The organism is Lysobacter antibioticus (genome assembly GCF_001442535.1).
Lineage (GTDB): Bacteria > Pseudomonadota > Gammaproteobacteria > Xanthomonadales > Xanthomonadaceae > Lysobacter > Lysobacter antibioticus.
The window spans coordinates 4,389,572-4,447,242 of sequence record NZ_CP013141.1 but is presented as its reverse complement, the minus strand read 5'-3'; the positions used below and the strand labels follow the sequence as shown (position 1 = coordinate 4,447,242).

The window sequence follows — 57,671 nt, the reverse complement described above, 5'->3', positions numbered from 1 at the left end:
CCGCCGGCAGGCGCGCGATGTCGAAATCGCCGAGGCCCTTGGCGCGGCCGACGCAGAACACGCGGTAACGCTCTTCGTCGCCGTGGCCGAGGGTGATGCCGTCGAGGTAGTTCCAGATCCGCAACAAATGCGGATAGCCGCGCGCTTCGGTGAAGGCGAGCAGCTTGCGGTACAGGTATTCGGCGGCGCGCGCGATCTCGCCGTTGGTGGCTTCGCCCGGCAGCGGTTCGGGTTCGTCGAACTCGATCACGCCGAACTGCAGCGCGCCGTCTTCCGACCAGGCCAGGTCGCCGTCGCGGCCCTTGATCACCGGGCCGCGGCCGCGCCAGCGCTCCAGGCGCCGGTCGCCGAACGGTTCCAGGGCCACGCGCAGATAACGCGGGTCGTCGTGCTGCGGCGCTTGCGCGCCGAAACCGAACACCGCCAGGGTGTCGTCCTGGGCGAGCAGTTCGGCCGGCGTGGCCGCGACGTAGTCGACCTGCAGTTGCGGCGGCATCGCCAGCATGGCTTCGGCCGCGCTCACGGGTTGCCCCGCTGCAGGGTGTCGCCGCGGAAGTCGACGCCGACCTGGCGCTTGCGCCGCCACCAGCCGCGCAGCGCCTGCGGCGCCATGCGCAGCGCCGTCATCGCATAGACGAAGCGGAACACGCGCAGGCGGCGCAGCACGTCGCGGTTATCGAACACGTCGCCGGCGAGCATCGAGATCACCGCCTGCTCGATCTGCCAATAGTTGCGCGGGGCGTTGAACAGCTCGCGCATCACCGGCGTGGTGAAGCGATAGATGAACCATTGGAAATGACGCAGGCCGCGCTTGAGCCGCTTGACCATCGCGGTCTGCAGTTCGGTTTCGCGCGCGGGCTCGCGCAGGGCGCCGTCGACCACCGAGGCGGCCTGCTCGCCGCTGTTCATGCCCAGGTAGACGCCGGAGGAAAACACCGGATCGACGAAGGCGTAGGCGTCGCCGACCATGACCCAGCCCGGGCCGGTCATGCGCGAGCAGGTGTAGGAATAGTTGCCGGTGACGTGGACGTCGCCGCAGCGCTGCGCGCCCTGCATGCGCCGCCACACCGAGGGTTCGGACTCCAGCGTCTGCATCAGGAAGGCTTCGCTGTCGCCGCGGCGCTGCTTGAGGTATTCGGGGAAACACACCGCGCCGACGCTCATGACGTCGCGCTGCAGCGGGATCAGCCACATCCAGCCGTGGGCGAAACGCTGCACGGTGATGTTGCCGGCGTCCTCGCCGTCGCGGCGCTGCACGCCGGTGAAGTGGCTGAAGATCGCCGCCGACTGGTGCAGCTGATTCTTCTGCTTGAGCTTGAGCTGGCTGCCGAGGAAGGTGTCGCGACCGCTGCCGTCGACGAGGTAGCGCGGGCGCACCCGCAGCTCGCTGCCGTCGTCGCCGCGGGCGTGGACCACGGCCGGGCGGCCGTCGGCGCCGAACTCGACCTTCTCGACCTTGACCCGTTCGCGCGCGTCGACGCCGTTGGCCTGGGCATGGCGGAACAGCAGTTCGTCGAATTCCTCGCGCTTGACCTGGAAGGCGTAGCCGTAAACCGGGTTGAGCGCGCGCTCGAAGCGGAAGGTGTTGTAGCGCTCGGCGTCGATCGGGAACTCGGCACCGGGCTTGTGGATGCCGATCGCGCGCACCTGTTCGAGCACGCCGAGGCGCTCGAGGATGGCCAGGTTCATCGGCAGCAGCGACTCGCCGATGTGGAAACGCGGGTGGCTGCCTTTTTCCAGCAGCAGCACCTTCCAGCCCTTGCGGGCGAGCAGGGTCGCCGCGGTGGTGCCGGCCGGGCCGCCGCCGATCACCAGGACATCGGTGTCGATGGTCTGCGCGGCGTGGGAGGGGCTGGCCGCGCTGGAAGCAGCGGTGGCCGTCGGTGCGGCCGCGTCGGGCGCGGAGTCGGGCGGATTCATGCGCAAATGATAGCCTGCCGCCTCGGCCCGCTGCGCAGCGGCGGCGGGTCGCGGGCATCGCCGCGCCGCTTCGGCACATCGCCTCAAGTGCCTGATAACGCAGGTTCGCCGCAGGTCGATGCGGCCGGGGGGCGGCATCGAAGGGCGGGTCCCCCGCGCCCGGCGGTTGCGCCTGCGGCGCCGATGGCGGATCGTTGCGCCCCTTGTCCCACCGTGACCGGATCGCCCGATGTCTGAACAAAGCCCCGCCGAACGCGAACTGGCGCAGCTGCTGGTCGAGAGCCTGAACCTGGAAGACGTGGCACCGGAGCAGATCGATCCGGAAGCGGCGCTGTTCAACGAAGGCCTCGGCCTGGACTCGATCGACGCACTGGAACTCGCCCTGGCGATCACCAAGCGCTACGGCTTCCAGCTGCGCTCCGACAGCGACGAGAACCGCCGCATCTTCGCCTCGCTGCGCGCGCTGTCGGCGCATATCGAGCAGCAGCGGGCCGGCTGAACGCCGGCGGCCGGCGCGGTGTCGAACCGCCAGCGCACGCGCCCGTCCTCGGAGCCGACGTGAACCCTCCTTCGTCCAGCGCCCTCGCGCGCTTGTTGTTGGCGATCGCCTACCCGGTGTTGGCGCATTGGGCCAGCCACGACGGCGGCGGCGCGCTGGCGGCCCTGGCCCTGGCCGATCTGGTCGTGTTCGTCACCATCGACGGCCTGCTGGGCCTGCGCTGGCGTGCCTGGGCGGCGACCGTGGTCCTGCTCGCGGCGCTGGTCGCGTCGGCCTTCACCCCGTATGCGCAGATGCTGTTGCTGGCGCCGCCGATGCTGTTCAACGGCTGGCTGGCGTGGTGGTTCGGGCGCAGCCTGCGCGCGCCGCGCGAGGCCCTGATCACGCGCATCGTCGCGGCTCTGCACGAAGGCCCGGTGTCGGCCTTGTCGCCCGAGCTGTATCGCTACACCCGCCGCCTGACCGCGTTGTGGGCGGTGGTGCTGGCGGTGCTGGCGCTGGTCAACGGCGCCCTGGCGATGATCGCCGTGCCCGACGGCGTGCTGGCGCGCCTGGGCCAGGTGCCGCCGATCGCGATCAGCCAAGAGCAATGGTCCTGGTTCGCCAACCTGATCAACTACGGCATCGTCGGCGGCATGTTCGCCGGCGAATACCTGGTGCGGCAGCGTCGTTTCCCGGTACGGCCGGAGAGTGGCTTCTTCGACTTCATGCACCGCATGGCCAAGCTCGGCCCGGGCTTCTGGCGCGAGTTGTTTTCCTGAGGACCGGTTGGCCGGGTTCGCCCACGCGCCGCGTTTGGGCAGCGTCGCACACTGCGAATTCCAGTAATTCAAGGGCCGGCGTCGCATTTCGACGCCCCGCTGAATGCGCGTGCTTTATCCTGTGACCCTCGCCGCAGCCGCCGACCCCGCCGCCCGCCCGCATGCCGTTCTCGATCCCGTCCGATCATCCCTGTCTGCCCGGCCATTTCCCAGGACACCCGTTGGTGCCCGGCGTGGTCCTGCTGGAGCAGGTGATCGCCACGGTCGAAGCCGCGTACGGGCCGCTGAGCGGATTGCGTCTGCCGCAGGTGAAGTTCTTGCAGCCCTTGTTGCCGGAGCAATCGGCGCAGGTCGAACTGGACGCGCTGGGCGCGGCGCGTTGGCGCTTTCGCGTGCGCCGCGGCGAGGACCTGCTCGCCAGCGGCGAAGTCGTCGCCGACCTGCCCATCACCGAGGCTTCGGCATGAGCGGCGAGCACTGGAAGCAACGCCCCGAAGGCGGCGGCCGCTTCGCCTTCCGCTTGATCGGCTTCATCGCCCGTCGCGGCGGGCGCTCGATCGCGCGCCTGACCCTGTATCCGATCGTCGCCTACTTCCTGATCGTGCGCGGCCCGGAGCGGCGCGCCTCGCGCGATTATCTGACCCGGGTGCTCGACCGTCCGCCGCGCTTGCTCGACATCGCCCGCCACATCCACACCTTCGCCGCGACCATCCTCGACCGCCTGTACATGCTCAGCGGGCGCATGGCGCCGTTCGATGTGCGCGTGGGCGGCCTGGACAAGCTCGAGCCCTATCTCGACCGCGGCCAGGGCGTGCTGCTGTTCGGCTCGCACCTGGGCAGCTTCGAGGCCTTGCGGGTGCTGTCGCGCAGCCGGCCCGGCCTGAAGCTGCGGGTGGTGTTCGACCGCGGCCATAACCCGGCCCTGACCGAGATGCTCGATGCGCTGGACCCGCAGATCGCGCGCACCGTCATCGACGCCGGCCAGGACGGCCCTTCGATCGTGTTCGCGATCAAGCAGGCCACCGATGAAGGTGCGATCGTGGCCTTGCTGGTCGACCGCGCCGCGCCGCACGAGCCGCATACCACCGCCTCCTTCCTCGGCGCTCCGGCCGAGTTCCCGAGCGCGCCGTGGCTGATCGCGGCGGCGCTGAAAGTGCCGGTGGTGCTGGCCTTCGGCCTGTACCGTGGCGGTGCGCGCTACGACCTGGTGTTCGAGACGTTCAGCGAGGGTGTGGCGATCGAGCGGCATAACCGCCCGGCGATCCTCGCCGCGCTGGTCCAGCGTTACGCCGAGCGCCTGCAGGCCCAAGCCCGCAGCGCCCCCTACAACTGGTTCAACTTCTACGATTTCTGGCATGCCGATGACGCTGATCAAGCCTTGCACGTGGACCCTGGCGCTGATGCTCGGCGCCGGGTCGCTGCGCGCCGCTCCGGTTACTGAGGCCGCCGCCCAGGGCGTGCCGGCCGGGGCGTCGGTGGCCGAAGCCGCGGTCGCGGCCGATCCCGACTGGATCCTGCCGCGCCTGGCGCAGCCGGTCCCGGCCCGCACCGACTTCGTCGAAGTGCGAGGCTCGGCCCTGCTCAAGGCGCCGCTGCGCCTGTCCGGCGAGTACCGCCGCCCGGACGCGACCACCCTGGTGCGCGAGGTGCGCGCGCCCTACGCCGAGACCACCACCATCCGCACCGGCGCCAAGCCCGGCCAGGGCGAGGTCGCCATCGTCCGCCCCGGCAAGCCGCCTAAGCGTTTCTCGCTGGCGCGCGCGCCCGAGCTGGTCGCCTTGCAGGCCAGCTTCGGCGCCTTGCTCGGCGGCGACCGCGCCTTGCTCGAACAGCATTACCGCCTGGTCGCCGAGGGTACGCGCCGGCAGTGGACCATCAGCCTGATCCCGAAGGACGCCAGCCTGGCCGCACGCGTGCGCGAGATCGTCCTGCTCGGCCGCGACGATGAGCTGCGTTGCATCGAGACCCGACCGGCGCGCGGCAACGAACAACAGCGCACCTTGCTGGCCAGCGCCGCCCGCGCCGCCGCCGGCGTCGCCGACGCGAGCCAGCTCGCGGCGCTGTGCCGCGGCCACGGCGCGGCGCGTTGATGACGCCCGCGCGCCGTCTCGCCCTCGCCCTGCTGTGGCTGGCCCTGCTCGCGATCGCCGGCTGGGCGATCGGCAGCCGCCTGCAGCTCAGCGGCGATCTGCGTCGTTTCATGCCGAGCGCGCAGACGCCGGCGCAGAAACTGCTGATCGACGAACTCGGCGAAGGCCCGGGTTCGCGTCTGTTGTTGCTGGCGATCGAAGGCGACGAGCCGGCGACCCTCGCCGCGCAATCGGCGGCGATGCGCGAACGCCTCGCCGCGCAGCCGCAGTTCAAGCTGGTCGCCAACGGCGCCGGGCAGGGGCTCGAAGCGGTGCCGGAACGCCTGCGTCCGTACCGCTATCTGCTGACGCCGAGCTTCGACGAACAGCCGCTCGACAGCGCCTATTTGCGCGAGCAACTCGACAGCCGCGTGCAGGACCTCGGTTCGCCGGCCGGCGAGCTGATCGAGCCGTTGCTGCCGAGCGACCCGACCTTGGAGATGCTGCGTCTGGCCGAGGCCTGGCAACCGGCGCAGGCGCCGCAAACCGAGCACGGCGTGTGGTTCGACCGCGCCGGCAAGCAGGCCTTGCTGGCGATCGAGACGCGCGCGGCCGGCTTCGACCCGACCGGCCAGCAAGGCGCGCTCGATGCGATCCACGCCGCGTTCGCGCAAGCGCGCGGCACCAGCCCGGCGCGGCTGACGATCAGCGGCCCGGGCGCGTTCTCGGTCGAGATCGGCGGGCGCACCCAGCGCGAAGCGAGCCTGATCGGCAGCATCGACAGCCTGGTGTTCGTGCTGTTGCTGTGGCTGGCCTACCGCAGTTGGAAGGCACCGCTGCTCGGCGGCCTGCCGCTGGCGACCGCGGGCTTGGCCGGGCTCGGCGCAGTCGCCGCACTCTTCGACGGCGTGCACGGCATCACCGTCGCCTTCGGTTTCACCTTGATCGGCGTGGTCCAGGACTATCCGATCCATCTGTTCAGTCATCAGCGCCCCGGGCTGTCGCCGTGGGCGAGCGCGCGCAGCCTGTGGCCGACGCTCGGCACCGGCGTGACCTCGACCTGCATCGCCTACCTGACCTTCTTCGTGTCCGGCGTCGACGGCCTGCAACAGCTCGCGGTGTTTACCATCGTCGGCCTCGCCACCGCCGCGCTCGCCACGCGTTTCGTGCTGCCGGCGTTGATCGACCCGGCGCCGCGCGACGCCGCCGGTTCGCCATGGCTGGCGCGCGCCTGGACCCAGCTCGCGCGCTGGCCGCGGCTCGGCGTCGCTGGGGTGTCGCTGATCGCCGCGCTGGCGTTGGCGGTGATCCTGTTCGTGCCGGGCGCGTTCTGGCAGAACGACCTGGCCAAGTTGACTCCGGTGCCGGCGGCCGCGCTTGCCCGCGATGCGCAGTTGCGCGACGAACTCGGCGCGCCCGACGTGCGTTACGTCATCGCCATCGAGGGCCGCGATGCCGAGGCCGCTTTGCAGTCTTCGGAAGCCTTGCTGACCGAGCTGCCGGCGCTGCGCCGGCGCGGTGCGATCGCCGGCTACGACCTCGCCGCGCGTTATCTGCCGAGCGCCAAGACCCAGCGCGAACGCCAGCAGCGCCTGCCCGATGCGGCGAGCCTGCGCACGGCGCTCGACAGCGCGGTCGCGGCGACGCCATTCCGCAGCGACGCCTTCGCCGATTTCCTCGCCGACGTCGAACGCGCGCGGCAGGCGGCCCCGCTGACCCCGCGCGACCTCGCCGGCACGCCGCTCGCGGTCAGCGTCGAGGGCTTGCTGCTGCAACGCGGCGACCACGCCACCGCGCTGGTGTCGCTGACCGGGCTCAACGATCCGGCCGCGGTCGCGAGCGTGGTGCGCCGTCACGGCGGCCAGTTGCTCGATCTCAAGCAGGCGTCCGAATCCTTGGTCGCCGACTACCGCGGCCGCGTGCTGATGGCCTTGGGCCTGGCCGGCGTGCTGCTTGCCGCCGCGGTCTGGGTGGCGCTGCGCTCGCCGCGCCGGGTGCTGCGCGTGCTCGCGCCGATGGCGCTGAGCAGCCTGCTGATCCTGGCGGTGCTGCGCGGCCTCGGCGTGGAACTGAATCTGTTCCATCTGGTTTCGCTGATCCTGGCCGCCGGCCTGGGCCTGGATTACGCCCTGTTCTTCGACCACGCCGGCGACGACCGCGCCGAACAGCTGCGCACCCTGCACGCGGTGATCGTGTGCAGCCTGACCACGCTGCTGGTGTTTGCGCTGCTGGGCCTGTCGTCGATTCCGGTGTTGCGCGCGATCGGCAGCACGGTCGCGCTGGGCGTCGTCTTCAACTTCGTGCTGGCCTTGTTGATCGTGCGCGAACCGGCGGCGATGGAGGCCGGCGATGCGCACGCGTGAGGCCATCGCCGCGCTGATCCCGCACCAGGGCCTGATGTGCCTGTGGCAAGAAGTGGTCGAGTGGGACGAGGAGCGCATCGTGCTGCGCACGAACGGCCATCGCGATCCCGCCCATCCGCTGCGTCGCGACGGGCGTCTGCACGCCGTGCATCTGTGCGAATACGGTGCGCAGACCATGGCCGTGCACGGCGGTTTGCTCGCGCGCCGCGACGGCGGCGTGGCCAAGCCCGGGGTGCTGGTGGCGCTGCGCGGGGTGCAGTTGCACCTCGCCCGGCTCGACGACCTGCCCGGTGCGATCGAAGGCCGCGCGCACAAGCTCATCGACACCGGCGAGAGCTGGCAGTACGAATTCGAGCTGCACCACGCCGGCGTACCGATCGCGCAGGGCCGCGCCGCGGTGATGGCGCGGCCGGACTGAGCCTGCGCCGCGGCGCATCGCGTCGTCCGCATTCACACCCCGCCGGCGCCGGCGTTTCCTAGTGCAGATGCGGCGGCCGTGCCGCATCGCGCCCGGGAGCTTCGTGCATGTCGCTGCAGTTCCATTTCGAGGACATCGGCCCGCATCGCGCCATCGACGAAGGCCGCATCGGCCATCGCCTGCACCTGCGCATCGCCCTCGGCCGCCGCGAAGGCGCGCGCCTGCATTGGCTCGAACGTTGCGACCGGCCCTACGACGAAGACATGCCGGCCGATACCTGGGTCGACATGTTCCGCATCGCCGGCGGACGCTCGGCGATCTTCGCGCAATGGTTCGGCACCGCCACCAACGCAGGCCGGATCGAACTCGACTTCGACGCGCTGGCGACGATGCGGCTGGCGCCGGATGCGCGGCGCACCCTGGAATGGTGGGTGGTCGCCGTCGACGGCGAGGACGAGGACGGCGACGAGCGCGCCTGGGCGGTGTGGCGCGGCGAACAGCGCCTGCGCTGCGACGGGCAGGGCAAGACGCTCGAGCACAGCCTGGTGCAGATCGACAGCCTGCACGGCCGCGAGGGCGACCCGCCATACCCCGACGGCTTCCTCCCTTCGACCTGAGCCGGACGCCGTGCCGCCGACCGGCTGGCCAGGAGCGGCGACTCCCCGCTCCGCCGCGTGGCTTTCGCCACGGCGGCGGGGCGGGGACAATCGGGCTTTGCCGCTCGGAGTCGCCCGCATGTCCACCTCGCACCCCTCGCCGCGCCGCGCCCTCGTCACCGGCGGCAGCGGTGACCTCGGCCAGGCGATCTGTCTGGCGCTGGCGGCGGCCGGCTGGCAGGTGATCGTGCACGCCAACCAGCACCTCGAACGCGCCCAGGCGGTGGTCGCGCAGATCGAGGCGGCCGGCGGCCAGGCCTCGGCGATCGCCTTCGACGTCGCCGACGACCAGGCGGCGCGCACCGCGCTGGAAGGTCTGCTCGAAGCCGGGCCGATCCAGGGCGTGATCAACAACGCCGGCATCCACGACGACGCGCCGATGGCCGGCATGAGCCTGACGCAGTGGAAGCGGGTGATCGACGTGTCGCTGCACGGGTTCTTCCACGTGACCCAGCCCTTGTTGCTGCCGATGGCGCGCACGCGCTGGGGGCGCATCGTCAATGTGTCCTCGGTGGCGGCGGTGCTCGGTAACCGCGGCCAGACCAACTACGCCGCAGCCAAGGCGGCGCTGCACGGCGCCTCCAAGTCGCTGGCGCGCGAGATGGCCAGCCGCGGCATCACCGTCAACGTGGTCGCTCCCGGCGTCATCGAAGGGCGCATGGCCGACGGCACGTTCACCGCGGAGGCGATCAAGCAGATGGTCCCGGCCGGCCGTGCCGGCCGCGCCGATGAAGTCGCCGCGTTGGTCGCGTTCCTGTGTTCGGATGCGGCCGGCTACATCAACGGCCAGGTGATCGGGATCAACGGCGGCATGGGCTGAACGATCGCCGGCGGCGTCCGGCCGTCGCCGCCCGGCGACCGCTTACCGGGCACTCACCCGATGCCCCGGCGCCGGGCGTAGCATGAACCGATCCGCCGCGAAGGCCGTACGGGAGACCTCCGATGTCGCGCAGCCTGTTCATCGCTTTGTTCGCGCTGGCCCTGTCGGCCTGCGCCAGTTCCCACGTGATCACCGGGCGGCCGCGGCCGCCGGTGCCGGTCTCGCAGGTGCGGGTGTATTTCGCGCCGCCGCCGAGCCGCTACGAAGAGATCGCTCTGCTCGAAAGCAACAGCGGCGCGTTCACCTATGGCGAGCAGAACAAGATGGATTCGGTGGTCGGCAAACTGCGCGCCGAAGCGGCCAAGCTCGGCGCCAATGGCGTGCTGTTCCAGGGCACCCAGGACGGCTACGGCGGCAGCGGCGTCAGCGTCGGTGCCGGCGGCGGCAGTTTCGGCGGGCGCCACTACAGCGGTGGCGGCGTCGGGGTCAGCATCAGCCCGCGGCAGAAGTTCGCGCGCGGTGTGGCGATCTACGTGCTCGATCCGCCGCCGATGAACGATCCGGGCCCGCAGGCGCCGCCGGTCAATCCGCCGCGCAACTGAGGCGGGGCGCAGAGATATCAAGCGTTCTCGCCCGAAAGCGGGGATGACGTTCGTGCAGGCAACGAAGGCGGCTCGATCACTCAGCGAGCCCGCCGCCGCGATCTGTCGGAACGCGGTCGCGGCTTGCGCCGCTCCTACCATGGATTGTCGGGACTGTGGCATCGAACCTTCGCCCGCTGTCTGCGAAGGTGTTGCCGCATCGGTGCGGCATCAACGCGTATGGGTCTGTGCCTTGGTGGCGGCCTCGCCGGAAAACTCGCCGCTCGGGTCGTCGATCAACGGCGGGTTGGCGCGGATGCTGCGATAGACCGCGGGGATGCCGCCGCGGCGCAGGCATTGGCCGACGATGTGGCTGGTGATGCGGGTGAAATCGCGCAACGGCTTGAAGTGGCTGGCGCGGAATTCTTCCTGCGAATCCTCGTTCTGGTAACGCGATTCGATCGGCACCGAGACGCAGCGGGTGCCCAGCTGCTGCGCCGCCGACATCAATATCTGCGCCTCGTACACGAAGTCTTCGCCGGGCACGTCGCCCAGGGCGATCACCGCGGCCGGGTACAGACGCTGGCCGCTCTGGCTGTCGGCGATCTGGTAGCCGGTGCCCCAGGCCACGCCCCAGTCGCCGAAGTTATTGGCCAGGCGCCGGTAGGTCGGCTGCGAGGCACGCTTGCGCAGGCGCGCGCCGATCACGATGTGGTCGGGATGACGATTGGCGCTGTCGATCAGGCGCGGAATGTCTTCGGCGGCGTGTTGGCCGTCGCCGTCCATGGTCAGCACGGCGAGGAAGCCGCGGCGCAGGGCCTCGGCGAAGCCGTCGCGCAGGCTCGCGCCCTTGCCCTGGCGTTGCGCATGGCGCAGCAGGGTCACCGGCAGGTCGGCGATGCGTTCGGCGGTGCCGTCGTCGGAGCCGTCGTCGATGACGATCACGTGCGCGCACTGGGCCAGCGCGCCTTCGACCACGCCGCGGATGCGCAGGGCTTCGTTGAGCGCCGGAATGACGACCGCGACGTTATCGCGATCCAGTCGCACCGGACGGGTCCTGTGCGGTGTCGCCGTACCTGGCGTCTGGCCGTCGCGTCCTGGCGAAACGGGTCTTTCAGTCATGGGCGAGCTCCACCCGCAGGGTTCGGCCGCCACCGGCCGGCAGTGCGAGGCGATCATGGCCCGAGGCCAAGGCGTCGAACAAGGGCAGCATCGCGGCGCTGGCATTGCCGGTTTCGCGGCGAGACAGCTTGCCGTCGAGCGGCGACGGCGGATCGTCGCCGAGCCAGGCGCGCAGCACGGGTCCGCGCGCGCGGCCGTCCGCCGGTGCGCGCGCGAGCACCAGCGCCGTGCCGAGCAGGCCGCGACTGTCCCACATCGTCTGCAGCGGGCCGGTCGCGGCACCGTCGTAGCCGACCAGCAGCACCGCCTCGTCGCCGGCGGCGATCTGGGCCAGGGCTTCGATCAGGCCCTGGGCGAAGCTGGCGTCGAGCGCGCTCAGCGCGGTCGCCGGCTGCATTGCGCCGGCGCCGATGGTCCAGTAACCGGCGGCGGCGTTGTGCACCGAATTGTGGAAGCGGGTCGGCGAGATCGTGCGCGGCTCGCTCGCCAAGGTCGCGCACATGTAGTCGGTGATCGCCATGTCGCCATGGCAGGACACGAACACCGACGGCAGGCTGGCCGGATCGCGACCGGCAGCCTGGCAGGCGGCGAGCGCGACTTCGAGCGCCACCGCGACCGTTTCCGGTGCGCGTCGGCGTTCGTTCGGCGCCAGCAACTGCGGCGACGGCCGCGCAGGCGCGTCGGCGACGAGGTCGTCGTGCACGGCGAAGGCGCAAGCGGCCTCCCACGAAGGCAGGCCGCGGCTCCAATAGCCCACGCTTTCGATGACGGCGCTGAGCACCGGCGCGCGCCTTGTCGGCGGATCGAGATCGGAGGCGGTCATGGGCGCGCGAACACCAGCGAGCAGTTGTTGCCGCCGAAGCCGAAGGAGTTGTTCATGGCGTAGCGGATCCGGGTGTCGGCCGAATCGAAGCGGATCTGCGGGCCGTTGGCCGGGTCGGGCACGACGCTGTTGAGCGTGCCCGGCAGATGCTCGCGTTCGAGTGCGAGCAGGGCGAAGGCCGACTCGACGATGCCGGCGGCGCCGAGCGTATGTCCGGTCCAGCCCTTGGTCGAGGAGGCGTGCAAGGTGTCGGGGAACAGCGCGGCGATCGCCAGCGCCTCGATCTTGTCGTTGGCCGGGGTCGCGGTGCCGTGCAGGTTCAGATAGCCGACCTCGGCCGCGTCGATGCCGGCGCGGGTCATCGCATCGCCCATCGCCAGGCGCGCGCCCAGGCCTTCGGGATGCGGCGAGGACATGTGGTGGGCGTCGCTGGATTCGCCGTAGCCGCGTAGTTCCAGCGCCGCGCGCTCGCCATCGTCGAGGCGTTCGAGCACGGCGTAACCGCCGGCCTCGCCGAGCGAGAGCCCGATCCGCTCGGCATCAAAGGGGCGGCAGGGTGCGTTGGACACCAACTGCAGCGAGTTGAAGCCGAACAGCACGCTGCCGCACAGGGTGTCGACGCCACCGACCAGGGCCGCGTCGGCGAGCCCCGCGGCGATCAGGCGCGCGGCCTGGGCGAAGACCTTGGCGCTTGAGGAACAAGCGGTGGCGACGGTCACGCAGGGGCCGCGCAGGCCGGTCGCATCGGCGACGAAGGCGCCGAGCGAGTGCGGGGTATGCAGCGTCGGCCGGGCCAGATCCTCGGGGAATTCGCGGCCGTCGTTGCGCAGGCGGCTATACGCCTCTTCGGTCGCGCCGATGCTCGAGGTCGAGGTGCCGACGATCACCGCGACCCGTTCGGCGCCATGGCGCGCGACCACCGCGGCCAGCGCCTCGCGCACGCCGTCGTGCTGCAGGCTCAGCCAGGCCAGGCGGTTGTTGCGTGATTCCCACTGGCTCAGTTCGGCCGGCAGGGCGGCACCCTCGAGACCGTCGACGCGGCCGATCCAGCAGTCCAGCGGCGCCTCGCCGGCGGCGAGCGGGGTGAGATCGTTGCGCCGCAGGCCGCTGCGCCGTTCGCGCAAGGCGCTCGCCTGGGCGTCCAGGCCGCGGCCGAGCGCGGTGGTCGCGGTGTAGGCGCGGATCGCCAGCGGCGGCATCGGTAAAGGTGGGGACGTCACGTAGTCGGTAGAATCGCGCAGTGGGGAACGCCCGCAGTATAGCGAGGGGCGCTCGGGCGCCGCCGCAGCCATGGCCACGTGGGCCATGGCGTGCCGCCGCAGGCGCTGCGAGGCTGAATGCTTCATGCGCGGGCGGTCGAACCAGGCCTGCGGTGCGGCGTTCTGCTTGCGCCTGCGGCGCTCCGCCCTCATACCGCTACCGTCGTTCTGGTTTTCCTTCTCATGCAGGTCGCGCCCGCTTCCATGTCCAATCGCCTCGGCCACCGCCTGTCCCTGTTGGGCGATCGCGACGTCTTGCACGTCGCCGTGGTGGCCTCGGCCGCGTGCGTGCTCAGCGCCGGGCTGGTCTATGTCGGTTATTTCGTGCACGTGCTGCGGGTCGCGCGCAATGCGCCTTGCCAGCCCGAGCGCGGCGAATGTGTGTTGTTGTTCGGCAAGCATGCGCCGGGCGGGCGCCTGGACCAGGACTTCGAGGCGCGCCTGGATCGCGCGGTCTCGCTGTGGCGCGAGCGTCCGCCGCGCAACGTGGTGCTGCTCGGCGGCGGCGCCGCCAACGAACCCAGCGAAGCCGAGCTCGCTCGCCACGGCCTGCTCGCGCGCGGCTTCGCTTCGGATGCGCCGATGCAACTGGAATCGGAATCGCGCGACACCTTGCAGAACCTGCGCAATGCCCGGGCGATGCTCGGCGAGGGCATGCGCTCGCGCGTCACCCTGCTGAGCAGCCGCTACCACCTCGCGCGTTGCGCCTTGTTCGCGCGCCAGCTCGGTTACGACTGGGAGCTGTGCGCAGCCGAGCCGCGCCTGAGCCTGAGCCCGCGCATGATGTGGCGCCTGGCCGGCGAAGCGGCCTATGTGTGCATGAGCGACATCGGCGCGCGCTGGGCGCGGCTGACCGGCAATCGGCGCATGCTCGCGCGCGTCAGCTGAACCGACCGAGCCGCGCGCATTCGACGCGCCGGCTTCGAGTGGGTTTGGTCCGGGCCGGCTTGGTCCGGGCAGTTTCGCAATGGGAAAATTCGACGTCGTGACCGGCGTTTGCGGCCCATGTGACCGCTATCCGCAGTTGCCTGGACGAAAGGCCCTTGCGCGCGAGCGTTCGCCGCTGGGGGCACGACCTGTCCGCAGCGCTCAGAGGCTGGCGCTGCGCCGGGTTTTCGGCGGCCGCGCAGCGGACACGCGGATCGGCTCGGACGCGATCTTGCGCGACAGCGCTTCGCGCAGATGCGCTTCGTTGCCCGAACACACTGCGAGCACGCGGCACGGACTCGCCGACGCGGCGATGTAGGCATGGCCCATCGCGCTGTCGAAATAGATCGAATCGCCGACGTCCAGGCGCGCCGGCGCATACAGCTCGCTGTGCAGTTCGACCGTGCCTTCCAGGACCAGGGCGAACTCCTCGCCGGTGTGGCGGATCAGGTCGCCGAACTCTTCCAGCGAACGCGCATGGACCTCGGCGATGATCGGCACCAGGCGCTTGTTGAGCAGCTCCGAGGCCGGATAGAAGTGGTGGTAGTGCTCGGTGCGGATCGCATAACCCTCGCCGGCGCGGGTGATGCTGCGGCGTCCGCTGAAGTTTTCGTTGACGCCCGCCGGCGGCGACGAGAACAACTCGCCGATGTCGACTTCCAGGCCTTGGGCGATGCGCGTGAGCTTGTCGAAACTCAGCGACATCTTGCCGTTCTCGATCTTCGACAAGGTCGAGATCGGCAGGCCGGTGCGCGCGCCGATCTCGGCCAGGGTCCAGCCCCGCTGACGACGCAGCATCCGCAACGCGATCCCGGGATTCGGGACCGCGGGTGCGGCCGTGGTTACGTTCTGGCTGCGCTTGGCGGGCATGAAGGCGGCCGAGAGGGGTCACGGACGACTCTAGGCGGCCCCCCGGGCCTTGCCAAGCCGCGAAAGCCAACTGTTGTTTACTTATTGAAAGTAATTTGCCGATCCGGAAAACCAGCGACGGAGCCGCAGGCCTGTCGAAGCAGGCCGGTGTCGACCGCTTTCTTCGCGCCAGGCGGGGCCGAATCGGCGCTACCGAGCAAGGCTCGGAGCCGGACGGAGTGCGACGACAGTCGCGATTTCGCGCGGTTTCGGGTGGTTGCAGCATCTGCATGTAGGCAGGGCCGTCCCGCAAAGCCGAGCGAGCACTGTGTTACTGCCCGACCGAATCCCCCTTGGAAAAGGGGGCGGGGGGATTTGCTCTCGTTCTCTTGCGCAAGGCCCGCAGGCCCGAACGCGTACACTCGCCGCGAACGTCCGCGCCTGGAGCGACCGGCAACGCATGCCGGCGGCATATCCGGCGACGGTGCAGCTGCTTTCGGGGGTTAAATGAGGTCCAAGCGTTCGATGCGCGGCATCGCGGTGTCCGGCGTCGCGGTGATGATGTTGGCCGGTTCCCTGTGGGCGCAGTCGCCGCCGCCGGCCGAGGCCGCGACCGGCGCCTCGCCTCGACCGGACCAGCCCCAGGCGGTCACGCGGGAGCCAACCCAGGCACCGGCCAAACCCGCGCCGACTCCGGTGCCCACGCCCCTGCCCGTGCCGACCCCGGCCAAGCCGGCCGCGGCGTCGGCGTCGGCGTCGGCGTTTCCGGCCACCACCCGCGCCTTGCCGCTGTCGAGCGCGGCGCCCGCGATCGACGCCGGGCAAGCTGCGCCCGCAAGCACGGGCACGGCCCTGCCTACGCGCGCTTCGCCGGTGCCTTCGAAGGTGCCGGCGAAGACGCCGGTCGTCGCCGACACCGATGCGGCGGCCATTGCAGTGAAGGCGGCGCCGGCCAAGCCGGCCGCCGCAAACAAACCGGCGCAGCCGGTCGCGGCCGCCGCAGCGAACGCGAACGCACCGGCCAGCTTCGCGCCCTTGCCTCCGCCCTTGCCGGAAGCGATCGCCGATGACGTGGATCCGGCGCCGGTGGCGCAGGCGACGGCTGTCGCCGGCTACCCGGTCGAAACCTCGCTCGCTCGCGATAACGAGGCATCGAGCGAAATCCTGGTCGAGCCCGGCGCGGTCGCACCGATCCCGATGCTGAGCGCGCCGGATCTGGAGGCCTACGTCGACGGCCTGGTGCCGCTGGCGATCGCGCGCGGCGGACTCGCCGGCGCGGTCGTGGTGGTGGTCCGCGACGGCCAGGTGTTGTTGGCGAAAGGCTATGGCTACGCCGACGTGGAAAAGCGCAAACCGATGGACGCCGCGCGCACCCTGGTGCGTCCGGGCTCGATCTCGAAATTGTTCGTCTGGACCGCGGCGATGCAGTTGGTCGAGCAGGGCAAGCTCGACCTCGACGCCGACGTCAACCGCTACCTCGATTTCAAGATCCGCGACTACGCCGGCCAGCCGGCGACGATGCGCCAACTGATGACCCACAGCGCCGGTTTCGAGGAATCGGCCAAGCATCTGTTCGCCGCCGACGAATCGCGCCTGCTGCCGCTCGATCGCTATCTGAAACAAGTGCAGCCCGAGCGCGTGTATGCGCCCGGCAAGGTGCCGGCGTATTCCAATTACGGCGCCGCGCTCGCCGCTTACGTCGTCCAGCGCATCAGCAAGCAAGCTTTCGACGACTACATCGAAGCCAACGTGCTCGTGCCGCTGCGCATGCGCCAGTCGAGCTTCCGCCAACCGCTGCCGAAGGGCCTCGCCGGCGACATGGCCAAGAGCTACAGCAGCGCAGACGGCGCACCGATTCCGTTCGAACTGGTCAACCCGGCGCCGGCCGGCAGTCTGTCGGCGACCGGCCTGGACATGGCGCGTTTCATGATCGCGCAGCTCGACGAGCGCGGTGCCGGCGCGACGACGATCCTGCAGCCGCACAGCCTGCAGACCCTGCATGCGGCGGCGTCGCGGCCGATCCCGGGCCTGGATGCGATGGCGCTGGGGTTCTTCCGTCGCGACACCCGCGGGCCGGTGGTGATCGGCCACGGCGGCGCGACCGAAGCCTTCCAGAGCAATCTGGTGTTGCTGCCGGCGCACGGGCTCGGCCTGTTCGTGTCCGCCGACGGCCCCGGCAGCGCCGGGCGCGCGTTGCATCGCGACCTGATCAAGGGCGTGATCCAGCGCTATTTCCCGGTGCGCGGGGCGCAGCAGCCGACCCTGCCGACGGCGCGCCTGCACGCCGAGCAGCTCGTCGGCCGCTACGAGAACAGCCGCGCCTCGAGCAGCAACTTCCTCGCCATCGCGCGCCTGCTAGGCAGCGCCAAGATCGGCGTCAACGACGACGACACCCTGAGCGTGTCGGCGTTCCGCACGCCCGATGGCCGGCCCAAGCGTTGGCGCGAAGTCGAACCCTATGTGTGGCGCGAGGTCGGCGGCGACAGCCTGCTCGCGGCCAAGCTGGTCGGCAACGAAGTGATCGCGGTCAGCAGCGACGACGTGCCCGCGGCGATGTGGCTGCAGCCGGTGCCGGACTGGCGTTCGCCGGGCTGGATGCTGCCGTTGCTGTGCCTCGTGCTCGCGGTGCAGGCGTTGGCGTTGCTGCTGTGGCCGGTAGCGGCCCTGGTGCGCCGCCACTTCCAGCGGCCATTGGTACTGGCCGAACGCGATCGCCGCCTGCGCCTGCTGAGTTTCCTCGGCCTGATCGGTAATCTCGTTCTGGTCCTGCTGTGGCTGTGGATCATCACCCGCATCGACGCGTCGGTGCGCATGCTCGACGGCGCGCTCGATCCGTGGATCCGCGTCGCCCAGCTGTTGGGGCTGGCGAGCATGGCGACCGCGGTGGTCGCGGTACTCAACGCCCGCGCGGTGTGGCGTTCCTCGCCGCAGCGTTTGCGCCGCGTGTGCGCGATCGCGGTCGCCGCGGCCTGCGTGGCGATGGTCTGGTACGTACTCGCGCTGCGGACCCTGAGCTGGTCGCTGGTGTATTGAGGCGCTGATAGCGACGGCGACCGAGGCCATGAAACGCGACAGGGCCGCGGAGCGATCCGCGGCCCTGTCGTATCTGCGGGGCGTTGCCGGCCGCGTCGCCGCGGCCCGGTCTCAGCGCTTGCCCTTCTGCGCCGGCACGAAGTCCTCGCGCACCGCCTTGCCGAGCAGGTCCGGCGGCAGCAGGCCCTGGTCGAGCAGGTAGTTGTTGAACTTGAGCCGGTCGAAGCGATCGCCGAGCGCCAGTTCGGTTTCCATGCGCAGTTCCAGGATGCGGCTGTAGCCGTAGAAATAGCTGCCGGCCTGGCCCGGGGCCCTGAACATGTAGCGGTCGAGTTCCTGCTTGGTCATCGCCTCCGACAGGCCGACCTGCTCGGACAGCACGCGGCCGGCGCTGGTGCGGTCGGTGAGGCCGAGGTTGAGCATCGGGTCGAGGATCGCGCGCGCCGCGCGCAGCAGGCGGAACTGCAGCGCGATCAGCTGCCCGTCGAGCGGCTCGTACGGCACCATCTCGGCTTCGGCGTACAGCGCCCAGCCTTCGACGTTGACCGAGTTGAAGGCGAACATCGAACGCGCCAGCGAGATGCCGCGTTCGACCATCGCGGTGAACTGCAGTTCGTGGCCCGGCCGGCCTTCGTGTGCGGACAGGGTCCAGGCCACCGACTCGTAGTTGAAGTCGTCGTACTGCAGGGCCTTGCCGTCCGGGCTGGGCACCGACAGCGGCAGCACGAACTGGCCTTGCTGGCCGGTGTTGCCGACCAGCGGCGCCGGCAGGAAGTGCGGCGCCGGCTGCGCCGCCGATTCGGCCTCGCTGCCCAGGCGCATCACCATCGGGCGCTGCGGCACATCGACGATCTGCTGCTTGCGGATGATCGGGTCGATCGCGTCGATGACCTTGCGGTAGCGCGGTTCGAGTTGATCGTTGGGGATGGTGTCGCGCTTGAGCGCGCGCATCACCTGCACGTAGTCCTGCGGGTCGGCGACCTTCAGGCCCTTGGCCTGCGCGACCAAGGGCGCGAGCTGGGCCATCGCCGCGCGCGTTTCCATGAACTCGACCTGGGCACGGCGGATCAGCAGTTGCGGATCGACGTCGATGCCGAACTGCTTGAGCGAGTAGGCGTACAGCTCCGGCGGCAGGCGCGCATCGCTACGCGCCTTGGGCCGCACCGTGCTGCGGGTCCACTGGCCGTATTCGCGCAGTTGGGTTTCCATCGCCTTCAGCGCCGGCTCGGCGCCTTGGATCTTGTATTTCTCGAACAGCTTGCGGATGCCGGCGGCATAGGTGTCGACGTTGCCGAGCGCCTGTTCGACTTCGAGCTTGGTCGGTTGCAGCAGATTGGTATCGGCGAGACGTTCTTCGTAGCGCTGGCGCGCGAGCACGGTCAGCGGCTCGCTGCCCGGGGCCAGGCCGACATAGGCGTTCAGGCGCGCGAGCGCGCTGGCGCGGCGCTCCGCCGGGGCCTGGTCGGACAACAGCGCCTGCATGCCCGAGAACACCGTCTGCGGCGCATCGAACCACGGCAGCACCAAGCGTTCGTTGAGCGCGCTGCCTTCGATGTTGTCCTCGGCGGCCTGGATCATGATCTGCAGGTCCTGACGCACGTCGGCGTTGCGCTCGACTTCGAGCTTGGCCTGCAGCCCGCGTTTGGCCTCGGCCATCGCCGCGCGGAAACGCTTGCCGACCTCGGGCTTGAGATCGCTGACCTTGTCGTCGTAGCCGGGCACGCCGAAGAACGACATCTGCTCGGGCGCGAATTGTCCCTGGGCCTGGATCAGGATCTTGGCGTATTCGTTGCTCTGCGCGACCCAGGCCGGGACCGGCTTGGCCGCGGCTTGCGGCGCCGGGGTAGCGCCGGAGGCCGGCACCGGCTTGGCCGCGGCCTGCGGGGCGTTGCCGGCGAAGGCGAGAGTGGGCGCGGACAGCGCCAGGGCGACGGCGAGAACGAGCGGCTTCATGAGGTGGCTCACTGGGTTGAAGCGGCCAGCATCGGCGCGACGGCCCCCGGGGCCAAGCGCCGAAGGTCATGCGGCGCGCGCATGCTTTCAACGAAGCGCCTCGAACGCAGCGCCTTGCGGGCGCCCGGCATCGAAGCGCCGCCGCGCGAGGGCGGCCGCGCTTCGGCGCCGGCGATCACAGCAGATCGATCGAGGTCTTGTTCGCGTCGAGGTTCACGCGCATCACCTCATAGCGCCAGGCGCCCTGCTCGTTGACGGCTTCGATCTGCACATCGCCCTTGCCCTTCGGGCCTTGCACGAAGATGAACAGTTTGGCCACGCCCTGGTCCTTCGGCTCGACCGCGCCGAGCACGAACCTGTCCTCGAGCGGTTCGCCGAGCGCGGCTTTCACCTGGGGATTCGCACGGGCCCGTTCCATCGCCTCGATGAAGGGCGGGGTGTACCTCATCGAATCCATGACCGAATACGTCATCCATGCGCCGATCGCCACGCTCAGCGTGAACAACACGCCCAGGGCCAGCAGCAGGGTCAGGATCCAGTGACGTTGTACCCAGGGCTTGCGGTAGGGCGCGGCGGGGAGGGAGGCATTCATGGCAGGGCATCCATTCGGTGGGCGTCAGTGCGTTCAGGGCTTGAGGCAGCGGTCGAAGAAATCTTCGGTGAGGCGCAGGCGGTGCAGGTTATCGCGGCCGCGCAGGCCGTGCTTGGCGCCCGGGTAGGTCATCAGCTCGAACGGCTGGCCGCGCTGTTGCAAGGCGCTCATCAGCACGGTCGAGTTGGTGAACAGGACGTTGTCGTCGGCCATGCCGTGGATCAACAGCAGCTTCGAGGTCAGGCCGTCGATGTGCTCGAGCACGCGGCCTTCGCGATAGCCTTCGACGTTGCCCTTCGGCAGGCCCATGTAGCGCTCGGTGTAGTGGGTGTCGTACAGGCCCCAGTCGGTGACCGGCGCGCCGGCGACGCCGCAGGCATAACGGTCGCTGGCCTTGGCCAGCAGCATCAGGGTCATATAGCCGCCGTTCGACCACCCGTAGACGCCGATTTTCTTGCCGTCGACCCACGGCTGCGACTGCAACCAATCCACGCCTTTGAGCTGATCGGCGACCTCGACAGTGCCCTGCTTGCCGTACAACGCGCCGCCGAAGGCCGCGCCGCGGCGCGGCGTGCCGCGGTTGTCGATCGAGAACACGACGTAGCCACGCTGGGCCAGGTACTGGTTGAAGTCCGGCGACCAGGCGCGCTTGACCGTCTGGCTGGCCGGGCCGCCGTAAACGTAGACCACCACCGGATAGCGCTTGCCCGGGTCGAAACCGCTCGGCTTGATCAGGCTGTAGTGCAGGGCGGTGTTGCCGTCGGCGGCGGGAATCGTGCCGTATTCGACCGGGCGCTGCGCGGCGCGGTAGGGCGCGAACGGATGCGCGGCGTCGCCGAGGTCGTTGTCGATCAGCGCGGCGATGCGCGTGCCGTCGTTGCGGTACAGCTCCAGTTGCGGCGGCGTCTGCGGGTTCGACCAGGCGTCGACATAGACATTGGCCTTTTGGGCGAAGCTGGCCGAGTGATAGCCATCGGTCTTGGACAGGCGCTCGATCGGGCCGCCGGCGAGGGCGACGCGATAGACCTGGCTGTCGAGCGGCGAGTCCTTGCCGGCGGCGAAATAGACCTGGCCGGCGTCTTCGTCGACCGCGAGCACGCTGTCGACCGGCCAGTCGCCCGAGGTCAGCGCGGTCGCCTTGCCGTCGTCGCTCAGCAGATACAGGTGCTCGTAGCCGCTGCGTTCGCTGTTCCACAGCAGACGGCCGTCCTTGAGGAAGCGCAGGTCGTTGTGCAGCGGCACCCAGGTCTTGGAGCGCTCGCTGACCAAGGTGCGCTGCTTGCCGTTGCCGAGGTCGGTCTCGATCAGTTCCAGCAGGTGCTGGTCGCGCGACTGGCGCTGGAAGGTCAGGTGTTGGGCATCGCGCCAATCGACGCGGGCCAGGTAGATGTCCGGGTTCTTGCCGAGGTCGATCTCGCGCGGCGCGGCGTTGGCGCCGATCGCGGCGACCAGCAGGCGCACGCCGACATTGGCGTCGCCGGCGGCGGGATAGCGCTGTTCGACCACGTCGGTGCGGTCGGGATAGACCTCGTAACGCTTCTGCACCGGCACCGGCGATTCGTCGATGCGCGCATAGGCGATGGCGCTGTCGTCGGGCGCCCACCAGTAACCGGTGTGGCGGTCCATTTCTTCGTCGGCGACGAATTCGGCGACGCCGTTGCCGATGGTGTCGCTGCCGTCGCGGGTGAGCTGGGTCGCCTTGCCGTCGGCCAGGTCGATCACCCACAGATTGCGCTCGCGCACGAAGCTGACGTAGCCGCCCTTCGGCGACAGCTTGGGATCGGTGGCGAAGCCTTCGCCGTGGGTGAGCTTGCGCACCGCGGCCTTGCCCGACTTGCCCAGGTCGTACAGGTACAACTCGCCGCCGAGCGGGAACAGCAGGCGCTTGCCGTCCGGCGACCACTGGTAGTCGACGATGCCCGACAGCGCGGCGATGCGCTGGCGTTCGCGGCGCGCCTTCTCGGCGTCGCTGAGCACTTCCGCGCCTGGCAGCACGTCGTCGGAATCGACCAGCAATTCGGTCTTGCCGCTGGCGATGTCGTAGGCCCACAGGTCGAGGCGGTTCTTGTCGCGCTGCTTGCCGCGCAGGAAACCGACTTTGCTGCCGTCGGGCGCGATCTTCGGCTTGACCAGGCTCGGCCCGGACAAGGGCGCATCGCCGGTCAGCGCTTCCAGGGTCAGGTGGCCCGGCGCCGGCACGCTGTGCGCGGCGGCGGGCGTGGCGGCGAGGGCGAAGCTGGGTGTGGCGATGATCGACATGGCGAGCAGGCAGAAAGCGAGGCGGCGGGGCAGGCGGTTGTTCATGCGGGCGATGGTTCCGGAGCGTGGCCTCGGCGGCGAGGCATCAGGTGATGGGAGCCGGCGTGCCGAACAGATGGCGGCGCATCTCGTCGGTCATCGTACGGTCGGCACGGTAGGCCTTGCCCATTTCGTAGACGCGTCCGAACGCCGGCCGCGACGACAGCGCATCGTGCCAGCGCTGCACGTTCGGGTAGGCGCTCAGGTCGACGTAATGCCATTCGTGCTCGCGGGTCCAGGGGTAACAGGCGAAATCGGCGATGCTGAGTGTATCGGCGGCGACGAACTCGCGCCCGGCCAGGCGCCGCTCGAGCACGCCGTACAGGCGCTCGGTCTCGCGCTGGTAGCGGTCGATCGCGTAGGGCACTTTTTCCGGCGCATAGCGGTTGAAGTGATGGTTCTGGCCCAGCATGGGGCCGTAGCCGCCGACCTGCCAGAACAGCCATTCCTCCACCTCGACCCGGCTGCGCAGGTCCTGGGGCAGGAACAAGCCGGTCTTGGCCGCCAGATACTGCAAGATCGCGCCGGACTCGAACACGCTGATCGGCGCGCCGCCATCCGCCGGGGCATGGTCGACGATCGCCGGCATGCGGTTGTTCGGCGAGATGCGCAGGAACTCGGGCTTGAACTGGTCGCCGGCGCCGATGTCGACCGGCTTGATCGAATAATCGAGCCCGGCCCCGGCCCGCTGCGCCTCTTCCAGGAACAAGGTGATCTTGTGGCCGTTCGGGGTCGGCCAGTAATAGAGGTCGATCATCGGCAACTCCGCGTCGAAAGGCCGCAGTGTAAGCGTGGCCCCGCGGCCACGGCGGCCTTGCCGATGGAATGGCGTGTGCCGGCCGCGCCCAGTCCCGGCAAGGCCTGCGCCGGCTGCGGCTGAACCCTCGGGCCGGCCCGACGTGGCGGCGTCATCCCCGCCCGGCTACTCTTGGCCCCCTATATCGCATCAGTTACGGGCTACGCATGACCGATCCAAAGAGCAACCGACTCAATCCCCTGCCGGCGCTGATCTTCAGTTCGCGCTGGCTGCAGCTGCCGCTTTATCTGGGTTTGATCGTCGCCCAGGGCGTGTACGTCTTCCAGTTCGTCAAGGAACTGATCCACCTGGTTCACGATGCGGCGACGCTGACCGAGCAGGGGATCATGCTGATCGTGCTCGGCCTGATCGACGTGGTGATGATCTCCAACCTGCTGGTGATGGTGATCGTCGGCGGCTACGAGACCTTCGTCTCGCGCCTGCGCCTGGAAGGCCACCCCGACCAGCCGGAATGGCTGAGCCACGTCAATGCGAGCGTGCTCAAGGTCAAGCTGGCGATGGCGATCATCGGCATCTCCTCGATCCACCTGCTCAAGACCTTCATCGGTGCCGGCAGCCTCGGCCTGCCCTTGTGCGGCACGCCCGAAGCCTTTGCCGCGGCCCAGGCCGCCGCGCTCGCGACCGCCAACGGCGTGGCCAACGCGGCCGCGCGCTGCTCGGAACTGACCTCCGACGGCGTGATGTGGCAGGCGATCATCCATTTCCTGTTCATCGTCTCGGCGATCGGCATCGCCTGGACCGACAAGCTGATGAGCACCACGGTGCAGAAGCCGGGCAAGTCCGCGCACTGAGCCCGGCGACGACGCGGCCGTCCGCTCAGCGCGTGCTGGGCGCGGCGGCCGGTCGAGGTTGCATGATCGCGCGCCGCAGCCGCACGGCGTCGGCGCGATTGGAAAAACCCAGGCGGCCGTCCTGCCTGTCCAGCCCGAGGGCGCGATACGCGTTCTGCGTCGGCGGGAACTCGCGCATCGCCGCGTAACGGCGGAACAACGCCGTGAACGCCTTGCCGCCGCCGAGCCGGTCGAGTTCGGCGACGAATTGCTCCGGTGTGGCCTCGCTGTCGCTGTCCAGGCAACAGCGCGAATAGCGCGACAGCACCGTATCCAGGTCGAGGCGGCGCTCGCGCCGCAACGCCAGGTCGGCTTCGAGCCAGAACATCGCGCCGCCCCAATAGATGCGCATGGTGCTGGCGCGGCTCCAGCCGATCTCGCCCAGCGCCTTGCCGGCACCGCTGTTGCGGCCGCGCTCGAAGCCGGCATCGAGCCGGCGCCAGGCCTCGTCGCCGTCGAGCTGGCCGGCGCGGGCGCGCAACACGTTCTGGTAGTAGCTCGCCAAGCCCTCGGCCAGCCAGCGGCCGTCTTCGCCGAGATAAGGATGGAACAGGTGCGAGAGCTCGTGCACGGCGGTCCAGTCGTCGCGCAGCTCGTCGATGCCGGCGTCCGGGCGCACGTACAGCAGCACCGAGACGCCGTCGTCGCGCCGGGTCTGGCCCCAGGGCACCGGGCTGGGATCGCCGCGGCGGCCCTGGCGGGCGCCGCGGTCGCCGCTGCGGCTTTGCCGGATCAGTACTTTCGCCTCGCGCAGTGGCAGGCGGCCGTAGGCGGTCAGGGCGGCATCGGCGCATTCGGCGAGCCAGCGTTGAAGCTCGTCGACGCGCTCGCGGTCGGTCACGCCCTCGACGATGACGCGCAGGCGCGCATCGCCGACGCGGATCACCCGTTCATGGTCTTGAGCAACGGCCGGCGCCGCGTCCGCGCCACAGGCGAGCAGGGCGCAGACGAGCAGGGTCGGTAACGACGGCAGGCGGGCGGCCATGGCGTGCATTGGAACGCGATGCGCTGCGAAGGTTCCCGAATCCATCGCAGCTACAATAGCCGGCATGGACGTATCGCATTTGCTCGACGCACTCAATCCCGCCCAGCGCGAAGCCGTTTCGGCACCTCCCGGTCATTACCTCGTGCTCGCCGGCGCCGGCAGCGGCAAGACCCGCGTGCTGACTCACCGTATCGCCTGGATCAACGAAGTCTTCGGCGTGCCGACCCACGGCATCCTCGCGGTGACCTTCACCAACAAGGCCGCCGGCGAAATGCGCGGCCGCGTCGACGCGCAGCTGCGCCACGGCGCGCGCGGCATGTGGATCGGCACCTTCCACGGCCTGGCCCACCGCCTGCTGCGCCTGCACTGGCAGGAGGCCAAGCTGCCGGAAGGCTTCCAGGTGCTCGACAGCGACGACCAGCTGCGCCTGGTCAAGCGCGTGGTGCAGGCGCTGGAGCTCGACGAGACCCGCTTCCCGCCGCGCCAGATCGTGTGGTGGATCAACGCCCAGAAGGACGAAGGCCGGCGGCCGCGCAACATCCAGCCGGCCGGCGACGAATGGGCCGACGTGATGCTGCGCTGCTACGAGGCCTACCAAGAGCGCTGCGAACGCGCCGGTCTGGTCGACTTCGCCGAACTGCTGCTGCGCGCGCACGAGCTGCTGCGCGACAACGCCGCACTGCTCGCGCATTACCGCAACCGCTTCCGCGAGATTCTGGTCGACGAGTTCCAGGACACCAACGCGATCCAGTACGCCTTCGTGCGCGTGCTCGCCGGCGACTCCGGCCGCGTGTTCGTGGTCGGCGACGACGACCAGGCCATCTACGGCTGGCGCGGCGCCAAGGTCGAGAACGTGCAGCGCTTCCTGCGCGATTTCCCCGGCGCCAGCACCATCCGCCTGGAGCAGAACTACCGCTCCAGCGCCAACATCCTCGACGCCGCCAATGCGGTCATCGCCCACAACCCCGACCGCCTCGGCAAGAAGCTGTGGACCGACACCGGCCACGGCGAAGCGATCGACCTGTACGCCGCCTACAACGAGATGGACGAGGCGCGCTTCGTGGTCGAGCGCCTGCGCCAGTGGGTGCGCGACGGCGGCAGCTACGGCGACGTCGCCGTGCTCTACCGCAGCAACGCGCAATCGCGCGCCTACGAAGAGGCCCTGCTGTCGGAACAGGTGCCGTACCGGGTCTACGGCGGCCAGCGCTTCTTCGAGCGCGCCGAAATCAAGGACACCCTGGCCTATCTGCGCATGATCGCCAACCGCGCCGACGACGCCGCCTTCGAGCGCGCGGTCAACACGCCCACCCGCGGCATCGGCGAGCGCACCCTCGACGAGGTGCGCAAGCGCGCCCGCGCCGATGCGGTCTCGCTGTGGGAGGCGGCGCGGCGGATCTCGCAGGAGAACGGGCTCGCCGCGCGCGCCCGCAACGCCCTGGCCGGGTTCGCCCTGCTGATCGACACGCTGGAAAGCGACGTAGTCGAGATGCCGCTGCCGGAGAAGATCGATCACATCCTGCAGCGTTCGGGCCTGCGCGAGCACTACGCCAACGAATCGCGCGGCCAACTCGATTCGCGCACCGACAACCTCGACGAACTGGTCTCGGTGGCCTCGCGTTTCACCCGCACCGACGAGGACGAGGCCGCGGCGATGCCGGAGCTGATCGCCTTCCTCAGCTACGCCGCGCTCGAGGCCGGCGAAGGCCAGGCCCAGGCCGGCGAGGACGGCGTGCAGCTGATGACCTTGCACAGCGCCAAGGGACTGGAGTTTCCGTTGGTGTTCCTCGGCGGCCTGGAAGAGGGCCTGTTCCCGAGCGGGCGTTCGACCGAGGAGTCCGGGCGCCTGGAGGAAGAGCGCCGCCTGGCCTATGTCGGCATCACCCGTGCGCGCGAGAAGCTGGTGCTCAGCTATGCCGAGACCCGCCGCATCCATGGCATGGACATGTTCGGGGTGCCCTCGCGCTTCCTGCGCGAGATTCCGCCGGCCCTGCTCAACGAAGTGCGGCCGAAGGTGCAGGTGTCGCGTCCGGTTTACGGCGCCGGCCCGCGCCGCGCCGACTACGGCCATGCCGCGATCGAGGCGCCGCCGGTCAAGCTCGGCTCGCAGGTGCGCCATGCCAGCTTCGGCACCGGCACGGTGACCGACTACGAAGGCACCGGCGCGCACGCGCGGGTGCAGGTCAACTTCGACGACGCCGGCAGCAAATGGCTGGTATTGGCCTATGCGAACCTGCAGCCACTCTAGTTAAACGTTCGACGCGCTGATGGAGACGCGAGCTTTTCCGAGCTCGCGCGCCGACGCGAGTGACGGCCGCTGTGGCACTGTGAATCGTCGTTCCCGCGAAGGCGGGAACCCAGGGGCTTCACCGAGGCATTACTCTGGGGTCTCTGGATCTCCGCCTTCGCGGGGATGACAGTTCAAAGCCGCCGTCCCACCGAGCAGCCGCTCAAGCAATGGAGTGCACGATGAAAAGAAACACGGTCGGATTTCTGCTGAGTCTGCTGGCGCTGTCGGTGGCGGTGATCGTCTTCCGCGACAGCTACCTGTTTTCCAAGGTCTCGATCCGTCCGCCGTGGGCTGAGTTCCTGCCCGGCTGGCTCGGTGTGTCGGACTTTATCGGCTTGCTTTGTCTCGCGCCGGCGGCGCTGCTGCCGGAGCGTCTGAAATCGGCCGCTGCGGCGCTGGCGACGTGTGTACTGTTGGCGCCGGTGCCGGTCCTGATCGCCTACTCGAACTATCACGCGCATGCCATCGTGTGGATGAGCCTGTTGTTCGACTACTGCTGGGTCGGCCTGCATTGCCTGATCCCGGCGGTGATGCTGTTCATCGTGCGCGGCATCGTCGACGGCTCGCGCGCGCTGGCGAAGCGCGCGTCCAGCCGCTGAGCGGAATCTCCCCTTCGCAATCGGCGCGTGCTTTGTGCGCCTTGCCGAATGGCATCGGTCCGGGCGGACGTCGCTCACGTCCCCGCGCCGACTCCACAGCACCGCTCCCGCCTTTGAAAAAGGGGGTAGGGGGATTTGCTCCAGCGACGGCATCGGGTCGACGATCGTCGGCCTTGTACCGCTTCCCCTGGCGCCGTTTCAGTGCCGGGCTGCGCCAGGGGCGGCGCGCGGCGCATCCGCGAGCTTGAACGATTTCAGCAGCAGGTCGAAGCCGGGCTGGGTCTGCGGCAGGTCTTCGTCGGCGCTCTGGGTGATCAGGAACGCGGTGCGGTGCGCGCCGGTGATCTTGCGGTACTCGCGCCGGTGCGGGACCTTCACTCCGCCCAGGCTCAGTGTGTAGTGCTCGCGGATCGTGCCCTCGGCGAAGGCGGAGCGGTCGAAGCGGCTGTGTCCATTCATCGCCGACGGTATCGCCTTGTCGGCCTCGGCGGAGAAGTCGCGGGCGAAGTCCTCGAGTTCCGCGGTCGTGTCGGCCTGCACGATGGCGACGAACATCGCCGCGCCGGGGCTCTCCACGATCATGTAGTGGACGGCGTCGACGCGTTTGTCCTCGGCCATGCTCCAGTTGCCGGGGATGCTCATGTGCACCCCGAGGCGGTCGTAGCTGAGCGGTCGCGAGACGTCGGCGGCGGGTTCGCCGCAGGCGCACAACGCGACCGCGCAGGCGCCGGCCAGCCACCAACGGTATGAGCACCAGCGGGACAACAACGAATGCAGCGCGGATTCGCGAGCCATCGACATCTTCCCTGAGTGTCGCCACCCCTGTGGACACGGCGCTCACCCTAGCAGTTCGCTGCCGATTCCTCGCCTGCCGTTGGTCCTGGGACGCAGGCCCGGCGGACACGACCAACGACACTGGGAGCCGGCCGCGATGCCGGCCTAGGCTGCGCTTCTTCGTCCGTCGAAAGGGGCTTGCCGATGTCCTTGCGTTTCGTCCTTGCCGCCGCGCTCGCCGTCGGCGCGCTGCCGGCCACCGCCGCCGACCTGCACGGTGACCCGCGCAATCTGCAACCGACCGACCTGTTCGATCTGGAGTGGGCCGATCAACCCGCGCTGTCGCCGGACGGCCGCCGCATCGTCTACCAGCGCAAGTTCTTCGACGCGATGAAAGACCGCCGGCGCAGCAACCTGTGGCTGGTCGATGCCGGCAGCGGCCAGCAGCGGCCGCTGACCAGCGGCGCGGCCAGCGACGGCGCCGCGGTGTGGTCGCCGTCGGGCGACCGCATCGCCTGGGTGTCCGATCGCGACGGCTCGACCCAAGTCTGGGTGCGCTGGATGGACAGCGGCCAGCAGTCGCCGATCAGCCGCCTGAGCGAAGGCCCGAGCGGATTGACCTGGTCGCCGGACGGACGCTGGCTGGCCTTCACCATGCACGTCGCCGCCGACACCACGCCGCTGGCGAAATTGCCGGCCAAGCCGAAGGGCGCGGAGTGGGCCGAGGACGTCAAGCTCATCGACAAGATGAACTACCGCGCCGACGGCGCCGGCTACCTCAAGCCCGGCTACGAGCACGTGTTCGTGATGCCCGCCGACGGCGGCACGCCGCGCCAGGTCACCCAGGGCGATTTCCAGCACGGCTCGACCCTGGCCTGGAGCCACGATGGCCGCTCGCTGTTCGTCGAATCCAATCATCGCGACGATTACGAGTACCACCCGATCGAGAGCGAGATCTACCGCGTCGACGTCGCCACCGGTGCGGCGGTCGCGCTGACCGATCGTACAGGGCCCGACCGCGCGCCGGTGTTGTCGCCGGACGGGCGCAAGATCGCCTACCTCGGCTACGACGACCGCAAGCGCAGTTATCAGATCGCGCATCTGTACGTGCTCGATCTCGACAGCGGCGTCTCGCGTGCTTTGACCGAGGGCTTCGATTACGACATCGAAAGCCCGCAATGGGACCGCAACGGCCGCGGGCTGTACTTCGGTTACGACCGCGACGGCGTCAGCTACCTGGGCTGGATCGCCGCGAGCGGCGGCAAGGTCGAGTCGGTGACCGGCGACGTCGGCGGCACCGCGGTCGGCCGGCCCTATCCCGGCGGCAGTTTCTCGGTCGCCGCCGGCCGCGTCGCCTACACCCACGGCACCGCCGCGCGCATGGCCGACGTCGCGGTGGTCGAACGCGGCGCCAAGCCGCGCGTGCTTACCGACCTCAACGCCGATTCGTTGGCGCGCAAGCGCCTGGGCGAGGTCGAGACCTTGTGGACCAAATCCTCGGCCGGCGGGCTCGCCGTGCAGGGTTGGATCGTCAAACCGCCGCAGTTCCAGCCGGGCAAGCGCTATCCGCTGTTGCTGGAAATCCATGGCGGCCCCTACCAGAATTACGGCCCGCGCTTCGCCGTCGAGACCCAGCTGTATGCGGCCGCCGGTTACGTGGTGCTGTACGTCAATCCGCGCGGCAGCACCAGCTACGGCCAGGCCTTCGCCGACCACATCCACCAGAATTATCCGAGCCACGACTACGACGATCTGATGAGCGCGGTCGATGCGACCATCGCCAAGGGCTATGTCGACCCGCAGCAGTTGTTCGTGACCGGCGGTTCCGGCGGCGGCGTGCTGACCGCCTGGATCGTCGGCCACACCGACCGTTTTCGCGCCGCCGTGGTCGCCAAGCCGGTGATCAACTGGACCAGCTTCGCCCTGACCTCGGACGGGCCGTCCTACGTCACCCAGCACTGGTTCCCGAGCGGGCCGTGGGAGGCGCAGGAGCTGTATTGGAAGCTGTCGCCGCTGGCTCACGTCGGCAAGGTCGTCACCCCGACCATGCTGATCACCGGCGAGAACGACTACCGCACGCCGATCTCCGAGACCGAGCAGTACTACGCCGCGCTCAAGCTGCGCCGCATCGACAGCGCGATGATCCGCATCCCCGGCGCCTCGCACGGCATCGGCGCGCGGCCCAGCGAAACGCTCGCGCAGGTGCTCAACACGCTGGGTTGGTTCGAGCGCTATCGCAACAAAGCGGCGGCCGATGCGGCGCCTGTGAAAGTCGATTCGAAGGCTGCGGCACCGGCTGCGGGTTCCTGAGTGGAGGGCCGCGGCTCGTCTTTCATTGCGGCGGGCAACAGGTCGCGCACTCTTGCGAGCGATGACCCGCAAAATCCAAGGCAAAGGCTTCCGCGCACTGAAGCGCGCGGGTAACTTTCTTTTGTCCAAAGCGACAAAAGAAAAGTCACCAAAGAAAAACGCTTTGTTTAAATCAAATGCCGGCAAGTGCAGGCATACGCGGGCATGCGCCACACGGGGCATCCCTGTCCCGGTGGCTCACGGCGCGCATCCCTGCGCGCCGCCCGCCGGGTGTCTTTCGGTCTCGCGAGTTTTAGGCTGCGCACAGCCATAGCCATAGCCATAGCCACAGCCACAGCCACAGCCACAGCGCCGGTCGTAGCCGGGGCCATGCAGCCTGGGTTTCAATCGGCTGGGTTCAATCCAGCTTCACGCCGAAATGAAAGGCCTCGATACGCAACCGCTCGCGCAGGTAGAACGCATGCGCGTCCTGGCGATGGGTGCCGGAATCCAGTTGCAGGCGCGCGCAGCCCAGGCGCTTGGCCTCGGCCTTGAGCCAATCCAGCATGGTCTTGCCGTAGCCGCGGCTGCGCACGGCCTGGTCGGTGATCAGGTCGTCGACGTAGACATGCAGCCCGACCGCGAGCATTTCCATGACCCGCCAGCAGGCGAACGCGCGCGGCACGTCCTGTTCGTCGTAGAGCACGGTGGCACGGCAGCCCTCGGCGATCTGGCGGTGCATCTGGGCGACGAAGCCGTTCTCGTCGAGGTGCGGGCGCAATTGCGACACCAGCGGCCAGACGGCGCGCAGTTCGGTGTCGCCGACGATGGTGCGGATGGTGGTCATGGGGCCGGGGCGAGTAAGGAGCGAGTCGGGAGGAGTGAGGAGTGAGATGGGAGCGCCAGCTGCGGCCCGCGCGTACTCGCGCGCCTCAGCGGAAGTCGAGGGTGAGGCGGCGAGCCGAGGAGGCCTTACTCACTCCTCACTCCTCCCCACTCGCTTCTCGGCCTGCCGGGCCCGTCACCAGCCGAAGAGCTTGTAGTACACCGGCGAGACCGTGCCCTCGCCCTTGCTGGTGTCGAGGCGGCCGTCGCCGTCGTTGTCGACCAGGTAATAGGTCGGGCCGCGGGCGGGGGTGACCTTGACCGCGCGCAGTTGGCCGGCGATCCGGTATTCCTCGATGACATCGCCGTTCTCGACGGTGCGGGTGCGGACGTCGGCGCCCTGCAGGGCGGCGGTCGGGTCGTCGCTGGCGGCGCCGGTCGTGGCGCAGGCGGCGAGCAGGAGGGCGATCAGGGAAGGGACGAGCAGGCCGGCGGCTTTGCGGGCCGGCGACGCGGTGGGGGCGCGCATGGCGGTTCTCCGTGTCTCAGGCCGACAGCATACGCTGGACGCCCGTTAAGCGGCTGCATCCGCGGTCACGGTCGCAGCCCCGGCGATGGGGCAGCGTAGAATCGCCGGCATGAAAAGACTCGTCCTGATCGATGGTTCCAGCTACCTCTACCGCGCCTTCCATGCGCTGCCGCCGCTGAGCAACGACGCCGGCGAGCCCACCGGCGCATTGTTCGGCGTGGTCAACATGTTGCGCTCGACCTTGAACGAGCGGCCCGACTACGTGGCCTTCGTGGTCGACGCGCCGGGCAAGACCTTTCGCGACGATCTCTTCCCGCAGTACAAGGCCAATCGCCCGCCGATGCCGGACGACCTGCGCGCGCAGGTGTTGCCGATGTGCGCGATCGTCGAAGCGCTCGGCCTGCCGATCCTGCGCATCGACGGCGTCGAGGCCGACGACGTGATCGGCACGCTGGCGCTGCAGGCCGCCGACGAAGGCATCGACGTCACCATCTCGACCGGCGACAAGGACTTCGCCCAGCTGGTGCGCCCGGGCGTGGCCCTGGTCAACACCATGAGCGGCAGCCGCATGGATTCCGACGAGGCGGTGTTCGCCAAGTTCGGCGTGCAGCCCAACCAGATCATCGACCTGCTTTCGCTGATGGGCGACAGCGTCGACAACATCCCCGGCGTCGACAAGTGCGGGCCCAAGACCGCGGCCAAGTGGCTCGGCGAATACGGCACCCTGGAAAACGTCATCGCCCACGCCGGCGATATCAAGGGCAAGATCGGCGACAACCTGCGCGCCGCGGTCGATCGCCTGCCGCTCAACCGCCAGCTGACCACGATCAAGACCGACGTCGCGCTCGACCATAGCCCCGAGCAACTGGCCCTGCGCGAGCGCGATGCCGAGGCGCTGCGCACCCTGTACGCGCGCTACGGCTTCAAGCAGGCGCTGCGCGAGCTCGAAAGCGGCGCCAACGCCACCGCCAATGAAATCGCCGCCGACCGCGCCGGCCTGCGCGCGACCGCGGCGGGTCATGCGCGCGCCTCGGCCAGCGCGGAGACTCCGGACGCGGCCCTGTCGGCCAAGGGCGAGTACGAGGCGGTGACCACCCAGCCGCAGCTCGACGCGCTGATCGCGGCCCTGCAGTCGGCCGACGAGTTCGCTTTCGACAGCGAGACCGATTCGCTCGACCCGATGCGCGCCAATCTGGTGGGCCTGAGCTTCGCCACCGAAACCGGGCGCGCGGTATACATCCCGCTCGGCCACGACTACCCCGGCGCGCCGGCCCAGCTCGACCGCGCCGCGGTGCTCGACGCGCTGCGGCCGGTGCTGACCGATCCGGCCCGGCGCAAGCTCGGCCAGCACGGCAAGTACGACCTGCACGTGCTGCGCCGGCACGGCATCGACCTGCTGGGCTATGCCGACGACACCATGCTCGAGAGCTTCGTCTACAACGCCACCGCGAGCCGCCACGACATGGACTCGCTGGCCAAGCGTTACCTCGGCTACGACACGATCAAATATGCCGACGTCGCCGGCAAGGGCGCCAAGGCGATCGCGTTCTCGCAGGTCGCCATCGACGATGCCACCCGCTACGCCGCCGAGGATGCCGACGTGACCCTGCGTCTGCACCGCGTGCTCGGCGCGCGCCTCGCCGCCGAGCCGGAACTCGAACGCGTCTATCGCGAGATCGAAATGCCGCTGGTGCCGGTGCTCGAACGCATCGAGGCCAACGGCGTGATGATCGACGGCGACGAATTGCGCCGCCAGTCGCAGGACCTCGGCAAGCGCATGCTCGACGCGCAGATCAAGGCCACCGAGCTGGCCGGGCGCACGTTCAACCTGGACTCGCCGAAGCAATTGCAGGCGCTGCTGTTCGACGAGCTGAAACTGCCGGTGCTGGTGAAGACCCCGACCGGGCAGCCGAGTACCAACGAAGAAGCGCTGGAAGCGATCGCCGACCAGCACGAACTGCCGCGGGTGATCCTCGAATACCGCGGCCTGGCGAAACTGCGCAGCACCTACACCGACAAGCTGTCGGAGATGGTCAACCCGGACACCGGGCGCGTGCACACCAGCTATCACCAGGCCGGCGCCGCGACCGGGCGCCTGGCGTCCAGCGACCCGAACCTGCAGAACATCCCGATCCGTACCGACGACGGCCGCCGCATCCGCCGCGCCTTCGTCGCGCCCGAAGGCCGGCGCCTGGTCGCCTGCGACTATTCGCAGATCGAGCTGCGCATCATGGCCCACCTGTCCGAGGACGTCGGCCTGGTGCGCGCGTTCGAGTCCGGCGCCGACGTGCACCGCGCGACCGCGGCCGAGGTGTTCGGCAAGAAGTCGCTCGACGAGGTCAGCGGCAACGAACGCCGCGCCGCCAAGGCGATCAACTTCGGCCTGATGTACGGCATGAGCGCGTTCGGTCTGGCGCGTCAGCTCGGCATCGGCCGCGGCGAAGCGCAGGACTACATCGCCCTGTATTTCAGCCGTTATCCCGGCGTGCGCGATTTCATGGAGCGCACCCGTCAGGACGCGCGCGATCGCGGCTATGTCGAGACGGTGTTCGGCCGGCGCCTGTACCTGGAGAACATCAAGGCCACCAACCAGGGCCTGCGCGCGGGCGCCGAACGCGCCGCGATCAACGCGCCGATGCAGGGCACCGCGGCCGACATCATCAAGCGCGCGATGATCGACATCGACGCCTGGCTGGCCTCGCATGCCTCCCGCGCGAAGATGATCCTGCAGGTCCACGACGAACTGGTATTCGAGGTCGAGGCCGATTTCGTCGATACCCTGGTCGGCGAGGCTTCACGCCGGATGGCCGGGGCGGCCAGCCTGAGGGTGCCGTTGGTCGTCGACAGCGGGGTTGGAATTAATTGGGACGAAGCGCATTGATTATGCGGAAACCATTGATTTTGCTGGAATTGGTTTAATGAATCAGTCCTGAATCCAACAATTTATTAACTCCCATCTTCACGAACTATCCATGTGCGGGATGGTCATATAGGTCGCGACAGATGCAACGTCTGTCGCTGATCTCTCCCTCCCCTGGAGTGATCCCCCGGAGCGAACGACCCCTCCCCAGGTCACGCTCCACCAGCCCCGCCGGCCCCCCCTGCCTGCGGGGCTTTTTATTTGCGCGGCAGAAAGTTTACTGAACACGCTTAACGCAGGCCAGGCCTGCGTTTCGCGCGCGACGCCGGGCGTCATCGCTATCTGCGCTATTAATCACCGATGCGTACGCAAACGCGCCGTCCCGGAATCGACGCATCCTCAAAATCGATACGTCAGCGACAACGACAGTTCGCGACCCGGCGACGGGAAACCGATATAACTTTTCGAGCCGGCCTGATAACCGTAAGTGCCGTGGTCGTAATAAAAACGATCGAACAGATTGTTGACCGCCGCGCCGAGTTTCAGGCGATCGTCGCCGAGCAGATTCCAGTTCGCCATCAGGTCGACCACCGTATAGCCCGGCTTATCGGGCGCATCGGCGGCGATGCTGTTGCGTTCGTCCTCGACCAGGCGCGCGCGCACCGCGTAGTTGGCCTGTCCGGACGCGGGCTGCCAGTCGTAGCGCGCGGTCCAGGTGCGGCCGATGCTGGTGCCCAGGCCGAGGTCGGCGTCGTTGAGCGGGCGGTCCTCGAAGCTGTTGTCCGACTGCCACACGCCGACGCTCACGCCCATGCGCTGCCAGCGCTTGCCGATCTCGGCCTCGTAGCCTTCGACCTTGGCGTCGCCGATATTCTCCCAATAGCCCCAGGCGGTCTGGCCCGAATACACCGCCGAGATGTAGTGCTCGATGTTCTGGCGGAACGCGGTGGCGCGGGCGAAGTAACCGTTGCGCTCCCAGGACACGCCGAATTCGAGGTTGTCGGCGCGTTCGCCTTCGAGATCGCCGCGGTGGGTGTAGAGCGCGCTGAAGAAGGCTTCGCGGATGGTTACGCCGCGGAAGGCTTCCGAATAGGCGAGGCGGAAGGTCAACGGCTCGATCGGCGTCCACGCGATCGACAGGTTCGGGCTGAGCTTGGACTCGTCGTTGGAGGCGCCGGCGCTGACCCCGGACACGCCCTTGTGGCGGTAATCGTCGTAGCGCAGGCCGGCCGAGAGCTTCCATTGCGGCGACACGTCCCAGTCGCCCTGGGCGTAGGCGCCGAACACGCGCGCGGTCTGTTCGGTGCGGCCCCAGAACGGCGGCGGCGTGGCCTGCTGGCGCGCATGCAGGCGGTCGCTGCGGTAGTCCAGGCCGTAGGTCAGCGACAGCGACTGCCACAGCGCGGTGTTGCGCAGGTCCAGGCCGGTGCTGGTCTGTTCGCCGGCGCTGTACAGCAGGCCGGTGGTGTTGCGGCGGTTCTGGTACTCGCTGCGGGTGCGGTAGGCGTTGAGGCGCAGGTTGAGCGCGTCGCTGTCGGGGTCGTAACGGTGCTCGTAGGACACCGTGTCGCGGCGCATCTGGTGGTCGGACAGGACGAAGCGGCCGCTGAAGTTGGTCATGTGCGGGCGTTCGTAGTACGTGCCGGTGTCGTCGAGGTGCTCGGCCGACAAGTCGAAGCTGTGCGCATCGAACAGGCCGCTGAGCTTGAACTGGGCGCGTTCGTGCCGGTAGGCGGTCGGTTTGACCCGGTCGCCGTGGCCGTCGTCGTAGTCGCCGCCGTCCTGATAGACGTAGGTGGCGAGCACGCCGAGCCCATCGGACAGGCGGCCGTAGCCGGCCAGCACGCCTTTGTAGCTGTTGCCGCCGTTGAAGCCGGCCGCGGCCTTGACCAGGAAACCCGCGTCCTGGTCCGGACGCAGCAAGTCGAAGGCGTCGCGGGTGCGCACGCGCAACGCGCCGGTCAGCGCGCCGGCGCCGCCGGTGGCTGCGCCCGCGCCGGCGTCGAGTTCGATCGACTTGATGAACTCCGGCTCGATCTGCACCCGGGTCTGGTGGTGATACAGCTCAGCCGGCTCCTGCGCGCCGTCGATGGTGACGTTGAGCATGGTGTCTTCGAAGCCGCGCACGTAGATCTTCTGCGCGACCGGCGAGCCGCCGCCGACGGCGACGCCGGATTCGTTCGACAGCAGGTCGCTGAGGTCGGAGGCCTGGCTCAGCTCGATCTCGCCGCGGTCGAGATCGAAATTGCCCGGCTCGCGCTCGGCGACCACGGTGATCGAGTCGAGGGTGCGCGCCGCGTCGCCGCTCTCGGCGGCATGGGCGAGCGGGGCGCAGGCCAACAGGGCCAGACCGGACAGCAGACGCGAAGACGGAGCGGACATGAGGCGGCGTTCCTTCGGATAGGCGCGCAAACGCCTGCGGCCGGAATGGCGCAGGCGGACGCTGGGCAGGGAAGGCTTCGCGCTGGCTAGAGGACCCCGGGCGGGCGAAGCCTGCGCATTCTGCGGTCCTCGTCCCCAGGATGCAAATGCGAATCATGATCAACAAGCGCCGATTCGCGCCGGTTCGCGCCGGCCCGTCGCACCCTGTCGCGGGCTATGACGCCCGATGCACGGCCGGGCGAGCCACAATCGGGCCTCGCCTTGCCGGAGCCGAGCTCATGACCGACGCCTTCGATCTGTCGATGCCGTGGTGGCAATACCTGGTGCGCGCCTGCATCGTCTACTTCGTCCTGCTGGCCATGATCCGGCTGTCGGGCAAGCGCACGATGGGCCAGTTCACCTCGTTCGACATGCTGCTGATCGTGCTGCTCGGCAATGCCGTGCAGAACGCCTTGCTCGGCACCGACACCTCGGTCGGCGGCGGTCTGATCCTGGCGGCGACCTTGATGCTGTTGAACTGGGGCGTGGGCTACCTCGCCGCGCGCAACGACCGCGTCGAACGCGTGCTCGAAGGCGTGCCGGTGGTGCTCGCGCGCGATGGCCACGTGTTCCGCGACGTGCTGCGCCGCGAGCTGGTCAGCCGCGCCGATTTCGACAAGGCGATGCGCGAGAACGATTGCGCGCAGATCGACGACATCGCGGTGGCGATGCTGGAGACCAACGGCCACATCACGATTTTGAAGCGGAGCGAGAAGTGAGCGAAGAGGAGTGAGCCGTGAGCGACGGCCACCGCGCTTCGCTCTTACTCACTCCTCACTCTTCTTGACTCACTGCTCGCTTCAAAGCCAATCGCGCGGCGCCAAATACGCGGCCAGCCGCGCTTCGTCGCTGCCGGGCTCGGGCTGGAAGCCGTATTCCCACCGCACCAACGGCGGCAGGCTCATCAGGATCGACTCGGTGCGTCCGCCCGACTGCAGGCCGAACAAGGTGCCGCGGTCGAACACCAGGTTGAACTCGACGTAGCGGCCGCGGCGATACAGCTGGAACTGCCGCTCGCGCTCGCCGTAGGGCATGTCCTTGCGGCGTTCGACCAGCGGCAGGTAAGCGTCGAGGAAACCGTCGCCGACCGCGCGCTGATAGGCGAAGTCGCGTTCGAAGTCGCCGTGCAGGTCGTCGAAGAACAGACCGCCGACGCCGCGGGTCTCGTTGCGGTGCTTGAGGAAGAAGTACTCGTCGCACCAGCGCTTGTGCGCCCGATAGCGTTCGTCGCCGCCGAAGGGCTCGCACAAATCGCGCGCGGTGCGATGCCAGTGGCGCACGTCTTCGTCGAAGGGGTAGAACGGGGTCAGGTCGAACCCGCCGCCGAACCACCAGGCCACGGTCTCGCCGTCGCGCATGGCGCGGAAGTGGCGCACGTTGGCGTGGGTGGTCGGCAGGTAGGGGTTGTGCGGATGGAACACCAGCGACACCCCGACCGCGCGCCAGGAGGCGCCGGCGAGTTCGGGCCGCGCCGCGGTCGCCGATGGCGGCAGGGTCGTGCCGGAGACGTCGGAGAAGCCGATCCCGGCCTGCTCGAAGACGTTGCCGCCGCGCAGGATGCGGGTGCGTCCGCCGCCGCCCTCGGCGCGTTGCCACAGGTCCTCGGCGAAGCGCGCGCCGCCGTCGGCCTGTTCGATGGCGGCGCACAGGCGGTCCTGCAGGCCGGAGAGATACTCGCGTACGCGGTCGAAGTCGTTCATGGGCGTATTCTAGCGAGCCCCGCGACGACTGACTTGCTGCATCGGTCAGATCGGCGAGGCGGTGTCCGGCGCGGATTGTCGCAGGGCTCGCGCGACGCAAATCATGGTCATCCAGCTCAGTATCGCGGCGATCGGAATCGACCACACCCAGTCGACCCAATGCTCGAAGGCCGCCCAACGAGCCAGCAGGGCGGGCGATTCGCGTCCTGCGCGGGAGAATGCGGCTTCGGCCTCGGGCATGAAGTAGATCACATCGGCCGTAATCACCAGGATCGGCGGAGCCAGCGCGAGCAACAGGAATCCCTGTATTCGCAGTTGCACGGCCAGAACGGCGCGTAACGTCGCAGGATGCATGGCTCGTGCCGCCGCGGTCAGCACTGCGCTGCCGTGCGCGCGTTGCAGCCACGGCGCTGCGGCTGCTGCAAACAGAATCGTGGTGATCGATAGGTCGGTCAGCGCCATGATCAGATCGCTCCCGGATACTGCGCGGGGGAGCAGGTCGAGCGCAGCAGAGATCATGAAATACAACGTAGCCATCAGGGCCGCGAATCCGAGCGCGGACAGGCCGGGCCAAGCCCCGCCCCAAAAGCGTGGCGGCGACGCCGCATCCACGATCTCCGCGCGCCAACAGAATGCCGGCAGTGCGATAAAGCTGACGATATTGATCAACCAGCTCACGACGGCCAGATTCGACGACATGCCGCGCGTGATGGTCACGCTCGCTACTATCCCGAACAGCCAAACGGCCAGCATCGGCGCGGTCTGCAACCCCCAGCGCACCAAACGTGCGGAATCGACCCGACGATCGAGCCAAGACAGTGTCGCTAGCCAGATCGCGGCAAGTGTGGCAACCGCGAGGAAAATGCCTGCGACCTGAAGGGCTTGCCCGGGTGTCGCGGTCAAGCCCAGCCACTTGCCCAGCACCAAGCCGAGGATGCTGGCGGTTTCCAGCATCTGCGAGCGTATCGGCTCGTCGAGCCGGTGATAGATCGCGTAAGGCAAGGCGCTCCACGCCGCCGACCACAGGCCGGCGGCGACGATGACGAAAGCGTTGCGCGAAGCTTTCGTCATCGATTCGCTTACTTCAAGGTGCGATTGAACAGCTCGTGGATGCGGCGGTATTCGTCGTACCACGAGTCGGCGCGCACGAAGCTGTGGCGCTCCATCGGGTAGGGCGCGAGTTCCCACTTGTCCTTGCGCAGTTCGATCAGGCGCTGGCTCAGCATCACCGAGTCCTTGAAGAACACGTTGTCGTCGATCATGCCGTGGGCGATCAGCAGGTGATCCTTGAGGCCGCCGGCGTATTCGATCGGCGAGGACTTCTTGTAGGCCTCCGGGTCGAGCTCGGGGGTGTTGAGGATGTTCGAGGTGTATTCGTGGTTGTACTGCGACCAGTCGGCGACCGGGCGCAGCGCGGCGCCGGCCTTGAAGGTGCCGGGCTCGCGGAACAGCGCCATGAAGGTCATGAAGCCGCCGTAGGAGCCGCCGTAGATGCCGGCGCGGTCGCGGTCGCCCTGCTTGTTGGCGACCAGCCATTCCAGGCCGTCCAGATAATCCTCGAGTTCCGGGTGGCCCATCTGCCGGTAGATCGCGGTGCGCCAGTCGCGGCCGTAGCCTTCGGAGGCGCGGTAATCGAGGTCGAGCACGACATAGCCTTCCTGGACCAGCAGGTTGTGGAACATCTGCTCGCGGAAGTAGTTCGGATAACGCGCACTGACGTTCTGCAGGTAACCGGCGCCGTGCACGAACATCACGATCGGGTACTTCTTGCCCGGCTGGTAATTCTTCGGCCCGTAGAACTTGCCCCAGACGGTGCCGGCGCCGTGCTTGGAAGGTACCTGCACGTACTCGGGCTGGATCCATTCGCGCGCGCTGAAGCCCGGCTTGCGGGTGTCGGTCAGGGCGACGGTGTTCTCGCCGCTGCTGTCGACCACGGCGAGCTGCGGCGGGGTGTAGCTGTCGGAATGGCGCACCAGCACCTTACGGCCGTCGGGCGAGAGCATGAAGTTCTCGACGCCGTCGAGCGCGGTCACTTCGCGCACCGCGCCGCCGTTGCGGTCGACCGCGCAGACTTCGTAGTCGCCCGGCCACTTGCGGTTGCACAGGAAAAAGAAGGTCTTGCCGTCGGCGCTCAGTTCCGGCTCGGACACTTCCCAGCGGCCGGAGGTGATGGCGCGCGGCGCGCCGCCGCCGCTGGCGACGTACAGGTGCGAATAGCCGCTCTGTTCCGACAGCAGCCACAGATCGCTCTCGCCCTTGCCGGGGTCGGGCAGCCAGCCGAAATCGTTGAAGTTCCAGCCGATCCAGGCCGCATCGGTGAGGCGGTGACGGGTCTGCAGCGCGGCCTTGCCGAGATCGACCGAGGCCAGCCAGCGATCCTTGTTGTCGATCGCGCGCACCAGCACCGCGGCCTGGCGGCCGTCGTCGCTCCAGCGGATCGAGACGCCGCTGCCGTCGCCGTCGGTTTCGATGCGGACCGGGCGTTCGCCCTTCAGCGGGTCCTTCTTGGCGGCCTTGCGCAGCGCCGCGAGCGGGTCCTCGCCGATGCCGGGCAGGCCGCCGAACTTGAGTTCGCTGGCCTTGGCGTTGGCGACGTCGACCAGCCACAGCTTCTGCGGCAGCGGTTCGTTGCGGCCCACGCGGGTGCGGACTTCCTCGAATTCCTCGTAGCCCGACTCGGTCACGTACTTGGGCATCTTGCCGGCGGCGCCGGAATCGCCCTTCTTGGCCTGGGTGACGACGAGCAGCCAGCGCGCATCGGGCGAGAGCGCGCTGTCGACGATCTCGACGTCGTCGCCGAGATAGGTCGGCTTCGGCGCGCGGCTGCCGTCGCTGCGGCGCCAGGCTTCGTCCTGTTCGCGCGCGGCTTCGCGCTGGGCGCGGTCCTCGCGCAGGGTCTGCAGCATGGCGAGCTGGCGTTCGCGCAGATCGTCGGCTTTCGGCGCCTTGGCCGGGTCGTTCTCGGCGCGGACCTGGGCCGCCTGGCTCAGGCCTTGGCCGGCGCGCCACTGGTACCACTGGTTATCGACGCGGAACACCAGGTTGCCGTCGCGGCTCCACTGCGGACGCGACTCGGTGTCGTTGCTGCGGGTGACCTGGGTCAGCGCGCCGCTGCGCAGGTCGCGCACGAAGATGTCGCCGTTGCGCACGAAGGCCATGCGTGTGCGCTGGGCGTCGTAGGCCGGACTGGCGCCGTCGAGATCGTTGCGCGCGGCGCCGTCGAGGCGCTGCGGCGTACCGCCAGCGACGCCCACCTGCCAGGTGTCGCGGATGATCGAGTCGTCGCGCTTGAGCTGGTACTGCACGCGCTGGCCGTCCCAACTCCACCAGGCGCGTTCGACCGGCGCTCCGATCCAGTCCGGGTTGGCCATGGTGTCGGCCAGGGTCAGCGGCGCGGCGGCCTGGGCGAAGGCGGCGGAGGCGAACAGCGCGCAGGGCAGCGCGGCTAGCGTGACGAAGGAAAGGCGCATCGAGCGGGCTCTGGGACAAAAGTCCGCGCAGGGTAGCAGCCAGATAGCGTCCGACGGGCCGGCCGTTGGTCATGCCCAGGCCCATGATCGCCGGCTCCGGCGAGGGTCGCGGCTGATGAATCGGCGGCGCGGCGGGCCCGCTCCGGCGGTTTGTCCGAGCCTGCTCGCCGGCTTTGCCGCAACCGGCCTCAGGCGCATCGCCGCGCCGGCGCGGATCGCCCTTCGCAGCGGCCGCGCGCGCGCCATGGCCGCGTGTCGCATTTTGTCGCACGAGTCCGGCCGCAAACGCGCGGTTTCGTGATGCAGTCCCGGGCCCGGCAAGCGCGTTCGCGATCTCATCGAAGCCTTGAGGCGACGCGATCTTGCCGCGGTCGCCAGTGGGCAGCGCCGCCGCATCCGCACCGCATCAACACGTCGCGATCACGTCTTTGCGGTTTATGTGATTCGAGGAAATCGCCGTAATCCGCGTTTACCGCGCCCAGACTGCGGCGCAAGATGAACAGGCCGGCGCACTGTATGGCGCCGTGGAGGCAATACACGTGGACGCCCTGCTGCTGTCGCGTATCCAGTTCGGCTTCGTGATCTCGTTCCACATCCTGTTCCCGGCCTTCACCATCGGCCTGGCCAGTTGGCTGGCCTTCGTCGAATGGCGCTGGCTGCGCACCCGCGACACGCTCTGGCGCGATCTGTACTTCTTCTGGACCAAGGTCTTCGCCGTGTCGTTCGGCATGGGCGTGGTCTCGGGCATCGTCATGAGTTTCCAGTTCGGCACCAACTGGGCGGTGCTCAGCGAGCAGGCCGGCAATATCCTCGGCCCGCTGCTGTCCTACGAGGTGCTGACCGCGTTCTTCCTCGAAGCGACCTTCCTCGGGGTGATGCTGTTCGGCTGGAGCCGGGTCAAGGAACGCATGCATTTCCTCGCCACCTGCATGGTCGCGCTGGGCACGCTGATTTCTACGTTCTGGATCATCTCGGCCAACAGTTGGATGCAGACGCCGGCCGGCTACAAGATCGTCGAAGGCGTGTTCGAGCCCGACAGCTGGTGGGCGATCGTTTTCAACCCGTCGTTCCCCTATCGCCTCGCCCACATGGTGCTGGCGGCGTTCATCACCACCTGCTTCGTGATCGGCGGCGTCGCGGCCTCGTATCTGCTGCGCGGCGTGCACGTCGAAGCCGGCAAGCGCATGCTCAAGGCGGCGGTGATCTTCGCCGCGATCACGGTGCCGGCGCAGGTGTTCGTCGGCGACCTGCACGGTTTGAACGTGCGCGAGCATCAGCCGATCAAGGTCGCGGCGATGGAGGCGCACTGGGAGTCGGGCGCGCCCGGCGAAGGCGTGCCGTTGATCCTGTTCGCGGTGCCGAACGAAAAGGCCGAACGCAACGACTACGAAATCGCGGTGCCCAAGCTCGGCAGCCTGATCCTCACCCACACCCTCGACGGCGACATCCAGCCGCTCAAGTCGGTCCCGGCCAGCGAGCGGCCTCCGGTCAAGCCGGTGTTCTACGCCTTCCGCATCATGGTCGGGCTCGGCGTGGCGATGCTGCTGCTGGTGCTGTTCTCGCTATGGCAATGGTGGCGTGGGCGTTTGTACCAATCGCGCGCGACGTTGTGGGGCTGGCGCGTGCTGACCCTGAGCGGTTTCGTCGCCTTGCTGTCGGGTTGGTACGTGGTCGAGATCGGCCGCCAGCCGTACGTGATCTATGGCTTGTTGCGTACCGCCGATGCGGTCAGCCCGATCGCGGCGGCCAGCGTGATGACCTCGCTGATCGTGTTCGCGGTGGTCTACTTCGTGGTCTTCGGCGCCGGCATCGGCTATCTGGTCAAGCTGATCCGCAAGGGCCCGCATCCGCACGAACCGCCACCGCGCAACGAGCAGGGCGAAAAGACCCCGGCGCGACCGCTGTCGCTGCCGGACGAATCCAGCGAAGCCGACGCCTAGGCGCCGGCCCGGCGCGCGCCGGCGCACACCGGTTTCGCGCGCTCACGCAAAGCACGATGGAGTAAGGACGATGGAATACTGGCTGCCCGTGATCTGGTTCGGCGTGATCGGCTTCGGCGTGCTGATGTACGTGTTGCTCGACGGTTTCGTGCTCGGCCTCGGCATCCTGGCGCCGTTCGCCGAGGACGAGGGCCAGCTCGATCACATGATGAACACCGCCGCCCCAATCTGGGACGGCAACGAAACCTGGCTGGTGCTCGGAGGCGCGGGCTTGCTCGCCGCGTTCCCGAAAGCGTATGCGCTGGTGCTGTCGGCGCTGTATCTGCCGGTGTTGCTGATGTTGATCGCGCTGGTGTTCCGCGGCGTCGCCTTCGAGTTCCGTTTCAAGGCGCGGCGCGCCAAGCCAGCCTGGGGCGCGGCGTTCGCGCTGGGCTCGATCTTCTGCGCGTTCGCGCAAGGCTTGATCCTCGGCGCGATCGTCGAAGGCATGCCGATGCAGGAAGGCAAGTACGTCGGCGGCGTGTTCGACTGGTTCAGCCCGTTCTCGATGCTGACCGGCGCGGCGGTGGTGTTCGGTTATGCACTGCTCGGTTCGACCTGGCTGATCCTCAAGACCGACGGCCGCATGCAGCAGATCGCCCGCACCCTGGCGCGGCCGCTGGTACTGGTGGTGGCGGTGTTCATCGGCCTGGTCAGCGCCTGGCTGCCGTTCCTGGACTCGCGGATCATGGCGCGCTGGTTCGAGGGCGGGAATTTCTACTGGCTGTTCCCGGTGCCGCTGCTGGTGATCGGCAACGCCTACGCCCTGTGGCGCGCGGTGATGCGCGAGGGCAACGACGCCCAGCCCTTCGTCTACGCCCTGCTGTTCTTCGTGCTCGGCTTCCTCGGCCTGGTGCTGGGGATCTGGCCGAACATCGTGCCGGGGCTGTCGATCTGGGACGCGGCCTCGCCGCCGTCGTCGCAGGGCTTCGTGCTGGCCGGGCTGGTGGTGCTGCTGCCGGCGATCCTCGGCTACACGTATTGGTCGTATCGCGTGTTCCGCGGCAAGATCGCCGCCGACGCCGGGTATCATTGATACGGCCCGGCGTTCGCAGATAGGACCGGGACGCCGCCCATCGGGGCCGCCGTCCGCACGACTGGATCGTCGACGGGGCGGTCCTACCACTTCGGCTTGCGCCTGGCGCTGAACGTCCAGGTTCGCGACACCCGGAGGGGCGGGTATGCTGTACATCACATCTGCGGCGCAGAAAAACCCGTCCCCCGGCCGTACCCGCCCGCCCTAATGCAAGCCTACGTTTACAAAAGTCTCCGCAAGGCAGACACCTATGTGTTTTTGAGCGAGCGCGACGATTTCGCCCGTTTGCCCGACGCTGTCCGCGATCAACTGGGCTCCCTGCAGTTCGTGCTCGAAACCGCGTTGACCCCGGAACGCAAACTCGCTCGCGCCGATGCCGCGGTGGTCCGGGAGAACCTGCGCCTGCGCGGTTTCCATCTCCAGTTCCCGCCGGCCCTCGAGGAGGCGCGAACACCCGATGCCTGACGCTCAGACCTCGCGCGCCTCGTCCCGCGATCTCGCCCTCGCGCTCGCCGCCGGCCTGGTGCTGGCCCTGGCGACCGGTTTCGGCGGCAGCGTCGGCGGGGCGTTGGCGGCGCTGATCGGCGGCGCGCTGGCACAGCCGGCGTTCGCGATCGCCGCGCGCCTGTGGCAGCGGCGCGACGCCGCGCCGCAGTGGCGCAGCGAATTGCCGGTGCTGGCGACGCTGTGGGGTGGGGCGACCGCCGCCACCGCCGTGCTCGTGGCCTGGCCGCTGAGCGCGTTGTTGCAGAGCGGTTCGCTGCTGGCGGTGCTGGGCCTGAGCGTGGTCGCCGGGCTGGCGCTGTTGGCGCTGTGGCGCTTGTGGCCGCTGTGGCAGGAGGCCGAGCGCGAAGGCGCGGCGCTGGCGCCGCAATGGGCGCGGCTGCCCGACCTCGATCTCGGCGCCTGGCGCGGCCTTGGCGTGGCGGCCATCGTCGCCGGCCTGGTCGGGCTGATCCTGGTGCTGGCCTGGCCGGGCCTGTTGAGCGATGGCCTGCGTTGGACGCTCGCAGTGGTGTTCGCCCTGGTCTCGCCGGCCCTGCACGTGCTGTTGCAGCGGATCGCGCCGGCCGACTACCTGCCCGGTGTCGATTTCGACCCCGAGCTCGACACCGTCACCCAGGTCGACGAACTCGGCGACGACGAAGCGTTGGAGCCGGCCCTGTACGCGGCGGCGCGCGCCGGCAAGGTCGAGCGCGCGCTGGAGCTGATCGAGCTCGGCGCCGACGTCAATGTGCTGCCGGCCACCGAGGATCGCGACCGGCGCAGCCTGCCGGTGCTGGCTGCGGTGCTGCCCGACTTGCGCCTGCTGCGCGCCCTGATCGGCGCCGGCGTCGATCTGAACGCTGCCACCGCCGGTATGACCCCGCTGCTGGCCGCCACCCGCGACAGCTGGCACGGCCGCCCCGACGCGGTCATGACCCTGCTCGCCAACGGCGCCGACCCGCGCCTGGCCGATCACGAAGGCAACACCCCGCTGCACCACGCCGCGCGCAGTTCCGACCCCGGCGTCGCCGCCTTGTTGCGCGATGCCCAGGCCGAACTCGATCCGGTCAATCACGACGGTTTCTCCCCGCTCGGCGTGGCCTGCGCCAGCGGCAACTGGCGCCTGGCCAAGTTCCTGCTCGAACGCGGCGCCAAGACCGAACAGCCCGGCGGCGCCCCGGCGCTGCTGGCCGCGGCCGGCGGCGACGAGGACGACCCGGCCGGCGTGCAACTGCTGCTCAAGCACAAGGCGCGCATCGACGCCCGCGACGGCCAGCGCCGCAGCGCCCTGCACGTGGCCGCGTTCGCCGGTCACCTCGACATCGTCACCGCCCTGCTCGCCGCCGGTGCCGACGCCGGCGCGATCGACACCCAACAACGCACGCCCTTGCTCGAAGCCGCGCGCGGCGCCCGCCCGGCGGTGCTCGAACGCCTGCTCGAACACCTGCCGCAGGGCGGCATCGCCGAAGCCGCGGCGCTCGACGCCGACGGCGCCAGCGCGCTGATCCTGGCCTGCCAGGCCGAGACCGCCTCGCCGCCGCTGGTGGTGCGCCTGCTCGATCTCGGCATCGACCCGGAACTGCGCGACCGCCACGGCAAGCGCGCGGTCGACCGCGCCGCCGAGGCCGGCCGCTGGTCGCTGGTGGCCGCGCTCGACCGCGCCTACCCCTTGCCGGCCGCGGTCAGCGGCGAAGGCGACAGCGAGGACGGCGAGGGCGAGCGGGTGATCGTCGACCGCATGCCGGCCGCGCTGCTGCGCGACGGCCTGCGCGAAGGCCGCGCCGCCGAGCTGACCGGCCTGGCCAAGCTGCTCAGCCCGAGCGAGCTCGGCGCGCAGTTGCACGAAGAAGACGGTCAGATCCCGTCGGCCGAACGCATCGACTGGCTGCTCGGCCAGGGCGCCGACGTGCACGTGCGCGACGCTCACGGCGACACCGTCGTGTTCGCCTTGCTCGACCGCGGCCTGGCCGCGCTGCCGGCCCTGCAGGCCTTGTTGCGCCACGGCGTCTCGCCGGCCGGTCGCGGCGGCCTCGGCCGTTTCCTGGCGACCTGTTCGGCCGGCGATCAGGCCACCCGCGGCCTGGAGCAGTTCGCCCTCGACCTGATCGAGCGCGGCGCCGACGTGTTCTCGCCGACCCCGGCCGGCGATCCGCCGCTGGCGATCGCGGTGCGCCTGGGCTGGTCGCGTCTGCTCGAACGCCTGCTCGCCGCCGGCGTCGACCTCAACACCCGCGACAGCCACGGCATGAGCGCCCTGCACCTGGCCGCCGCACTCGGCCGCGAGAGCATGCTCAAGCGCCTGGTCGCCAACGGCGCGGCGCCGGATTTGTTGGCCGCCGACGGCCAGACCCCGCTCGGCGTGGCCCTGTCCTCCGGCCGCCGCGATCTGGCCGACTGGCTGGATTGGCGCGGCTGGGCCCTGCCGCGCCGCCCCTTGCACGCGCAGGACGTCCCGGCCGCGGCCATCGTCGGCGACGCCGACGCGGTGCGCCGCCTGCTCGATCTCGGCCTGTCGGTCGACGCGCTCGACAGTCAGGGCTGCACCGCGCTGCTGCGTGCCGCTGGTGGCGGCCATCGCGCGGTCGTCGACCTGCTGCTCGCGCGCGGCGCCGACCCGCAACTCGCCGCGCATTCCGGCGCGACCCCGCTGTCGGCCGCGGTCAGCATGCGCCATGCCGAAATCGTCGACCGCCTGGTCGCCGCCGGCGCCTCGCTGGAACAGCGCCTGCCTGGCGATCTGACAGTGCTGATGGTCGCTTGCGCGCTCGGCCTGACCGACTTGGCCGCGCGCCTGTTGACCGCCGGCGCCGACGTCCAGGCCCGCGACGCGCAAGGCCGCATGGCCCTGCATTGCGCGGCGATGTTCGGCTTCACCGCGCGCGAGCGCAGCCGCCTGGTGGCCTTGTTCGACACCTTGTTGTTGGCCGGCGTCGATGCCGACCAGTCCGCTGCCGGCGCGACCCCGCTGTTGTTGCTGTTGGGCGCGCGCGCCGAGCCCGGTACCGCGGCAGACGAAGACGTGTTGATCGCCGGCCTGGAACTGTTGCTCGACCACGACGCCTCGCTCGACGTGCAGGACCCGCGCGGTTTCGGCCCGCTGCACCTGGCGGCCTTGCACGGTTTGTTGCGTGTGGTGCAGCGCCTGATGCGCCACGGCGCCAACCCGGACATGCGCGACGCCCTCAACCGCACCCCGCGCGAGATCGCGGTGATGCGCGGCTTCATCGACATCGCCGCCGAGTTCACCCCGCCGGCCCCGGGCAACGGCAGCAATGTGTCGATGGCGCGCTTCCTGCGCGGCCCGGGCGGCTGAGCGTCGCCGAGTCTCGCCCTGCGCGTGGCGAGGCTCTCTGTAGGAGCGGCGTCCTACTGGATTTCCTTCGGTCATAAGCCGCAATCACGGGACGCGCAGAGACAGCCGCTACGCCGTTACTGATCGAAGCGAAACCCCACATGGGTAAGAACGGCGCGAGCCGCGACCGCAAGGCTGCAAGCCGGCGCGGATGCTTCCGCGTGCCGTTGCGGTTGCTGTGCGTCGCCTCGCACTAGCGAAGGCAATAGAAGACCCGGAGGGCGGCGCGCAGGGATGCGCGCCGTTTTTCATCGGGACAGGGATGTCCCGTATGTAGAGCCCTGCATTGGCATCGATCGTGCGGGCTGGTGATTCAAAGGAAAAGCAACTTCTTCGGTTATCTTTCTTTTGTTGCTTATGACAAAAGAAAGTAACCCGCCGCTTTAGTGGTGGAAGCTTTAGGCGTTTGATCTTGCTTCTGTAGAAAGCGCCAAGCGAGAGCAGAGCTTCCGTCCGCTGACGCGGCCGGGTTACTTTCTTTTGCTAAGCCCAAAAGAAAAGTAACCAAAGAAAAGGGCTCTCCTTGCAAGGGCACAGGCCACGAGTGCGCGGCTAGCGCCGGGATTTTTCGATAGGACATCCCTGTCCTATCGAAAAACGCCGCACGTCCTGTGCGGCGCCCTCCGGGTCTACGATCGCATCGCAAGATCGAAACTGCGCCAAGCTCTTCACGGCAACGGCAACCGAAAAATGGGCGCACTGCGCTGGCTCTTGGGTAGGAGCGGCGCGAGCCGCGACCGCGCCATGGCGATAACGACGCAGCGATCTGGGGCACGGACGCGACTCACGTCGCTCCTACATGGGGCGGTGTCGTCGCACTTGGCTGTGGCTGTGCGCCGCCCCGCACTAGCGAAGGCAATCGAAGACCCGGAGGGCGGCCCGCATGGATGCGGGCCGTTTTTCATCGGGACAGGGATGTCCCGTATGTAGAGCCCCGCGTCGGCAACGTTTGTGCGGGCCTGTGATTCAAAAAGAAGCATTTTTCTTTGGTTACCTTTCTTTTGTTGCTTTAGACAAAAGAAAGTAACCCGCCGCTTTAGTGGCGGAAGCTTTAGGCGTTTGATCTTGCTTGAGAGCGCCGCAAGACCATCTCAGCGCGGTCGCGCTCGCGCCGCTCCTACCCTGACGGGCTACGGCCGGCACCGGCGCGAGATTGATGCAGCGCGGTCGCGGCTCACGCCGCTCCTACACGGGAATGGTGGTTTCTCGGGACTTCCGCCCGCACCGGTGCGTCCTCAATGCCGCGTCACATGCTCCGGCACCGGCCCCTGCTTCTCGACCATGTCGGCGAGCATGCCTTCGCCGCGATCGGCGTCGAACAGTTCTTCCAACTCCTTGCGCGCATCGCGTGCGCTCTGGATCAGCGCGTCCTCGTCGTCGTGGACCAGGTATTGGGCGTTGAGCATGCGCTCGTCGAGTTCGCGGAAGCGCTCGACGTGGTCGCGCGCGGTTTCCGGGGCGACGCCGAGTTCGACCAGCACGTCTTCGCCGAGCTTGAGGCTGGAATGGAAGGTCTCGCGCATCGGTTCGGCACCGAGATCCATCAGGTCCCAGGCGTGGCGGCGGTCGCGGGCGCGGGCGAACACTTTCGCCTTCGGGTACAGACGGCGGATCGTGCGCACGGTGCGGATGCCGCTGTCGCGGTCGTCGATGGCGATCACGAAGATCTTTACCTGCGCCGCGCCGGCCGAGCGCAGCAGTTCGGGCCGGGCCGGGTCGCCGTAATAGATCATGTTGCCGAAGCGGCGCATGAAATCGACCTGGTCGGCGCTGTTCTCGATGGCGATGAACGGGGTGCGGTGCGCCACCAGCAGGCGCGCGACGATCTGGCCGAAACGGCCCATGCCGGCGATCAACACCTGCGGGTGATGGTCGGGAATGTCGTCGTAGGGACGCTTGGGCTTTTCCGCTGGGGCCGCGTCGAGCATGCGCTGGGCGCCGATCATCAGCAGCGGGGTCAATGCCATCGACACGCCGACCGCGGCGATCAGGCGGTCGCGAGTCGGATCGTCGAGCAAGTTGGCCTTGACCGCTTCGTTGAACACGATGAAAGCGAACTCGCCGCCCAGCGACATTACTGTCGCCAACTGGAAAGCCCCGCGTTTCTCCAGCCCGCCGGCGCTGATGCCGACCCCGAACAACAGCAGGAACTTCACCGACAGCAGCACCAGCACGATGCTGGCGATGGTGCCCGGCTCGGCCAGCACGCGCTGCAGATCGATGCTCATGCCCACGGCCATGAAGAACAGGCCGAGCAGCAGGCCCTTGAACGGCTCGATCTGCGATTCGAGCTCGTGGCGGAATTCCGAATCGGCCAGCAACACGCCGGCGAGGAAGGCGCCGAGGCCGGCCGAGAGGCCCGCGATCTGCATGATCCAGGCCGAGCCGAGCACGGTCAGCAGCGCTGCACCGGTGAACACCTCGGGCATCTGCGTGCGCGCCACCACCCGAAACACCTGGCGCAGCAGCACGCGGCCGCCGAACACCACCGCGGCGATCGCGCCGACCGCCTTGGCCACGGCCATCCAATTCAAGCCCTCGACCGCGGCGGCCTTGCCGAGCAGCGGAATCGCGGCGAGCAGGGGAATTGCGGCCAGGTCCTGGAACAGCAGGATCGCGAAGGCGAGGCGGCCGTAATCGGTGGCCAGGCCCTTGCGCTCGGACAACAGCTGCAGACACACCGCGGTCGACGACAGCGCCAGGCCGAGGCCGACCACGGTCGCCGCTTTCCAGCCCATGTGGCCGCCGAACATCGCCAATGCACCCAAGGCCAGGCCGCTCAGCAGCACCTGCAGGCCGCCGGCGCCGAACACCGGCTTGCGCATCACCCGCAGGCGCGCCGGCGACAGCTCCAGGCCGATCACGAACAGCATCATGACCACGCCGATTTCCGAGGCCGCCAGCACCGGCTCGGCGTCGCGGATCACCTTGACCCCGTAGGGCCCGAGCACCACGCCCGCGGTCAGATAACCGAGCACCGCGCCCAGGCCGAAACGACGGAACACCGGCACCGCGATGACCGCGGCCAGCAGGAACAACAACGCGAGTTCGAGACCGCCACCGTGCATGAGCACCTCCGGCTGGGATTATGGCGCGATACGCCGGGGTGCGACGACCGCAGCTGCGTTGCATTACGCAACGCTGCGTAGCCGTGAAGGATGACGTCGGGACTTTGCAATGGTTGCTGGCTGCCCGGATTTCAATCGGCGCGGCGGTAACGTCGTTTGAAAGGGCGCCGGCCACGGATCGCGATGGACGGGATGTCGCTGGCGTGCTGGTGCCGGGGCGACCCTCTCCATTACCCGGGCGGCTTCGATCGGAGCGCCTTTTCAAGGCATTTTTGCGGCGGCGAATGCCCCGGTACAGCCGTCCGGCCCGACCGCCGTTCTCAATCGCAGTCTGTGCGAGGGCTTGCGAGGACAATGACGGGCGAGCCGCCGGACGCATCCGAGCGTGCGGCGACGCGCAGGAGCGCAGTCCGTCTACGAACAAGGAGGTTCATCATGCGAGCGTTGTTGGCGCTGTTGATGTTGCTGTTGCTGAGCGGCTGTCAGCCAGGATGGGAAGAGCAGTCGCGCGGCGATGTCGCGTTCGCCGCGCAGGACCGGCACAGCGGAAGCGAGCCCACGCGCGGCCTCAGGTAATGCGGCGCACCGGACCCATCGTCTCGCGACGAGGCCTCCCGGCCGCAGCCGGCCGGGAGGCCTCGCAATCTTGGCAAGTGCGCGGGTCAGGGCGGGGCCGCCCACCCACGCCCTGACGGGCGGGCCGCCTCTCCATTCGGTACCGAATTGCCCTGGAAGCTGAACGAGAGGCATGATGCGGGTCCGCCGGCGGCCTGGCCGCGGGCGACCGGGTTCTAGGGGACCCGGGTCACCGACAAGGAGCAGTGCATATGAATGCAGCAGTCGATTCGAATCCCGGCGGCCGTACGCCGGCCGGCGCCTCCCACCCACCGCGCTGGTATGCCGGACAGCCCGCGGCGCAGGACGGGACCTCGGGCTATACCGCGTTACTGCCGGCCGACGACGAGTGGTCGCGCGATACCGTGTTGCGCGCGATCGTCGCCGATGCCTTGCAGCGCAACGGCCAGGTGGTCGACGAAGACACCCTCGAGGCAACCGTGGCCTCGGTCGCCGCACCCGGCGGCGCGCTCGCACAGGCCGCGTTGAGCTGGAAGTTGCATCCGGGCGAAACCCGCGCCGACGGCCGCGTGTCGCCGCCGTTCCATGGTTATGCGGTGGAGGTTCCGGCCGAATTGCAGACCACGTTGGTCGGCTACGCCAAGACCTGGTCGGCGCAGCGCGATGCGGCGCCGCCGGCGCCGATCGACGGCGCGGTCATGGAGCTCAAGACCCTCGCGCGCAGTGGCGGTCACCGCGATATCGAGCAGACCCTGGAAGCGATCGACGCCGCGATCAAGGCCGGCAGCGCCGCCAGCCAGGCCGGCCGTCCGCTCGATGCGGTGGCGATGAGCGCGGTATTGGAATTCGCGACCCGCAGCGGCCACGAACGCCAGGCGGCGAAACTGCTGGAACGCTACAGCGCGATCAAGGACGTGACCGCTGGCGTCAAGACCCTCGGCCAGAACGCCGGCCGCGTGTTCAACGGCCGCGACCCGGTCACCGGCAAGGCGCTGCGCACCGACGATCGTGTCGATGCCGCGTTCGACCTGCTCGACGGCGGCTTCAAGCTCGCCGGCGGCATCGGCAACGTCGCCCTGATGATGGGCGCGCGCAATGCCGGCCTGGTCGGCAGTCTGATCGGCATCGCGCCGATGGGCGCCGCTATCGTCGCCTTCGCCGCGGGTGCGTTCGAGTTGATCAAGCGCGCACGCGAAGCCTTGCTGGCGCCGCGTTGGGACGAGTTCCGCGAGCGCTTCCCGTTCGCCGAGGGCATGGAGCCCAAGCGCGCCATGAACGGCGTGCTGCGGCAGATCGCCGGCATGCCGGTCGATGCCGGCAATGCCCTGTCGACGGCGACGCGCATCCTCGACGGGCTCGGCCAGAACCCGGAAACCCGCGAGCGCTTCCTCGCCTTCCTCAAGCAGAAAGTGCAGCCCGAGTCGCTGGTCGATGCGCTCGCCAGCGGCGGCCTGGACCGTTTGAATACGCAGCAGGCGATGCAGTTGGCGCAGGCGGCCAAAGGCTCGGCGAAGGAGTTCATGGACCTGGAGCTGCAGGACGTCAAGCGCTACGTCCGCGATCGCGACGGCGACCGCGAGCGCGGCACGTATCTGTTGCCGCCGGAACTGCGCGACGTCGCCAATCGCAACAACAACCGGGTCGGCGGCGCGGTCGAGGACGGCCTGCGCGTGGCGGCGATCCTGAGCAGCGGCGCCAATGCCCTCAACGGCATGTACAAGGACATGCTCGGCAAGGTCCAGGGCAGCGAGCTGGGCCAGGGCAAGCTCAACGAGCAGCAGCAGAAGAACCTCGCCGCGGCGCTGGTGCCGGCCATGCGCGACGGCGGCCTGACTCAGGTCGATCATCTGCTGGCGAGCAAGGACGGCAGCAAGCTGTTCGCGGTGCAGGGCGATCCGCAGTCGCCGACCCGGCGCATGGTCACTCTCGACGTCGCCGCGGCCTCGCAGCAAAGCGTGGAAGCCAGCAGCCAGCTCGCCGCGCGGGCGATGGCCACGGCCGAGGCGCCGACGGTGCAGGTCAACCAGGGCGGCGGGCGCGGGTTCTAAGCGTTCGTTCGCGCACAGGCCGCATACAGATCGTGCATGCGAGCCTGTGTGAGGTTCGCCGCGATCCGAAGGTTGCGTGGTCGCGGCTTGCGCCGCTCCTACCCGAGGAGCGGTCGCATTCGGGGTAGGAGCGGCGCGAGCCGCGACCACGAGTTCGCAAACCTCGGCGCAGCTTTCTCAACCCGCGACCCATCCTGGCCACAAACGAAAACGCCCCGCATCGCGGGGCGTTTTCTTTACCGCGCCGGTGAAACTCAGCGCTTCATCGAACTGAAGAACTCGTCGTTCGACTTGGTGGTCTTCATCTTGTCGAGCAGGAATTCCATCGCGCCGATTTCGTCCATGCCGTGCAGCAGCTTGCGCAGAATCCAGATCTTCTGCAGCAGCTCCGGTTCGATCAGCAAATCCTCGCGGCGGGTGCCGGAACGGTTGATGTCGATGGCCGGGTACACGCGCTTTTCGGCGATGCGACGGTTCAAGTGGACTTCCGAGTTGCCGGTGCCCTTGAACTCTTCGTAGATCACCTCGTCCATCTTGCTGCCGGTGTCGATCAGCGCGGTGGCGATGATCGTCAGCGAGCCGCCTTCTTCGACATTACGCGCGGCGCCGAAGAAGCGCTTCGGACGGTGCAGGGCGTTGGCGTCGACGCCGCCCGACAACACCTTGCCGGAACTCGGCACGACGTTGTTGTAGGCGCGGGCCAGGCGGGTGATCGAGTCGAGCAGGATCACCACGTCCTTCTTGTGTTCGACCAGGCGCTTGGCGCGCTCGATCACCATTTCGGCGACCTGGACGTGACGCGCGGCCGGTTCGTCGAAGGTCGAGGAGACCACTTCGCCGCGCACGGTGCGCTGCATTTCGGTCACTTCTTCCGGACGCTCGTCGACCAGCAGCACGATCAGGTGCACGTCGGGATGGTTATGCGTGATCGCCGTGGCGACCTGCTGCATCATCATCGTCTTGCCGGCCTTAGGCGGCGAGACGATCAAGGCGCGCTGGCCTTTGCCTTGCGGCGCCATCAGGTCGAGGATGCGGCCGGTGATGTCTTCGGTCGAGCCGTCGCCGCGCTCGAGCTTGAACTTGCGGCGCGGGAACAGCGGGGTCAGGTTCTCGAACAGGACCTTGTTCTTCGACGCTTCCAGCGGCTCGCCGTTGATGCTGTCGACCACCGACAGGGCGAAATAACGCTCGCCGTCCTTCGGGAAGCGGATGCGGCCCGACAGATGGTCGCCGGTGCGCAGGTTGAAGCGGCGGATCTGGCTCGGCGAGATGTAGGTGTCGTCCGGGCCGGCGAGGTAGGACGCCTCGGCCGCGCGCAGGAAGCCGAAGCCGTCGGGCAGGATTTCCAGCACGCCGTCGGCGGCGACGCCTTCGCCGTGGCGGGTCAGCACCTTGAGCAGGGCGAAGATGACGTCCTGCTTGCGGGCGCGGGCGACGCCTTCCTGGATGCTGAGCTGGTCGGCCAGGTCGAGCAGCTTCGGCGCCGGCATGCGCTTGAGGTCGCCCAGCGAGTACTGCGGGAAGCCTTCCGGCACCTGTGGATGCGGGCGCGGGACGAAGTTCTCGCCGTTGCCGTTGTCGAAGGAGCCGTCTTCGTCGCGCTGCTGCGGGCGGTTGTTGCGGTCGCGATCGCGGCGGTTGCGGAAGCGGTCGCGGCGGTTGCCGCCGCGGTTGTCGAAACCGCCGTCGCGCTGCTGGCCTTGCTGCGCCTGCGGGTTGCCGCGGTCGTTGCCTTGTTGGCCTTGTTGGCCTTGCGGCGCGGCGCTCTCGGCGCCGGAGGCGGCCGGGGCGGACTCG

At 68.8% G+C, this 57,671-nt stretch carries 43 protein-coding genes and 1 pseudogene (1 of these 44 cut by a window edge); 24 read left to right on the top strand and 20 right to left on the bottom strand.

Features of this window, described 5'->3' with window-relative positions; all coding sequences use genetic code 11:
- Together GLA29479_RS18070 and GLA29479_RS18065 are read right to left on the bottom strand one after the other, a co-directional pair.
- Positions 1–505, bottom strand: partial view of a chorismate transformation FkbO/Hyg5 family protein gene (locus GLA29479_RS18070; RefSeq protein WP_057919840.1) — the 5' portion only. 497 nt of this gene lie to the left of the window's left edge; 505 of the gene's 1,002 nt are visible here — the first part of the coding sequence; its start codon is at positions 503–505; its stop codon lies off the left edge, out of view.
- A gap of 14 nt (positions 506–519) precedes the next feature.
- On the bottom strand, positions 520–1,920 hold the full coding sequence (locus GLA29479_RS18065; RefSeq protein ID WP_082638790.1) for an NAD(P)/FAD-dependent oxidoreductase: 1,401 nt from the start codon (positions 1,918–1,920) through the stop codon (positions 520–522).
- Between the two features lie 229 nt (positions 1,921–2,149).
- Here GLA29479_RS18065 and GLA29479_RS18060 point away from each other — a divergent pair, with 229 nt between their 5' ends.
- The 10 genes from GLA29479_RS18060 to GLA29479_RS18015 all read left to right on the top strand — a co-directional run bounded on the left by GLA29479_RS18060 (position 2,150) and on the right by GLA29479_RS18015 (position 10,108).
- Positions 2,150–2,419, top strand: coding sequence for a phosphopantetheine-binding protein (locus tag GLA29479_RS18060; protein ID WP_057916227.1), 270 nt, complete (start codon positions 2,150–2,152; stop codon positions 2,417–2,419).
- Between the two features lie 59 nt (positions 2,420–2,478).
- Entirely contained in the window at positions 2,479–3,180 is a 702-nt protein-coding gene (locus GLA29479_RS18055) for a COG4648 family protein (RefSeq protein ID WP_248842758.1), read from the top strand.
- A gap of 161 nt (positions 3,181–3,341) precedes the next feature.
- The gene (locus GLA29479_RS18050; RefSeq protein ID WP_057916228.1) at positions 3,342–3,647 is read left to right on the top strand and encodes an ApeI family dehydratase; all 306 of its coding nucleotides are present in this window, start codon (positions 3,342–3,344) and stop codon (positions 3,645–3,647) included.
- On the top strand, positions 3,644–4,621 hold the full coding sequence (locus GLA29479_RS18045) for a lysophospholipid acyltransferase family protein (protein WP_057916229.1): 978 nt from the start codon (positions 3,644–3,646) through the stop codon (positions 4,619–4,621). The genes GLA29479_RS18050 and GLA29479_RS18045 overlap by 4 nt, the downstream gene beginning before the upstream one ends.
- A complete protein-coding gene (locus tag GLA29479_RS18040; protein ID WP_345775646.1) occupies positions 4,536–5,270 on the top strand; it encodes a LolA-related protein in 735 nt (244 codons plus the stop codon). The genes GLA29479_RS18045 and GLA29479_RS18040 overlap by 86 nt, the downstream gene beginning before the upstream one ends.
- The gene (locus GLA29479_RS18035) at positions 5,270–7,612 is read left to right on the top strand and encodes an MMPL family transporter (protein WP_057973259.1); all 2,343 of its coding nucleotides are present in this window, start codon (positions 5,270–5,272) and stop codon (positions 7,610–7,612) included. Before GLA29479_RS18040 ends, GLA29479_RS18035 begins: the two co-directional genes overlap by 1 nt.
- Complete coding sequence (locus tag GLA29479_RS18030; protein ID WP_057916231.1) at positions 7,599–8,030, top strand: hotdog family protein; 432 nt, start codon at positions 7,599–7,601, stop codon at positions 8,028–8,030. The genes GLA29479_RS18035 and GLA29479_RS18030 overlap by 14 nt, the downstream gene beginning before the upstream one ends.
- Before the next feature lie 107 nt (positions 8,031–8,137).
- Positions 8,138–8,647 (top strand): hypothetical protein, encoded by a 510-nt coding sequence (locus GLA29479_RS18025; RefSeq protein ID WP_057972413.1) that lies wholly within the window; start codon positions 8,138–8,140, stop codon positions 8,645–8,647.
- A 118-nt stretch (positions 8,648–8,765) separates the two neighbouring features.
- Complete coding sequence (gene fabG / locus GLA29479_RS18020) at positions 8,766–9,506, top strand: 3-oxoacyl-ACP reductase FabG (protein ID WP_057916233.1); 741 nt, start codon at positions 8,766–8,768, stop codon at positions 9,504–9,506.
- A gap of 122 nt (positions 9,507–9,628) precedes the next feature.
- Positions 9,629–10,108, top strand: a complete 480-nt coding sequence (locus GLA29479_RS18015) for a hypothetical protein (RefSeq protein WP_057916234.1) — start codon at positions 9,629–9,631, stop codon at positions 10,106–10,108.
- Between the two features lie 210 nt (positions 10,109–10,318).
- On the opposite strand, the gene GLA29479_RS18010 is transcribed toward GLA29479_RS18015, so the two are convergent.
- From GLA29479_RS18010 to GLA29479_RS18000, 3 genes are read right to left on the bottom strand one after another with little or no spacing between them, the layout of a single operon-like run.
- Positions 10,319–11,209 carry a glycosyltransferase family 2 protein gene (locus tag GLA29479_RS18010; protein WP_082639043.1) on the bottom strand — a complete coding sequence of 297 codons (891 nt, stop codon included), beginning with the start codon at positions 11,207–11,209 and terminating at the stop codon, positions 10,319–10,321.
- A complete protein-coding gene (locus tag GLA29479_RS18005; RefSeq protein ID WP_057919844.1) occupies positions 11,202–11,990 on the bottom strand; it encodes a beta-ketoacyl synthase chain length factor in 789 nt (262 codons plus the stop codon). The genes GLA29479_RS18010 and GLA29479_RS18005 overlap by 8 nt, the downstream gene beginning before the upstream one ends.
- Before the next feature lie 38 nt (positions 11,991–12,028).
- Positions 12,029–13,231, bottom strand: coding sequence for a beta-ketoacyl-[acyl-carrier-protein] synthase family protein (locus GLA29479_RS18000; protein WP_057972412.1), 1,203 nt, complete (start codon positions 13,229–13,231; stop codon positions 12,029–12,031).
- Between the two features lie 264 nt (positions 13,232–13,495).
- On the opposite strand from GLA29479_RS18000, the gene GLA29479_RS17995 reads away from it, so the two are divergent.
- A complete protein-coding gene (locus GLA29479_RS17995; protein WP_169795693.1) occupies positions 13,496–14,179 on the top strand; it encodes a YdcF family protein in 684 nt (227 codons plus the stop codon).
- Between the two features lie 201 nt (positions 14,180–14,380).
- Here GLA29479_RS17995 and GLA29479_RS17990 read toward each other — a convergent pair whose 3' ends face one another.
- Entirely contained in the window at positions 14,381–15,088 is a 708-nt protein-coding gene (locus GLA29479_RS17990) for a helix-turn-helix domain-containing protein (RefSeq protein WP_082638788.1), read from the bottom strand.
- Between the two features lie 486 nt (positions 15,089–15,574).
- Here GLA29479_RS17990 and GLA29479_RS17980 point away from each other — a divergent pair, with 486 nt between their 5' ends.
- Positions 15,575–18,100, top strand: coding sequence for a serine hydrolase (locus tag GLA29479_RS17980; RefSeq protein WP_144436598.1), 2,526 nt, complete (start codon positions 15,575–15,577; stop codon positions 18,098–18,100).
- A 111-nt stretch (positions 18,101–18,211) separates the two neighbouring features.
- Here GLA29479_RS17980 and GLA29479_RS17975 read toward each other — a convergent pair whose 3' ends face one another.
- From GLA29479_RS17975 to GLA29479_RS17960, 4 genes are all read right to left on the bottom strand, one after another.
- Positions 18,212–20,053, bottom strand: coding sequence for a DUF885 domain-containing protein (locus GLA29479_RS17975; RefSeq protein WP_057972409.1), 1,842 nt, complete (start codon positions 20,051–20,053; stop codon positions 18,212–18,214).
- A 175-nt stretch (positions 20,054–20,228) separates the two neighbouring features.
- Entirely contained in the window at positions 20,229–20,645 is a 417-nt protein-coding gene (locus GLA29479_RS17970) for a cytochrome c oxidase assembly factor Coa1 family protein (RefSeq protein WP_057972408.1), read from the bottom strand.
- A 33-nt stretch (positions 20,646–20,678) separates the two neighbouring features.
- Positions 20,679–22,904, bottom strand: a complete 2,226-nt coding sequence (locus tag GLA29479_RS17965; RefSeq protein WP_082639042.1) for a S9 family peptidase — start codon at positions 22,902–22,904, stop codon at positions 20,679–20,681.
- An 85-nt stretch (positions 22,905–22,989) separates the two neighbouring features.
- Entirely contained in the window at positions 22,990–23,700 is a 711-nt protein-coding gene (locus tag GLA29479_RS17960) for a glutathione binding-like protein (RefSeq protein ID WP_057916241.1), read from the bottom strand.
- Between the two features lie 206 nt (positions 23,701–23,906).
- On the opposite strand from GLA29479_RS17960, the gene GLA29479_RS17955 reads away from it, so the two are divergent.
- The gene (locus GLA29479_RS17955) at positions 23,907–24,551 is read left to right on the top strand and encodes a TIGR00645 family protein (protein ID WP_057916242.1); all 645 of its coding nucleotides are present in this window, start codon (positions 23,907–23,909) and stop codon (positions 24,549–24,551) included.
- Positions 24,552–24,576: 25 nt separating this feature from the next.
- Here the strand turns inward: GLA29479_RS17955 and GLA29479_RS17950 are convergent, their stop codons facing one another.
- A complete protein-coding gene (locus GLA29479_RS17950; protein ID WP_144436597.1) occupies positions 24,577–25,575 on the bottom strand; it encodes a gluzincin family metallopeptidase in 999 nt (332 codons plus the stop codon).
- Positions 25,576–25,639: 64 nt separating this feature from the next.
- Here GLA29479_RS17950 and uvrD point away from each other — a divergent pair, with 64 nt between their 5' ends.
- Positions 25,640–27,820 carry a DNA helicase II gene (gene uvrD / locus GLA29479_RS17945; protein ID WP_057972406.1) on the top strand — a complete coding sequence of 727 codons (2,181 nt, stop codon included), beginning with the start codon at positions 25,640–25,642 and terminating at the stop codon, positions 27,818–27,820.
- A 221-nt stretch (positions 27,821–28,041) separates the two neighbouring features.
- Positions 28,042–28,461: a hypothetical protein gene (locus GLA29479_RS17940; protein WP_057916245.1), complete on the top strand. Its 420-nt coding sequence runs from the start codon at positions 28,042–28,044 to the stop codon at positions 28,459–28,461.
- A 198-nt stretch (positions 28,462–28,659) separates the two neighbouring features.
- Here the strand turns inward: GLA29479_RS17940 and GLA29479_RS17935 are convergent, their stop codons facing one another.
- Positions 28,660–29,256 carry a hypothetical protein gene (locus GLA29479_RS17935; RefSeq protein WP_057916246.1) on the bottom strand — a complete coding sequence of 199 codons (597 nt, stop codon included), beginning with the start codon at positions 29,254–29,256 and terminating at the stop codon, positions 28,660–28,662.
- A gap of 183 nt (positions 29,257–29,439) precedes the next feature.
- Here GLA29479_RS17935 and GLA29479_RS17930 point away from each other — a divergent pair, with 183 nt between their 5' ends.
- Positions 29,440–31,545, top strand: coding sequence for a S9 family peptidase (locus tag GLA29479_RS17930; protein WP_057972403.1), 2,106 nt, complete (start codon positions 29,440–29,442; stop codon positions 31,543–31,545).
- A 397-nt stretch (positions 31,546–31,942) separates the two neighbouring features.
- Here GLA29479_RS17930 and GLA29479_RS17925 read toward each other — a convergent pair whose 3' ends face one another.
- Complete coding sequence (locus GLA29479_RS17925; protein ID WP_057972402.1) at positions 31,943–32,371, bottom strand: GNAT family N-acetyltransferase; 429 nt, start codon at positions 32,369–32,371, stop codon at positions 31,943–31,945.
- A gap of 174 nt (positions 32,372–32,545) precedes the next feature.
- The gene (locus tag GLA29479_RS17920) at positions 32,546–32,878 is read right to left on the bottom strand and encodes a DUF2782 domain-containing protein (RefSeq protein WP_057972401.1); all 333 of its coding nucleotides are present in this window, start codon (positions 32,876–32,878) and stop codon (positions 32,546–32,548) included.
- 109 nt (positions 32,879–32,987) lie between these two features.
- On the opposite strand from GLA29479_RS17920, the gene polA reads away from it, so the two are divergent.
- Positions 32,988–35,759 (top strand): DNA polymerase I, encoded by a 2,772-nt coding sequence (gene polA, locus GLA29479_RS17915; protein WP_057972400.1) that lies wholly within the window; start codon positions 32,988–32,990, stop codon positions 35,757–35,759.
- A 378-nt stretch (positions 35,760–36,137) separates the two neighbouring features.
- On the opposite strand, the gene GLA29479_RS17910 is transcribed toward polA, so the two are convergent.
- On the bottom strand, positions 36,138–38,120 hold the full coding sequence (locus tag GLA29479_RS17910; protein ID WP_144436596.1) for a TonB-dependent receptor domain-containing protein: 1,983 nt from the start codon (positions 38,118–38,120) through the stop codon (positions 36,138–36,140).
- A 278-nt stretch (positions 38,121–38,398) separates the two neighbouring features.
- Between GLA29479_RS17910 and GLA29479_RS17905 the strand changes: the two genes are divergently transcribed.
- A complete protein-coding gene (locus GLA29479_RS17905; RefSeq protein WP_057916252.1) occupies positions 38,399–38,878 on the top strand; it encodes a DUF421 domain-containing protein in 480 nt (159 codons plus the stop codon).
- Between the two features lie 81 nt (positions 38,879–38,959).
- Here the strand turns inward: GLA29479_RS17905 and hemF are convergent, their stop codons facing one another.
- The 3 genes from hemF to GLA29479_RS17890 are packed head-to-tail and all read right to left on the bottom strand — an operon-like array spanning position 38,960 to position 43,329.
- The gene (gene hemF / locus GLA29479_RS17900) at positions 38,960–39,859 is read right to left on the bottom strand and encodes an oxygen-dependent coproporphyrinogen oxidase (protein ID WP_057972398.1); all 900 of its coding nucleotides are present in this window, start codon (positions 39,857–39,859) and stop codon (positions 38,960–38,962) included.
- 45 nt (positions 39,860–39,904) lie between these two features.
- Positions 39,905–40,930: a hypothetical protein gene (locus GLA29479_RS17895; protein ID WP_057972397.1), complete on the bottom strand. Its 1,026-nt coding sequence runs from the start codon at positions 40,928–40,930 to the stop codon at positions 39,905–39,907.
- A gap of 8 nt (positions 40,931–40,938) precedes the next feature.
- A complete protein-coding gene (locus GLA29479_RS17890; protein ID WP_057972396.1) occupies positions 40,939–43,329 on the bottom strand; it encodes a S9 family peptidase in 2,391 nt (796 codons plus the stop codon).
- A 539-nt stretch (positions 43,330–43,868) separates the two neighbouring features.
- Here GLA29479_RS17890 and GLA29479_RS17880 point away from each other — a divergent pair.
- The 4 genes from GLA29479_RS17880 (at position 43,869) to GLA29479_RS17865 (ending at position 50,143) form a co-directional block, all read left to right on the top strand.
- Positions 43,869–45,269: a cytochrome ubiquinol oxidase subunit I gene (locus tag GLA29479_RS17880; RefSeq protein ID WP_057916255.1), complete on the top strand. Its 1,401-nt coding sequence runs from the start codon at positions 43,869–43,871 to the stop codon at positions 45,267–45,269.
- A gap of 70 nt (positions 45,270–45,339) precedes the next feature.
- Positions 45,340–46,344: a cytochrome d ubiquinol oxidase subunit II gene (gene cydB, locus GLA29479_RS17875; protein WP_031371230.1), complete on the top strand. Its 1,005-nt coding sequence runs from the start codon at positions 45,340–45,342 to the stop codon at positions 46,342–46,344.
- A 207-nt stretch (positions 46,345–46,551) separates the two neighbouring features.
- Entirely contained in the window at positions 46,552–46,809 is a 258-nt protein-coding gene (locus GLA29479_RS17870; protein WP_057916256.1) for a YcgL domain-containing protein, read from the top strand.
- Positions 46,802–50,143: an ankyrin repeat domain-containing protein gene (locus GLA29479_RS17865; protein ID WP_057972394.1), complete on the top strand. Its 3,342-nt coding sequence runs from the start codon at positions 46,802–46,804 to the stop codon at positions 50,141–50,143. Before GLA29479_RS17870 ends, GLA29479_RS17865 begins: the two co-directional genes overlap by 8 nt.
- A 1,274-nt stretch (positions 50,144–51,417) precedes the next feature.
- Here GLA29479_RS17865 and GLA29479_RS17860 read toward each other — a convergent pair.
- Positions 51,418–53,250: a monovalent cation:proton antiporter-2 (CPA2) family protein gene (locus GLA29479_RS17860; protein WP_057972393.1), complete on the bottom strand. Its 1,833-nt coding sequence runs from the start codon at positions 53,248–53,250 to the stop codon at positions 51,418–51,420.
- Positions 53,251–53,685: 435 nt separating this feature from the next.
- On the opposite strand from GLA29479_RS17860, the gene GLA29479_RS25425 reads away from it, so the two are divergent.
- Positions 53,686–53,826, top strand: coding sequence for a hypothetical protein (locus tag GLA29479_RS25425; RefSeq protein ID WP_169795692.1), 141 nt, complete (start codon positions 53,686–53,688; stop codon positions 53,824–53,826).
- Between the two features lie 251 nt (positions 53,827–54,077).
- Positions 54,078–55,874 (top strand): XVIPCD domain-containing protein, encoded by a 1,797-nt coding sequence (locus GLA29479_RS17850; protein ID WP_057972391.1) that lies wholly within the window; start codon positions 54,078–54,080, stop codon positions 55,872–55,874.
- A gap of 254 nt (positions 55,875–56,128) precedes the next feature.
- Here GLA29479_RS17850 and rho read toward each other — a convergent pair.
- Positions 56,129–57,634 (bottom strand): annotated as a pseudogene (gene rho, locus GLA29479_RS17845) (transcription termination factor Rho); the annotation flags it as partial.
- Positions 57,635–57,671: the final 37 nt, after the last annotated feature.

Bases quoted from the DNA above. Each gene is read 5' to 3' on its own strand.
- GLA29479_RS17980 (WP_144436598.1), top strand. From the start codon at position 15,575: ATGAGGTCCAAGCGTTCGATGCGCGGCATCGCGGTGTCCGGCGTCGCG.
- GLA29479_RS17975 (WP_057972409.1), bottom strand. From the start codon at position 20,053: ATGAAGCCGCTCGTTCTCGCCGTCGCCCTGGCGCTGTCCGCGCCCACT.
- GLA29479_RS17990 (WP_082638788.1), bottom strand. From the start codon at position 15,088: ATGCCCGCCAAGCGCAGCCAGAACGTAACCACGGCCGCACCCGCGGTC.
- GLA29479_RS18045 (WP_057916229.1), top strand. From the start codon at position 3,644: ATGAGCGGCGAGCACTGGAAGCAACGCCCCGAAGGCGGCGGCCGCTTC.
- GLA29479_RS17950 (WP_144436597.1), bottom strand. From the start codon at position 25,575: ATGGCCGCCCGCCTGCCGTCGTTACCGACCCTGCTCGTCTGCGCCCTG.
- GLA29479_RS17910 (WP_144436596.1), bottom strand. From the start codon at position 38,120: ATGTCCGCTCCGTCTTCGCGTCTGCTGTCCGGTCTGGCCCTGTTGGCC.
- GLA29479_RS17930 (WP_057972403.1), top strand. From the start codon at position 29,440: ATGTCCTTGCGTTTCGTCCTTGCCGCCGCGCTCGCCGTCGGCGCGCTG.
- uvrD (WP_057972406.1), top strand. From the start codon at position 25,640: ATGGACGTATCGCATTTGCTCGACGCACTCAATCCCGCCCAGCGCGAA.
- hemF (WP_057972398.1), bottom strand. From the start codon at position 39,859: ATGAACGACTTCGACCGCGTACGCGAGTATCTCTCCGGCCTGCAGGAC.
- GLA29479_RS17865 (WP_057972394.1), top strand. From the start codon at position 46,802: ATGCCTGACGCTCAGACCTCGCGCGCCTCGTCCCGCGATCTCGCCCTC.
- polA (WP_057972400.1), top strand. From the start codon at position 32,988: ATGAAAAGACTCGTCCTGATCGATGGTTCCAGCTACCTCTACCGCGCC.
- GLA29479_RS17940 (WP_057916245.1), top strand. From the start codon at position 28,042: ATGAAAAGAAACACGGTCGGATTTCTGCTGAGTCTGCTGGCGCTGTCG.
- GLA29479_RS18000 (WP_057972412.1), bottom strand. From the start codon at position 13,231: ATGCCGCCGCTGGCGATCCGCGCCTACACCGCGACCACCGCGCTCGGC.
- GLA29479_RS17850 (WP_057972391.1), top strand. From the start codon at position 54,078: ATGAATGCAGCAGTCGATTCGAATCCCGGCGGCCGTACGCCGGCCGGC.
- GLA29479_RS18015 (WP_057916234.1), top strand. From the start codon at position 9,629: ATGTCGCGCAGCCTGTTCATCGCTTTGTTCGCGCTGGCCCTGTCGGCC.
- GLA29479_RS17905 (WP_057916252.1), top strand. From the start codon at position 38,399: ATGACCGACGCCTTCGATCTGTCGATGCCGTGGTGGCAATACCTGGTG.
- GLA29479_RS17920 (WP_057972401.1), bottom strand. From the start codon at position 32,878: ATGCGCGCCCCCACCGCGTCGCCGGCCCGCAAAGCCGCCGGCCTGCTC.
- fabG (WP_057916233.1), top strand. From the start codon at position 8,766: ATGTCCACCTCGCACCCCTCGCCGCGCCGCGCCCTCGTCACCGGCGGC.
- GLA29479_RS17955 (WP_057916242.1), top strand. From the start codon at position 23,907: ATGACCGATCCAAAGAGCAACCGACTCAATCCCCTGCCGGCGCTGATC.
- GLA29479_RS17965 (WP_082639042.1), bottom strand. From the start codon at position 22,904: ATGTCGATCATCGCCACACCCAGCTTCGCCCTCGCCGCCACGCCCGCC.
- GLA29479_RS17995 (WP_169795693.1), top strand. From the start codon at position 13,496: ATGTCCAATCGCCTCGGCCACCGCCTGTCCCTGTTGGGCGATCGCGAC.
- GLA29479_RS18025 (WP_057972413.1), top strand. From the start codon at position 8,138: ATGTCGCTGCAGTTCCATTTCGAGGACATCGGCCCGCATCGCGCCATC.
- GLA29479_RS25425 (WP_169795692.1), top strand. From the start codon at position 53,686: ATGCGAGCGTTGTTGGCGCTGTTGATGTTGCTGTTGCTGAGCGGCTGT.
- GLA29479_RS17925 (WP_057972402.1), bottom strand. From the start codon at position 32,371: ATGACCACCATCCGCACCATCGTCGGCGACACCGAACTGCGCGCCGTC.
- GLA29479_RS17870 (WP_057916256.1), top strand. From the start codon at position 46,552: ATGCAAGCCTACGTTTACAAAAGTCTCCGCAAGGCAGACACCTATGTG.
- GLA29479_RS17895 (WP_057972397.1), bottom strand. From the start codon at position 40,930: ATGACGAAAGCTTCGCGCAACGCTTTCGTCATCGTCGCCGCCGGCCTG.
- GLA29479_RS18030 (WP_057916231.1), top strand. From the start codon at position 7,599: ATGCGCACGCGTGAGGCCATCGCCGCGCTGATCCCGCACCAGGGCCTG.
- GLA29479_RS18060 (WP_057916227.1), top strand. From the start codon at position 2,150: ATGTCTGAACAAAGCCCCGCCGAACGCGAACTGGCGCAGCTGCTGGTC.
- GLA29479_RS18010 (WP_082639043.1), bottom strand. From the start codon at position 11,209: ATGACTGAAAGACCCGTTTCGCCAGGACGCGACGGCCAGACGCCAGGT.
- GLA29479_RS18050 (WP_057916228.1), top strand. From the start codon at position 3,342: ATGCCGTTCTCGATCCCGTCCGATCATCCCTGTCTGCCCGGCCATTTC.
- GLA29479_RS18065 (WP_082638790.1), bottom strand. From the start codon at position 1,920: ATGAATCCGCCCGACTCCGCGCCCGACGCGGCCGCACCGACGGCCACC.
- GLA29479_RS18035 (WP_057973259.1), top strand. From the start codon at position 5,270: ATGACGCCCGCGCGCCGTCTCGCCCTCGCCCTGCTGTGGCTGGCCCTG.
- cydB (WP_031371230.1), top strand. From the start codon at position 45,340: ATGGAATACTGGCTGCCCGTGATCTGGTTCGGCGTGATCGGCTTCGGC.
- GLA29479_RS17960 (WP_057916241.1), bottom strand. From the start codon at position 23,700: ATGATCGACCTCTATTACTGGCCGACCCCGAACGGCCACAAGATCACC.
- GLA29479_RS17860 (WP_057972393.1), bottom strand. From the start codon at position 53,250: ATGCACGGTGGCGGTCTCGAACTCGCGTTGTTGTTCCTGCTGGCCGCG.
- GLA29479_RS18040 (WP_345775646.1), top strand. From the start codon at position 4,536: ATGCCGATGACGCTGATCAAGCCTTGCACGTGGACCCTGGCGCTGATG.
- GLA29479_RS17890 (WP_057972396.1), bottom strand. From the start codon at position 43,329: ATGCGCCTTTCCTTCGTCACGCTAGCCGCGCTGCCCTGCGCGCTGTTC.
- GLA29479_RS17935 (WP_057916246.1), bottom strand. From the start codon at position 29,256: ATGGCTCGCGAATCCGCGCTGCATTCGTTGTTGTCCCGCTGGTGCTCA.
- GLA29479_RS17970 (WP_057972408.1), bottom strand. From the start codon at position 20,645: ATGAATGCCTCCCTCCCCGCCGCGCCCTACCGCAAGCCCTGGGTACAA.